Below are 55037 nucleotides of genomic sequence, written 5' to 3'. Positions count from 1 at the left end.
ACGACGATCGGAAGCCACAGTGGATCCCCTACGCGGAGGTGGCCGTCCTGGACGACGCGGTGAAACGGGCGACGGAGCTGGGTGCGACCATCGCCCGGCCACGGGTGGACCTTCCCGTGGGTTCCGTGCTCGTCATCCGGGATCCCGAAGGCGCCCTCATCGCCCTGTGGGAGCCCGCCTCGACCGCGAGCCCGTCGTGACGGCGCGGCCCGCGTACTCCTGCGCGCTTCCGCCGACCGCTGACGTCGTCGACCAGGCCCGGCTCGCCGAACGACTCGGGTATCGGCGCGTCTGGCTGTTCGACTCGCCCGCCCTGCACGGCGACGTTTGGGTGGCGCTGGCGCGCGTCGCCGCCGGGACCGAGCGGATCGGGCTCGCCACCGGGGTGGCCGTGCCGAGCCTGCGTCACCCCATGGTGACCGCATCGGCCATCGGCTCCGTACACGAGGTGGCGCCCGGCCGGCTCATCGTCGCCTTCGGCACCGGCTACACGGCCCGGCACGCTCTGGGGCGGAAGCCCATCGCATGGGCCGACCTCGCCCGTCAGTACGGGCAGGTACGAGCGTTGCTCAAGGGTGAGGTCGTCGAGGTCGACGGCCGCCCCTGTCAGATGATGCACCTGCCCGGCCACGGTCCCGCGCGCCCGATCGAGGTGCCCCTGTGGGTGGCGGCCTCAGGCCCGAAGGGATTCGCGACGGCACGGGAGCTCGACGCGCCGGGTGTCGTCATGACGGCGATCCCGCCGGAGGCTGATCGAGAGTGGGCGGAGTGCGCGCTGCTCAGGTTCGGCACCGTCCTGCGGCCGGGCGAGGACCACACCGCCGCCCGCGTCATCGAGGCCGCCGGTCCCGGCTACGCAAGCGTCGTGCACGCCGTATGGCAGAACGCGGGTGACGCGGTCGACGCGATGCCCGGCGGGAAGGAGTGGCGCGCCGCGGTCGAGGCCGTACGGCCCGAGGGTCAACGGCACCTCATCGCCCACCAGGGCCACCTGTCCCGGCTGACCGAACGCGACCGCTCCATCGTCGCCGCCGCCGGACCGGCGATCCTGGAGCCCGGCTGGACCGGCGACGCCGCCTCCATCGCCGCCCGGTTCGACGCGGCCGGCGCCGCCGGAGTGACCGAGGTCGTGTACACCCCGGCCGGCCCGGACATCTCCGGTGAGCTGACGGCGTTCGCCGTGTCGGCAGGCTCGTGAGCAACGCGAAATTGAGTTGTGCGGGCATGCTCGCCGCCCCGAGGATCTGCCCATGACCAGGATCACCGCCTCTCTGCCGTTGTCCCACACCGTCCGATCGGTGCGGGGCCGGCAGCAGACCGGCCGACCGTGGAGGCCTACGCTTCCACGAGCGTGATCGCCGCCCTGGTCGCGGGCCTGTTCGCCGGCTATGGCATCGCCATGCCGGTCGGGGCGGTCGCGACATATCTGGTGGCCCTCACCGCTCGCACGACCCTGCGAATCGGTGCCTTCGCCGCACTCGGCGTCGCGACCGCGGACGGCCTGTATGCGCTGATCGCCGCATTGGCGGGCTCCGCGGTCACCCCGGTGATCCGACCGATCATGACACCCCTGCGCTGGGCCTCGGCCCTGGTGCTGCTCGCGCTGGCGGTCCGATCCGCGGCCCGAGCGATCCGCCGGTACCGCAAGACCCAGGCGGCAGCCCAGGCCGGTGAGACACCGATCAGCCCCGGCCGGGCGTACGTGGCGCTGCTGGGACTGACCATGATGAACCCCATCACCGTGATCTACTTCGCCGCTCTCGTGCTCGGCGACCAGAGCACGGCCGCGCCGGATCACCTGCAACAGGCGGTGTTCGTCCTCGCCGCGTTCGCCGCGTCTGCCAGCTGGCAGCTGCTCTTGGCCGGCAGTGGAGCACTGCTCGGCCGGGCATTGATCGGCAGTCGAGGGCGGCTGATCACGGCGGTGACCTCCAGCGCCGTGATCTGTGCCCTCGCTCTGCGCCTGCTCATCACGGCCCACTGAGCGGGTCGCCGTGGGGACCTCAGTTTCCGTACTGCTTGGTCTCGGGACGCTCGACCATCAGGGCATGTGCGGCGTGCTCGGCCACGGGCCGATGTCTGATGCCCTTGGGCACGACGAACAACTCGCCTGCGGCGAGCGTGACCGGTTCCCGTCCGTCCAGTTCGATGCGGAAGCTCCCGTCCCAGCACAAGAAGAGCTCGTCTTCATCGTGCTCATGCCAGGGAAACTCGCCCTCGAACCGGGCGATTCGGACGACCGTGTCGTTCGCCGTGACCAGATCCTGCGGCTGATAAGGGCCGCGCAAGGACTGGATGACCTTCTCGATCGACACCCGACCCGTCTCGTGTGTTGTCGTCATGGGCACCATCCTCCGGTCGTCGTAAGACAGTGACCAGGGCCAATCCGAGGTGATTGGTTCGTGCGTCCCGGACGCTGGAACCCAACTCTCAGACGCGCTCAACGACGATGGCGGCCATGAGCTTGGGCCAGGCGTTGTGCATCTCGCGAATCCCGGCAGGCCGGGCGTGCCCGGCCGTCGTCGTCGGCGTGTGAGGTGACCGGATCCGAGAACTCAGTGGGGCTCTTCGGCATAAAGCCTGACGACACAACCTCGCCGAAGGGATTCTCTGTGAGAGCACTCAGCGCAAGACCGCGCTCCCAGTGCAGACCACCCCGGCTGCAACGAGAGCTGTCGTGATCCGACCGGGGGCACCCATGGCGACGACGCGAGACACCGACCTGACCGATGCCGAGTTGATCCGCCGGTCCTGGACCGACCCGGAGCGGTTCGCGACCCTCTTCGACCGGCATCACCGGCCGATCCATCGCTATGTCGCCCGCCGGCTCGGGACGCAGGTCGCCGACGACCTCGTCGGCGAGACGTTCCTCATCGCCTTCCAGCGCCGAGACACCTACGACCTGTCCTACAGCCACGCGTTGCCGTGGCTGTACAGCATCGCGACGTCGCTCGTCGCCCGGCACCGCCGGGATGAGGAGCGGTACCTGCGCGCGCTCCGCCGTACGGGGGTCGATCCGCTGCCCGAGCCGATCGCCGACCAGGTCACCGGCCGCGTCGTCGCGCAGGAGCAGGAGCGCCGGCTCGCCGGAGCGCTGGCCGGCCTGTCACAGGGCGATCGCGACGTGCTGCTGCTCGTGGCCTGGGGCGACCTCAGCTACGAGGAGACCGCCCAAGCGCTCTCCGTCCCTGTCGGCACGGTGCGATCCCGCCTGCACCGGGCGCGCCGGGAGGTACGCAAGACGCTCGGCGGCAATCACCCCCTCGCCACGTCTTTGGAGAACTGAGTCATGGACGAGATGCAGTTGATCAAGGACCTGCGCCGTTCAACTCCGGAGATCACGCCGGGTGCGGGACAGGCCGCCAGAGCGCGGCTTCTGACGGGCATCGCGGAACCGGCCCGATCCCAGCGTCGTCGGCACGCACCTCGACTCGCCTGGCGGTGGGCGATCGCCGGCGCGTTGGCCACGGCGGTCGCCGCCGGTGTCACGGTCACGCTCGACGTCGGAGGCAACGAGCCGGTCGCCAATGCCGCCGCGGTACTGGATCGGGCCAGCGCCGCGGCCGCGTCACGTCCGTTCACCCCGCCGAGTCCAGGTCAGTGGGTCTACGAGCACACTCGCTGGGTCGAGCCCGGCAGCGACCACTTCGGGTTCGACGTCTACCGCTGGACCGCTGCGGGGGGTCCCGTGGTGTTCGTGGCGGACGCGCCGCATGGCCGCCTGCGCCGCCTCGACCACCTTTCGGCGTTTCCGCCGCAGGACTACAAGACGGTCTCGTCGCTGCCGCGTGAGCCTGACGCGTTGTTGCGCTGGATCAGAACGCACCGGCCCCGTACCGACCGGACAACGGACTTCGAGGTCCTGAGCGAGATCCTCCGCGTCGTCGCCGTGGTGCCTCCCAAGCTCGAAGCGGCGACCTTCCAGGCGATGAAGAAGCTCCCCGGAGTGACGGTTCGAAGGAACGTCCGGGATGTACGGGGCAGGCCAGCGATCGCCGTCGTCGGACGCACCGACGCGGCCGTGGGAGACGTCCCGCTGGACGAGGAGGTCCTGCTCGACCCGGGCACCTACGCGTATCGGGGTGATCGGATGCTCATGACACGTGACCTTCGGACTCGCCAGAAGGAAGGCGGTACCGAGGTGGTCAAGGCGGGCACCGTCAATGTCGCCAGCGAGATCGTCCAGGTCGGAATCGTCGACAAGCCCGGTCGGCTCCCCTGAATCCTGGCCGCATGGACGACACGGCCACGGGTAATGATCAAGACCTCTTCCGGCTCCCACCCATTGCTCGGAGCCGGACCGGGGGTTGAAACACGCCTGGCTACTCGCCATTGCTAAATTGGGTCAAACTCCACTTCGCTCCCGGCCGCGCATCCACCGCACCGGGCCGGGGGCGGAGCAATCCCCCAGCAGCCTGACGCCGCGCGGGCTCCGTCGCGAGGCGACCTGGCTATGACGAGCCGATCGGTACCCGCAGTGGCCTTCACCGATCGAGTCGGCTCTGGAGGATCGACATGGAGCAGTGGACCAGACGAGAGGACCGGCGGCTGCTGACCGGCCATGGCCGGTTCGTCGCTGATATCGCCGTGCCGGGTTGCCTGGACGCGGTCTTCGTCAGAAGCAGGATCGCGCACGGTGTGGTGCGCGGTGTGGACTGCGCGGCCGCCCGAGAGGTGCCGGGGCGCCGCCGAGCAGGGGCGGAAGGGGCCCTTCAGTGAGGATCACACTTACCGTCAACGGCGACGACCACTCGCTGGATGTCGAGCCGCGACGCATCCTGGCCGATGTCCTGCGCGAGGACTGCCGGCTGACCGGGACACACCTCGGTTGCGAGCACGGCGTCCGCGGTGCCTGCACCGTGCTGGTGGACGGCGAGGCCGTCCGCTCATGCCTCATGCTGGCCGTACAGTGCGACGGCAGGTCGATACGCACCGTCGAAGGCTTGGCGGGGCCTGACGGCGAGCCGCATCCGCTCCAACGTGCCTTCTCCGCCGAGCACGCCCTGCAGTGCGGTTTCTGCACACCGGGCTTCTTGATGGTGGCGGCAGGCGCCCTGGAGGCCGACCCCACAATCGGCGACGATCCGGAACGGGTACAGGGCCTGGTCGAGTCCAACATCTGCCGGTGCACCGGCTATGAACCCATCCGGCGGGCGATCATGCGCGCCGCGGCCGAGTCGGCCTAATGATGCGCCGCAGGTCTCCTCGGCGACTGCGGCGCATTGTCACCTCTAGCGATAGGCGTCAGACCCGCTTGGCGCCGATGGCGGCCATGAGCTTGGGCCAGGCGTTGTGCATCTCACGAATCCAGGCCGGCCACGCGTGGCGGCCGTTGCCGTAGATGTGCGAAGTGATCGGAATCTTGAGCTGCTGGGCCTTCTGGAGGAATGTGACGTCCGTAGCGCCGACGACCCGCTCGCTGATGAGGCCGATGTCCCACGGCGGGGTCTTGGGGTTGTCGCCGGGGCCGGGTTTCCCGGTGGTGCCGGCCGAGATGTAGACGCCCGTGCCCTTGAGCCGCTGGATCAGGTACAGCGGGTCGTGCTGGCGCCAGTTGACGTCGTCGGCGCCCGGCACGCCCCAGATACGGAACGGGTCGGTGCCGTCGCCCGCGCCGACGATCGTGAACATCAGCAGCGCCGGCACGCCGACCGACCGGATCGACAGCAGGCCACTGAACGAGGCGGCGTAGCGGTACAGGCCCGGGTACCGCTCCGCGTAGGTGATCGCGCCCTGCCCGCCGGAGGAGTTGCCCATGACGGCCCGGGACGTGCCGGCGTGGTAGGCGCGCTCCACGATCTCCCGGACTTCGAAGTTGTGGAAGGTCTCCCACTGCGGGGAGCCGTACTTGCCGTAGTTGTACCAGTTCGTATATGACCCGTTCACGCCGCCTTCCGGCATGACGACCATGACGTTGTACCGGTACGCGTAGGTCTCGATGTCGGTGCTCCGAGTCCACGACACGTAGTGGTCCCGGCCGCCGTGCAGCGCGTACAGCACCGGGAACTTCTTGGTCGTCGAGGTCTTCCAGCCCTTCGGCACCAGGATCCGCACCTTGACCGTCTGGCCGAGCGCCACCGATTTGACCGTCAGGTCCACCTCGTGGCTCGTCAACCACTTCTGCGCGGTGACGCGCGAGCCGTCGCTCGCCGTGGCGGTCTTCGGAACCTTCGAACTCGGCTTGCTCGCCGCCGCGGCGGGAGCGGCCCCCGCCGCGGCGACGGCCAGGGCTGCGCCCATGGTCGACGCGATGGCGCGGCGCAGCGGACTACCTGGCATGTTTAATCCTCCGGTGTCTTCCAGTGCCACCCGGGTCCATCCGGGTTGGGAACGATCTCTCTCTGGGGGCGGGAAGCGCGGCGGCCGGGTGCCGTCTCGCGCGCCTCCGGGGATGCCGGGGCACGGCCGTTGACCTCCGCGACCCGGCGCAGGATCTCGTCGGCGAGCGTGGGCTCGTCCGCCGTGTCGGCGCGGGCGGCTCGTCCGGAAACGGTCCGGAGCGCCGGGTCGGCGGGGGCGGCTCGTCCGGAGACCGTCCGGAGCGCCGGGTCGGCGGGGGCCGCCCGCTCAGGGACGGTCCGGAGCGCCCGGCGCTCCGCCCGAAGCTCGGCCAGCCGCGCCGCCTGCCGCCGCACCCTCGGCGCGGGCGGTCTCTCGGCAGCGTGCCCCGGAACGGCGCGCTCCGTTGCCCGTCCGCCCCCCGGCGCAGGTTCACCCCCAGGCGCTCGTACGCTCCCCGGCGCGGGCTTACCCCCAGACGTCCGTGCGGTCCCAGGCGCGGGTTCACCCCCGGACACCCGAGCGCTCGCCGCCGCGGGCTCACCCCCAGACGCCCATACGCTCGCCGGCGCAGGCTCACCCCCAGGCGCTCGTACGCTCCCGGGCGCAAGTGCGCTCTCCGCCGGCCGTACGCGCTCGGGCGCGGTCTTCCCTGCCCGTGCGGTCGGGGCGGGGGGAGGGTCGTCGTGTTCGCCCAGGTCGAGGTGGGAGTGGAGGGCGCGCAGCGGGCGAGGGAGCCACCAGTTCGCCGCGCCGAGGAAGCGCATCGTCGCCGGGACCAGCAGCATGCGCACGAGGGAGGCGTCGACGACGATCGCGACGAACATGCCGACGCCGATCAGCTTGACCAGCATGATGTCCGCGGTGGAGAACACCGCGATCACCACGAGGAACAGCAGCGCCGCGCTGGAGATGATGCCGCCGGTGCGCTGCAGCCCGACGGCGACGGATCGCGCGTTGTCCCCGGTACGGTCCCACTCCTCGCGGACGCGGCTGAGCAGGAACACCTCGTAGTCCATGGACAGCCCGAAGACCGTCAGCAGGACGAGGATGATGGTCGTCGGCTCGGTCGTGCCGGTCGGGGTGAAGTGCAGCAGGCGCGCGAGGTGGCCGTCCTGGAAACCCCAGACGATGGCGCCGAAGGACGCGCCGAGGGACAGCAGGTTCATGGCGACGGCCTTGAGCGGCAGCACGATCGACCCGAACGCCATGAAGAGCAGCAGGAACGTGACGAGTCCGATGATCGCGCCGACCGTGGGCAGGCCGCGTTTCAGGCTGTCCATCAGGTCCATCTGGGCGGCCGTGCCACCGCCCACGTCGGCGTACAGCGCTTCGCGGTGCAGAGGGATCGCGCGGATGTGCCGCACCAGGTCCCGTGCCTGGTCGCTCATCCCCGCGTACTGGTGCCGTACGGAGATCCGCACGGCGGCGTACTTCTCGGCGTATCCGGTGATCTCGACGCTGGTGACGCCGGGCAGTTGCCGCAGCCGTGCCTCGTAGTCGGTGATGAACGACGGGACCGGGCGTTTCTTCGTGGGCACGAAGTTCTTCGGCACGAGGTCGCCGGACAGGACGACGTCGATCGGGTCCTTCGAGCCGGTCGGGAACTCCCGCTGGAACGCCTCGTACAGCTGCCGGTTCGGGCTGCTCGCGGGCAGCACCCGCACGTCGGTGGTGCCGAACCGGACGTGCAGGAACGGCGTGGTCAGGACGCCGAGGACCGTCATGACGGCGACGAAGTACAGGATCGGGTGGCGCATGACGCTGGTCGCCAGGCGGTACCACGGGCCGCTCGTACGCCGGTCCCCGCGCGATCGACGGCGCCAGGGCATGCGGCCGAACTCGACGCGGTGGCCGAGGAGGGCGAGCAGCGCGGGCAGCAGGAACAGCGCGCCGCCGATCGCGACGGCGACGACCGCCATGCCGCCGATGCCGACCGAGCGCAGGAACATCTGCGGGAACAGCAGCAGCCCGCTCAGCGCGGTCGTCACCGTGATGCCCGAGAAGGCGATGGTGCGGCCGGCCGTCGCCATCGTGTTGGCGAGGGCCGTCGGCCGGTCGGTGCCGCGCGCCAGTTCCTCCCGGAACCGGTTGACGATGAACAGCGAGTAGTCGATCGCCAGGCCGAGGCCCATCATCGTGATGACCTCGGCGCTGAACGAGGAGATGTCGGTGACCATCGTCAGCAGCCGCAGGACGGTGAACGCGCCGACGATGGAGAAGACTCCGACGACGAGCGGCAGCCAGAAGGCCCCGAGGCTGCCGAACACGAAGAGCATCAGGACGAGCAGCACCGGGAACGAGATCGCCTCCGCCCGGGCCAGGTCACGCTGCGTCTGGGTGTTGAACTCCTTGGCGAGCGGCACGCCGCCGCCGACCCGTACGTTCAGGTCCGGTGCGGTGAACAGGCCGGCGATGGCGTCGTACTCCCTGGCCTTCGCCGTGTCGTCCCCGGCCAGCTGCACGGCGGCGAACGTCGCGTGCCGGTCCTTGGACGCGAGTTCGGCCACCCGGGGCGTCTGGCTCCAGTACGTCAGGACGTTGCGGACCTTGTCCTTGGGCAGGCGGGCGAGCGCCGTGGTGACCGCGCCCCGGAAGCGGGGGTCATCGACGGTCAGCCGGTCGCTGCGGTAGATGACGAAGACGTCGGGCGTGGAGTTGCTGAAGTACTGCGCGGACAGCTTGGCGACGAGCGACGAGGAGGAGTGCGGGTCGTCGAAGCCGCCGCTCTTCAGCCGCGCGACCGCGCCCGCTCCCCACATGCCGGACACGACCATGAAGATCAGGCACAGCGCGAGGCAGCTCAGCCGCCGTCGATGGACGAGCCGTCCCAGACCGGCGAACATCAGGGGACGACGGGCAGTGTCCCGGCCAGGTACCGCTCCCGGCAGGCACTCCGCGCGATCTTGCCGCTGGACGTCCGCGGGACCCCGCCCGGCTCCACGAGCACGAAGTCGTCCACGCGCAGCTCGTGGACGGCGTTCACGGCGCGACGGACGGCACGCGCGATGTCCTCGACGGGGACGCCCTCACCGCGCCGGCCGCGCTCGGCGACGACCACGACCCGTTCGCCGTCCTCGCCGGAGACCGCGAAGGCCGCCGCGTGGTCGCGTCTGATCCCCTCGTGCGCCTGCTGCGCGCTGACCTCCACGTCCTGGGGATAGTGGTTGCGGCCGTCGATGATGATGAGGTCCTTGACCCGGCCGGTGACGTACAGCTCGCCGTCGTGGACGACACCGAGGTCACCGGTGCGCAGCCAGCCTTCGGCGGGCAGCCCGTCGGCCGGGGCCTCCAGTACGGCGCCGAACACCTCGGCGGTCTTCTCGGGGTTGCGCCAGTAGCCGGGCGAGACGTTCGGCCCGTTCACCCAGATCTCGCCGACCCGCCCGTCGGGCGCCTCGGCCCGGGTCTCGGGGTCGACGACGGCGACGGCCTGGCCGGTCGGTGTGCCGCAGGAGACGAGGACGGCGTCCGTGCCCGGCCGCGCCACGCCCTCGGTCAGCGCCGCCCGGTCGAAGGCGGTGAACCGCGGCTCGCCCCGTGTCTTGCTGGTGACGTAGACGGTCGCCTCGGCGAGGCCGTACCCCGGCGACTGCGCCTCGGAGCGCAGCCCCGCCTCGCCGAACGCGTCGGCGAAGCCCATCACGGTGCCGGGCCGGATCGGCTCCGCCCCGTTCAGCGCGACCCGTACGCCGCCGAGCCGGAGCCGGGCCTTCTCCTCCTCGGTGACGCGGGAGGCGCAGTACTCGTACGCGAAGTTCGGCCCCGCGGTGACCACGTCGTCCTGCTCGGACAGCAGCTCCAGCCAGCGCAGCGGCTGCATCACGAACGCGACCGGGTCGGTGAGCACCACGTGGTTGCCGTGCACCAGCGGCAGCGCCAGCGAGAGGATCAGGCCCATGTCGTGGAACAGCGGCAGCCAGCTCACACCGACGGTCTGTCCGGGCCGCGCCTCGTACGCGGTCCACACCTGCAGGGCGTTGGCGGTGATGTTCCGGTGGGTGATCTGGACCCCGGCCGGTGCTCGGGTCGATCCCGACGTGTACTGCAGGTACGCGACGTCGTCCAGGGCGAGCTCCTCGCCCTGCCACGACGCGGCGAGCGAGACGGCGACGGCGTCGGCGAGGACGACGTCCTTGGGACGCGGCGCGCTCTGCTCATCCAGGAACCGCTCCACCTGCGGGAGCGCCGCCGTCGTCGTGACGGCCACGGACGGGTCCGCGTCGCCGTACGCGCGGATCAGCCGGTCGGCATGGCCGGGCAGGTCCGGGGAGAAGAGCGGGACCGCGATGAGCCGGGCGTACAACGCGCCGATCATCGTGGTGAGGTACTCGAGGCCCTGCGGCATGAGCAGCGCGACGCGCTCCCCGGGCTCGGCGACCTCACGCAGCCGGGCGGCGACGGCCCGCGCTCGCCGGTGGACCTGACCCCACGTGAGCGTCTGCGTGCTAGCCCCGACCGACCGACCCCGACCGACCTCCCGGTCATTTTCCGTGTAGTCGACGAAGGTGAAGGCGGGCGCGGACGGCATCTCCGCCGCCCAGCGGGCCACCGATGCGATGAGCGGCTCGTTCAGGGCATCGGAGTCGACACGGCGCCCGATCAGTGCCATATCCGCACTCCCTGCCTCGCCCCGGCGCCAAGGCCGACACCACCCGTGATCATCGTGACCGCGTGACGCTATCGCGGGGCGCGGAGCGGCGACTTGCCTCGTAGGCCACATTCGCCGGAGCCCCGTTGTCACCCGCGTGACAACCCGGCGGGCTCGACTACCGTGCGAGAGGTGAAGAAGCCCCGGCTGCCCAGCGGGCAACGCGCCGACTTCCTGATCGCCGCGGTCGTCGCCGTGATCGTGATCGTCAGCACGATGTGGCACGCAGGCGGCATCACGGCGGTGGGGCCCAAGGCGTACCTCATGATGGGCATCGGCGTCGTCGCGCTGGCCTTCCGCCGCCGCGCGCCGGTCCTCGCGACGACGGTCGTCGCCGTCTCGACCGCGTACTACTACGTCGGCCCCTTCCCGGACGGTATGGAGATGGCGACATTCGCGGTCGCCTCCTACCTGGCCGCCGCCCAGGGCCGGCGGGTCGCCGCGTACGTCGGCACGGCGGCGGGACTGTCGGTCTTCGCGGTCGCCGAATTCGGCGTCGGGCATCGGCCGGACGTGTTCCGGTTCCTCGGCGTGCTGGCGTGGGTGCTGGTCGTCGTCATCGCCGGCGAGGTCACCCGCTACCACAACGCCTATCTCAACGAGGTCCGGCGACGGGCCGCCGAGGCGGAGCGCACCCGCGAGGAGGAGGCGCTGCGGCGGGCCACCGAGGAGCGGCTGCGCATCGCCCGGGAGCTGCACGACGTGCTCGCGCACAAGATCTCGCTCATCAACGTGCAGGCGGGCGCCGCGCTGCACCGGCGCGACCCCGAGCAGGCGTACGCCGCACTGAGCGCGATCAAGGATGCGAGCAAGGAGACACTGCGCGAACTGCGCACGACGCTCGGCGTGCTCCGCCAGGTCGACGAGGCTCAGCCGCTGACGCCGGCGCCCTCGCTCGACCACCTGGACGAGCTCATCGTCCGAACGCGGAACGCCGGGCTCCCCGTCGAGCTGACCGTCTCCGGCGACCGGACCTCGCTGCCGTCGGCGGTCGACCTTACCGCCTACCGCATCATCCAGGAGGCCCTGACCAACGCCATGCGCCACGCCGGCCCCGCCACCGCCACGGTCCTGGTCGGGTACGACGCCGACAAGGTGACCGTAGAGATCACCGACGACGGATGCGGCTCCGACGCCGGCGCGGGCAACGGCATCCGCGGAATGCGCGAGCGCGCCGCCACCATCGGCGGCACCCTGACCGCGAACACCCGCCCCGGCGGCGGCTTCCTCGTCCGCGCCTCCCTACCGCTCGCCTCCGCCGACGCCCCGTCATCCACAGGCGCGTGATCGCTGGTGTCGACGGCCATTGCGAGTGGGAGCCGACCGGATGCGGGCTGAAAAGGTCTCCAGCTCAAGCATCGCCCGCGATGGCGCGCAGTGCCTGGCAGTGGGCGGCGAAAGCCGCCCGGCCGTCGGGGGTCAGCGCCAGCCAGGTGCGGGGCCGCTTGCCGACGTAGCCCTTGGTGACCTTGACGTAGCCGGCCTTCTCCAGCACACCGACCTGCTTGGACAGCACCGAGTCGCTCACCTCCACGGTGTCGCGGACGTAGCCGAACTCGGCCTTCTCCGCGGCCGCCAGGGTCGCCACGATGGAGAAGCGCACCGGCGAGTGGATCACCTCGTCGAGGCCATGGCGTGGATGCGTCATCGCCGTGCCGCCACGTAGGCGCCGATGAACGCGGGCAGGGCCACGACCACGGCTCCGGGCAGCCACCAGGCCGGATCGCCCTCGAAGTGGGAAGTGCCGGTGAACAGCGTCACGATGTAGAGCATCGTCGACGCGCCGAGCGCCAGGCTGTGACGTTGTCCGAATCCCCGGCGGATCACCGGCTGCCGCAACGCGTAGACGATCAGCGCGGCGAGGGTCACGAGCCAGAAGACCGTGCCGACCACTGTGCCGACGGGGTGGCCGAGCAGGCCGACCACGGCCACGGTGATGGCGATCGCGACCCCATAGACCAGCTGATAGCGAACGGCCCACCGGGAACCGCCTCGTACCGCGGAGTCCAGGTCCTGGGCGCGGGCCAGCGCCTCCGCGGCATCCATCGCGTCGTGCATGTCACGCTCGGACATGAGAAGCCTCCCTTGATCGCACTCTCCACGATGGCAACTACTTTCCAACTCGTCAAGTAGTTTCACCAACGGCAAAGGCAGCTGCGGTGTTCACGTCGGCCCAGGCCGGCTCCGCGACGGGATGTGCTGATTCAGGCCGGGTCGCCGGTGACGTCCTCGCCCGCGAGAGACCGCGTGCGGCGCTGACGTACCGTTTCGGCCAGCGGCGTCTCCGCCAGGCAGGCGTCGAGCAACGCGATGGTCGGCGCGAGGTCGGTCTCGCGCAGGCGTTCCTCCAGCCACGTACGGAACAGCGCCTTCCGCTCCCGGGCCGCCTGGGCGAGCTCGCTGCCACGTGGCGTACAGGAGATCTCGATGCGCCGCCGGTCGTCACTGGCGTGCCGACGCTCCGCGAATCCGGCGGCCACGAGACGGTCGACGAGCCGGCTGGGATGACCTCCTTCCGCGATCACGAGGGTGCCCAGTTCGCCGAGGGAGAGCGGGCCGTATCGATCGAGAAGCTGCAGGGCCTCGGCCTGGCTCGTCGTGATCCCGAGCGGCCGGAGCAGATCGTTGATCCGCCGGTCCGTCTCGCGCGTGACGGCCTTGAGCAGCAGGCCGAACTCCTCGATCGCATCCATGTCTCCAGGTTAGGTGTTGCGCGAATATTTGCTGTGCCATATGTTCGCACAGCATCCATTGCACCGAGAAGAGGAACAGCGATGTCGAACTCCATGCGCACCATCGTCGTGACCAGTGCGAACAGCCGGACCGGACGCCATCTCCTGCCCCGCCTCGCCGACCGCGGGAGCCACGTGATCGCGCTGACGCGTACGCCCGAAGATCTTCCCGCCGACGAGGTCATCCCCGACTGGACGAGGTCGCCGGAGGCCACCAAGGCGATCGCGAACGCCTCGGCCGTCATCCACCTGAGCGGCGTCTTCGCTGCCCGCGACGAGGAGAGCTACGAGGTCGGCAACGTCGCCACCGCGCGCCTGGTCGCCGAGGCCGCCGGCCCCTCGTGCCGGCCCGTCTACGTGTCCTACGTGGCGGCCGACTCCGCACACCCGAACTGGTACGTCCGGTCAAAGGGCCGGGCGGAGGACGTCCTGCGGAGGTCCGGCACCGACAGCGTGATCTTCCGGATCCATCCGATCGCCGGAGGGCGGCAGGCTCCGAGTCCGTTCGAGCTGATGTTCCGCCAGGCACGCCCCGATGCCCCGGTACGGGTGATCGGCGACGGCACCCAGCGCTTCCGACCCGTGCACGCCGACGACGTGGTCGACGCGCTCATCAAGGCCGCCGAGGGCGCGGGACGGACGGGCACGTACGACCTCGTCGGCCCGAGCGAGTTCACGGTCACGGAGATGGTGGAGCGGATCAACGGCCGCTCCGTGCCCATCGAGCGAGTGTCCGTCGAGCAGGCGGCGAGCATGCCCTGGCCGCCCCCGACCGTCGCCGACCTGCTGGCGCATCCGGATGCTCCGGCGGATCCGGACGCCGTGGCAGAGATCTTCGGCCTGTCACCGACGAGGGTCGAGGCCACCTGGCCGCTCGCCTCGGCCTGACGTGCGCAGCGGGCCCGCCCGAAAGCGGGCCTCGGCGATGGCGTGCCCCGCGATGGGGCGTGATGTGATGATTGGGAGGTGCATCCCCCGATCAGGGTCGTCCTGGCCGACGACCAGACGCTCGTACGGGCCGGGTTCCGCTCGATCCTCGACAACGAGGACGACATCAGCGTGATCGCCGAGGCCGGTGACGGGGCCGAGGCCGTGCGCCTCGCGGCGGCCGAGCGGCCCGACGTCGTCCTCATGGACATCCGGATGCCCGTGCTCGACGGGCTGGAGGCGACCCGGCGGATCGTCGCCGACGAGCGGCTCCGCGACGTCAAGGTCGTGATCTTGACGACGTTCGACATGGACGACTACGTGTACGGCGCGCTCAAGGCCGGGGCCAGCGGGTTCATGGTGAAGGACACCGAGCCGATCGAGCTGATCCACGCGGTCCGCGTCGCCGCCCGGGGCGACGCGCTGCTCGCGCCCTCGGTCACCCGCCGGCTGATCAGTGAGTTCGCGGCGCGGATCAAGGAGCCCCCGCCGTCCGTCGAACTCAACGCCCTCACCGACCGCGAACGCGAGGTCCTCGAACTCGTCGCGGCCGGACTGTCCAACGACGAGATCGCCGAACGGCTCGTCGTCAGCCCGGCGACGGCGAAGACGCACGTCAGCCGGGTCCTCACCAAGCTGCACGCCCGCGACCGCGCGCAACTCGTCGTCATGGCGTACGAGTCCGGGCTGGTACGCCCGGGCTGGCTCGGCTGATCACCCGGCCGTCCGCTCGAGACCGGGCCGCCCGATCCCCCCGGCCTCGCTCCTCCTTCCGGAGGAGGTTCTACACTCCGCGCGGTACGGCGCGGGTGCCGGGTGCATCGCGAGGTGTATCGCGAATGTAGAGCCCAGCCGGACGCCATACGCCCGCCATGTCCGATTTGCTTCCAGGGTGCCGGCCCCGGGGACCTCGCCAGGGGCCCTGTGACGCGCGTCCACCGGACCGCGACCGGACCTGGAGGGATCGTTGAGCACACTGTCGCTTGCCCGATCGCTGTTCGCCCTGACGGCGGGCACCCATTTCCTGTTCGTCGCGCTGACACTCGGGCTCGCGACGCTCGTCGCGATCATGCAGACCAGGGCGGTCTTCGGCGACAGCGCCGTGCATCTCCGCATGGTGCGGTTCTGGGGGCAGCTGTACGTCATCAACTACGCGGTGGGGATCGTCACCGGCCTGCTGATGGAGTTCCAGTTCGGGCTGAACTGGCCCGGCCTGACCGATCACGCCCGTGACGTCTTCGGGGCCCCGCTCGCGATGGAGACCCTCGTGGCGTTCTTCATCGAGTCGACGTTCCTCGGCCTGTGGATCTTCGGCTGGGACCGGCTGAACCGGTACGCCCACCTCGCGCTGATCTGGGTCGTCACGCTGACCGCGTACGTCTCGGCGTACTTCATCCTCGTCGCCAACGGCTTCCTGAAGAACCCCGTCGGGTACCTGCGGGTCGGCGGCGAGCTGCGCATCGACTCCGCGGGAGCGCTGTTCACCAACCCGGCGGCGCTGCTGCCGCTCGGGCACATCACGGCCGGCGCGTTCCTCACCGCGGGCTTCTTCATGGCCGGAGTGAGCGCGTGGCACCTGCGGCGGTCCGAGGATCCGGAGTTCTACCGCCGGTCGCTGCGGATCGGTCTGATCTCGGCCGTCGTCGCCATCGTGCCGTCGGCCGCGTTCGGCGGCGTCCAGTTCCCGTACGTGCATGACTCGGCGGACGTGCCGTTCATGACCGAGTTCGGTGCCGACACGATGATGTTCGCCTGGCTGTGGATGTTCGTCGTGGCCGTCATGGCGCTGGTGAAGCTGCCGTTCACCGGCTGGCTCCTGCGGGGGCGGATCTTCCTGCGCGTCGTGATGATGACCCTCCCCGTGCCGTACGTGGCGATGCTCGCCGGCTGGATCTACCGCGAGGCCGGCCGCCAGCCCTGGCTGATCTACGGCGTGCTGCGCACCGACGACGCCGTGCGCCCGATCGGGCACGGAGCGATGATCGCGGTGTTCACGGGCGTGACGGCCCTGTTCGCGGTCCTCGTCGTGGTGAACATCGCGCTGCTGCGACGGTACGCGCGACAGGGCCCGGACGGCTCCGCGCTCGGCCGGCCCGAACCCGCCGTCCGGGCCGAGCCCGTCCCCTCCTTCTGACCGGAGCACTCCATGGACACCTTCGCGTTCTGCCTGCTCGGCTTCTTCCTCGTCGGCTACTTCGTGCTCGGCGGCGCCGACATCGGCGTGGGCATGCTGCTGCCGTTCCTCGGCCGCGAACGCCGGCTGACCATCGCGGCGATCGCGCCGTTCTTCCTCGGCAACGAGGTGTGGCTGGTCGGTTCGGCCGGCCTGCTGACCGCGCTGTTCCCCGTCCTCGAGGCCGACCTTTTCGGCCGGACCTGGGGCGCGCTGAGCGTCCTCGTCCCCGCCTGGATCCTCCGCGACATGGGCCTCTGGCTGCGCGGACGCCGTACGGAAGACACGTGGCGGACGGCCTGGGACGCGGCGATCGTCGCGGGCAGTTGGGGAGTCGCGGCGTCGTGGGGCGTGGCGGTCGGCGCGCTCATTGGCGGCGGCGGTCCGCTGTTCGCCGTGACGACATGCGGCCTGTTCGCGCTGCACGGCGCGGTCTTCGCCACCGTACGGCTGGGGACCGAGACCGCGCGTACGGTGGCCCGATGGGTCGTACGGGCGGCGCTCCTGGCGGGCGTGCCCTGTGCCATCGGCGCCGGAGCCGACGACCTGGCGACGACGGTTCCCGTCGCGGTCCTGCTCGCGGCGGTGCTCGCCGGAGTGTGGGTGGCACTCTCCCGCCCGGCGGCCAGCGAGGCCCGCGGCGGCCAGGCCGGGAACGGCTCTGCTCGGGACGGCTGGGCGCTGGCGGCGTCCGCGCTCGCGATCACGGCCGCGCCCGTCCTCGCCGCCCTGAACCTGCCAGACGCCGACCTCGCGCACGAAGCCGCCCTCACGCTAGCGGTCGCCGGCCCGATGCTTCCGCTCCTGATCGCCGCCCAGGCGTGGGTGTGGTGGACCTTCCGCGGACGAGTCGAGAAGCCGTCCTACCTGTGATGACGTACCTGCTGTTCGCGCTCGCCCAGGGCGCGCTCGTCGTGGCCCAGGCCGACCTGCTGTCCCGGGTACTGGCCGGAAGCGCCCTGCTGCTGCCGCTGGCTGCGGTCGTCGCCGGCCGCGCCGTCCTCCTCGCGGGACAGGGCACCGCGTTCCGGTGGACGGCGGCCCGCCGCAAGCACGAGCTGCGCGCCCGCCTGCTCCGGCACGAAGCCGACGGCTCACGCCGCTCTGACGGCGCGGGTGGCCCCGGCGATGCAGGTGACCTCGGCGACGCACGTGATGGCACCGGCCGCTCCGGCCCCGGTAGCTCAAGCGACGGCTCCGGCCGCGTCCGCTGCTCCGGTGCCCCCGGTGGCTCCGGTGGCTCGCGTGGCGGCGTGACGCTGCTCGGGCGCGGGCTCGACGCCCTCGATCCCTACTTCGGCGGCTACCTGCCTCAGCGGTACGCCGCCGCGACCGTCCCGCTGATCGTGCTCGTACGGCTGGCCGTCGCCGACTGGCCGTCGGCTCTGGTCATCCTGGTGACGCTGCCGCTCCTCCCGCTCTTCGGCGCGCTCGTCGGGTGGAAGACCAAGCAGGCGACCGAGCGGCAGTGGGGCCTGCTGCACCGGCTCGGCGGCCACTTCCTCGACGTGGTGGCCGGGCTGCCGACGCTCCGGGCGTACGGCCGGGACGAGGCGCAGACCGAGGTGGTCCGGGCGATGGCGGACGGCCATCGGCGGGCGACCGTGCGCACGCTGCGGATCGCGTTCCTGTCCTCGTTCGTGCTGGAGATCGTCGGCACGCTGTCGGTGGCGCTGGTGGCCGTGCCGGCCGGACTGCGGGTGCTGGACGGTTCGCTCGATCTCCGGACGGCGCTGCTGGTCCTGCTGCTGGCACCCGAGGCGTACCTGCCGCTGCGGCTCCTCGGCACCCGCTTCCACGCCGCGGCTGAGGGACGCGCCGTCCTCGACCAGGTCACGGCGGCCCTCGCCGAACCCGCCACTCCCCAGCGTCCCGGCACGGGACCGATCGCTGAATCCGACGTTCCCGAGCGGCCCGGCACGGTCAGGGCACCCGTTACCGAGCCCGGCTCCACCCAAAGGGCTCGCTCGGAGCGGCGGGCGGCGCGGATCGAGGTCGCGGGTCTCGTCGTCCGGTACCCCGATGCGGACGTGCCCGCCCTTGACGGCTTCGACCTGACCGTCGCGCCCGGTGAACGGGTGGCGCTCGCCGGGCCGAGCGGCGCCGGCAAGACCACGTTCCTGCGGGCGGTGCTCGGCTTCGTCGTCCCCGAGAGCGGCCGGATCACGATCGACGGCGTCGACCTCGCCGATCTCGACCTGGCCGGATGGCGCCGCCGCGTCGCGTACGTGCCGCAGCGCCCGCACCTGTTCGCCGGTACGGTCGCCGACAACATCCGGCTCTGCCGTCCGGACGCGGGGGACGGCGCCGTACGCGCCGCCGCGGAGGCCGCCGCCGCGCACGACTTCATCACCGCACTGCCCAGCGGATACGAGACGCCCCTCGGCGAGCGAGGGGTCGGCCTGTCCACCGGCCAGCGGCAGCGCATCGCGATCGCCCGCGCGTACCTGCTGGACGCGCCGATCGTGGTGCTGGACGAGCCCACCGCGCGGCTCGATCTGGCGGCCGAATCGGCGGTCACCGAGGCCGCCCGCCGCCTGCTCGACGGACGCACCGCGCTGCTCGTCGCCCACCGCCCGGCGCTGCTGTCCCTCGCCGACCGCGTGATCCACCTGTCCGGACGGGAGGTGTACGCGTGATCGGTGAAGGTGACGCCCACCTGACGCCAGGACGGTCGGTGCTTCGGTTGTTCGGTCCGCGTGAAGCGCCTCGCCTGGTCGCCGCGCTGGCCGCCGGGGCGGGTGCGGAGCTGTGCGCGGTCGCGCTCACCGCGACCGCCGCCTGGTTGATCGCACGGGCGGGACAACACCCGCCGCTGTCGGCGCTCGCCCTGGCCATCGTTGGCGTACGGGCGTTCGCGCTGTTCCGGGGCGTGCTCCGCTATGCCGAGCGACTCGCCGGCCACGACGCCGCCCTCCGCGTCCTCGCCGGTCTGCGCGTTCGCGTCTACGAGGCGCTGCGCCGCTCCACGGACCCGGCCGAACAGGGCTCTCCGGCCCCGTTTCGGGACGCGGACGCCGTCCAGCGGATGGTCTCCGACGTCGAGGCGGTCCAGGACCTGCTGCTGCGCTGCCTCCTTCCTGCCGCGACCTCCTGGATCACCGGTGCGGCCGCGATCGTGGTGACCTCGCTCCTGCTGCCCGCGGCGGGGGCGGTCCTGGCCGGCGGGGCGGTCCTCGCCGGAACGGTCCTGCCCGCTCTCGCGGCCCTCGCCGCCCGGGCGTACGCCGGCCGCGCCGCCGACGCCCGCTCCGACCTCGCCGTTCACGGCCTCGACCTGGAGCGCGGCGCGGTGGACCTCGCCGCGTTCGGCGCGACGGAGCGCTTCGTCGCCCGCGCGGACGCCGCGGCGGCCCGGCTGGCTCGGCTCGAGCGGCGGGCCGGGGCGGTGGAGGCGGCGATCGCGGCACTCGGCGCGGCCGTTCAAGGTGCGACCGTGCTCGCCGTGATCTGGACGGCACGGCGGCATGGCGCGGACGGCGTGCTGGTCACGGTCCTCGCTCTGATGGCGCTCGCCGCGGTCGACGCCGTACTGCCCGTCGCGGACGCCGCGCGGCGGCTGTCGGAGATCCGCCCGGCCGCACGCCGGGTCGCCGACCTACTGCGAGCCGACGGGCGGCACGTCCACCGTACGGTCGCCGCCCCACCGCGCCCTGGAGGGCGCCGGGCGATTCGGTCCGGCCCACGCCGGGCGGCGAGAGCGGGTAGGACCGTTCCGGCGAGCAGGACCGCCCCCGCCGTGGGCAGCCGGCCGCGGCGGCCGGCGGTCCGCCCGCTCCTGCGCCCGGCGATCGAGCTGCGCGGCGTCCGGGTGTCGTACGGCTCCGTGACCGCGCTGAACGGGATCGACCTGCGCATCCCCGGCGGACGGAAGATCGCCGTGGTCGGCGCGAGCGGCGCGGGCAAGAGCACCCTGCTCGGCGTCCTGTCCGGCGAGGTGCGGCCCGAGGGCATCGTGCTGCTGGGAGACGCGCTCCAGAGCGCCTACGACCCCCGGGACGTACGCGCGACCATCCGCGGCCTCACCCAGGACGCGCACGTGTTCGGCACCTCGATCCGGGCGAATGTGGCGCTGGCACGGCCGGACGCCTCCGACGCCGAAACGGCCGACGCCGCACGCCGCGCCGGCCTGCTCGACTGGATCGACGGGCTGCCCGACGGCTGGGACACCCCCGTCGGCGACACCCGGTTGTCCGGCGGGCAACGGCAACGGCTGCTGCTTGCCCGCGCGCTACTCGCCGATCCGCCGGTGCTCGTCCTCGACGAGCCCACCGAAGGACTCGACCTCGCGACCGCGGACCGCCTCGTCACCGCCCTGCTGGGCGAGCGGCGTACGGTCGTGCTGGTCACCCACCGGCTCGCTCCCCTGGCGGCCGCCGACGAGGTGATCGTGCTCGACCGGGGCCGGATCGTCCAGCGCGGCACCCACCGCAGCCTCGTCGAACGACGCGGCCCCTATCGCGACCTCTGGGAGGCGGAACGCCTCCAGAGCACCGACCCCGCTATTCGGCGGCCGTGAAGATCTGGTGCATGATCCCCCGTCGATGGCGGCCGTGGTACGACGCGTTGGCGTCGTCCGTGCTCGGATCGAGCTTGGCGAGGTACTCGCTCTCCGCATCGATCAAACGCTCCAACTCCCCGCGGTCGAGGAATACGCCCTGGCAGCCGACGCATTCCTCGATCATCACCCCGTTGCGCTCCCGCGTGTCCCAATCCCCGGAACACTTCGGACACGTCATCCCCGTCGCAGCCATTGTGGCTCCCCTGTGAACGAATTCGACGATCAGGCAAGACTAATAACCATCGCCCTTTGAGGGAACGTTTTTCCACGTGGCGCGGTAATGATCACAACGGGCTGGCACGTTCCGCGCAATGAGCCGAACGCCGCAGGCCCGGCGTGTGAACGCCGACCGGCCGCGACGTCTCGGTCATCGCGCGGAACGGCCCGGCCGAAACCGGGTGAGAGGCCACCGTGCTCAACGCGTCGGCTCGAGGCTGTCCGCCCCGGACAAAACCGGGGTGTCAGGCCACCGCGCTCAACGCGTCGGCTCGGGGCTCTTCGCCCGCACCGCGCGGATCCACTTCCGGAACGGCAGCGTCACGTGTTCGCGCCGCACGATGATCAAACCGGCGAGCCACAGCAGGAGCGCCTCGACGACCACGGCGATACCGAGCGCCGCAGTCCAGGATCGCCGTCCCGTCCGTGCCCCGGCCGGGGCGATGTCCGTCAACACGGAAGTGCCCTCCGGTCGGGACACCGTCGGCGTCACGGCCGGAGCGACGTTCGGGAGCAGCGGCACGGCCGACTGGGTGGCCTGCGACGCCGCTCCGCCCGTCGGTGCGTTCGGCGGACCGACCGGGGCGACCGGGACACCGGCCCCAGCCGGAGGGACCGGCGCACCCGCCCCAGCCGGAGGGACCGGGACACCCGCCCCGGCCGGGGCGACCGGAGCACCCGCCCCAGCGGGGGCGACCAGTGAGCCCGGTCCGACAGGGACGCCCGCCCCGGCGGCACCGACCGGCTTGGGAACTACGGCGGGCACCGCGCCGTGCGTGTGCTTGGCGTGCTTAGCGGATTTGGAGTGCTTGGAATGCTTGGCGTGTTTGGAGTGCTTGGCGTGCTTGGCCGACTTGGCCAACCTGATGGGCGTACCGGTCTTCACCCCGCCACCCGGTGCCTGTGCCGCGTCGGCTGTGGACGGCGCGCCCACGGCCGACGGCGCACCCACCGCCGGGGTCGAGACGGACGCGGAGATCGGGGCCGGCACCGGCTCGGCGGGGCGTGCCCCGGCCGGTGCGGCGAGTCGCGCGGGCCGGCCGCTCGGGACACCGCCCGCGGGGAGACGCGGCGGCACCGCGCCGGCCTGGCGTCGCGCCGTCTTCGCGCGCCCGCCTCCCGCCGCGACGCCAGAGGCGGATCCGGCACTCGCCGGCGCCGCGTTACTGGACGCCCGCCCACCGAGGGCACCCCCTCCCGGCACCGTCGACGGCGAGGCCGCCCCGGACACCTGTCCAGGCGAGGCACCCCGCGGCACTGCCGCCGGTGAGGCCGCCCCGGACACCCGTCCAGGCGAGGCACCCCCTCGCGGCACCGTCGGCGATGAGGCCGGCGCGCCAAGAGAGTCGGCCGCTCGCGGAGCCGACAAGGCCGCCGGTACGGCCCCGCCGGTCGTGGCCGGCGACGACCGTCCTGGGAACGCGGCGAACGACCCCAGGGACCAGGCATTTGCGGGCGCGGCGGCCGGGAAGCCCTTCGACGTCGAGGAGCGGGCGGGAGGCACGGCATGGCCCGTGAGACCGGACGACGCCGGTACCGAGGAGCCGCCTGGGCCCGCATGGCTCGCGCCCTGGGCCGAGCCGGCAGGGCCCTCATGGCTGCCGCCCGCAACCGGACCGGCTGGACCTCCATGGCTGCCGCCCACAGCCGGACCGACCGGACGTGCAGGACTGCCGCCCGCAGCCGGGCCGACCGGGCGCGCGGGTCTGTTGGGCGCCGAGGGGGCTGCCGGGGAGACGGCGTGCCCGGTGAGACCGGGGGATGCGGGCGTCGGCGAGCCGGTGGGGGCGGTGGACTCGTCCGCCGGGGAGCCGCCGGTGTCGGTGAAGGTGAACGGTGATTCCGCGCCCGGCTCGGAAGCGCCGTCGGAGGTGACCGTCGTGGAGGCGGGCCCGGTGAGCGAACCGTCGGCCGGAAGCCGGACGGTCCGGAGTGCCATCATCGAACGGCGAGGGACGTTGACCGCGCTCGCCTCCACCGTGACGGGTGGCTGCATCGGCACGGACGCGCCCGTCCGTACCGAAACGTAAAGTGTTCGTGCCGCCGTCAGGTCGCCGAGATCGCAGCCGAGCACGGTCTCCGACCGGATGGTCGCGCAGTCGGCGTCGGAGTCGTCCCAGGCGGCGGGCCGTACGGTCGTCAGCACCAGCCGCGCGCCGATCGCCGGGCCGCCGACCGGGCGTACCGTGACCGCGTAATCGACCGCCCCGGGCATCACCGCGACGACGTGCACGGCGGTCTCCAGACGCACCTCGCGGCCCGGCTCAAGACGCACGTCACGATCCGGTGCCGCCGCCACGGACGGAGCGGGCGACGCGGCCACCGGAACGATGGCCGCCGAGGCGGACGAGACCTGCCCCGGCAGCGGGACCGACCACGTGACCGCCGGAACGGTCATCGCGGTGGTACCGATCGCGGTCAGAACCGTCCTGGAAACCGCCTTCATCGAGCTACCCCCAGACGCATGCCGGTCTGCCTCCGGGGGGACGGGCCGGCAGCCCGTGAGGTGATCGCTCCCACTCCTACCGCAAGATCGCCGACCGTAACCACGGCTCGGCGATCGTTTCGGGGAAGCGACACGTTGTCTTTCCCGACCAACCAACCCCGACCGACCTCCCGGGTCTTTCCCGACCAACCAACCCCGACCGACCTCCCGGGTCTTTCCCGACCGGCCAACCCCGACCGACCTCCCGGTTTTCTACACTTCCGACAGGTGTCGAGAGGAGTTCGAGTGGCGACCCTGGAAGAGGAACCGGCTCCCGCAGTGGCCGCCGACGGGGAGGCGCAGGCGGCCGCGCCCCAGGCGGAGCGCTCGGCGTCGAGTGTGCGCTCGCTGGAGCGGGCGTTCGAACTGCTGGAGCACCTGGCCGACGCGGGCGGCCAGCTGGCCCTCACCGAGCTGACCGAGGTCTCCGGGCTGCCCATGCCGACCATCTACCGGCTGATGCGGACCCTGGTGAACCGCGGATACGTCCGCCAGGAGCCGTCCAAACGGTACGCGCTCGGGCCGCGGCTGATCCGGCTCGGGGAGACGTCGGAGCGCCTGCTCGGCTCGTGGGCGCGGCCCGCGCTCGCCCAGCTCGTCGACGAGGTCGGGGAGACGGCCAACATGGCGCTGCTGGAGGGCGACGAGGCGGTCTACGTCGCGCAGGTCCCGTCCCGGCACTCGATGCGCATGTTCACCGAGGTCGGGCGGCGTGTGCTCCCGCACTGCACCGGTGTGGGCAAGGCCCTGCTGTCGCAGCTGCCCGAGCCGCTGGTCCGGGAGATCATCGCCCGTACCGGAATGCCCGCGTACACCCCGCACACCATCACCGACCCGGCCGCGCTGATGGAGGAGCTCGCACGCATCCGGCGGCGCGGCTACGCCCTCGACGAGCAGGAACAGGAGATCGGCGTGCGGTGCGTCGCCGTCCCGGTGACCGGTACGCCCACTCCGGCGGCGATCTCGGTGTCTGGGCCGCACGGCCGCCTCACCGACGAGGTGATCGAGGACGTCGTGCCCATCATGCGCCGCACCGCCGGACAGCTCGCCCGGCGCCTGTCGGCCTGAGTCCCGCCGAGGCCGATGTCACGCAGGGGAAATGCCGGTATCGCGTGGGGGAAATATCGGGCGAACCCGGATCGTCGCACCGCACTCTGGGTAAAGCCCACGCATGAACGAGCTCACCGTCGCCGTACTCGGAACCGGGATCATGGGCGAGCCGATCGCCCGCAACCTGCTGGGCGCCGGGCACCTGGTACGCGTGTGGAACCGCACACGGGCCAAGGCCGAGCCTCTCGCCGCGGACGGCGCACGGGTGTGCGACGAGCCCGCCGAGGCCGCCGACGGCGCGGACGTCGTCGTCACGATGCTCCACGACGGCGAGACCGTCGAGCACGTCATGGCCGGAGTGCTCCCCGCGATGGAGGAAGAGGCGGTGTGGGCGCAGATGAGCACCGTCGGAGCCGAAGCCGCCGACCGCCTCGCAGACCTCGCGGGCAAGCGCGACGTGCCCTTCATCGACTGCCCCGTGCTCGGCAGCCGCAAGCCCGCCGAGGAGGGGGCGCTCGTCGTCCTCGCCTCCGGGCCCCGCGACGAGCGCGCGGAGGAGGTGTTCGGCGCGATCGGCTCTCGTACGGTGTGGCTGGGCCAGGGCACGGAGGCGTCGCGCATGAAGCTGGTGCTGAACAGCTGGATTCTCACGCTGACCGCGGCCACGGGCGAGGCGATCGCGCTGGCGGAGGCGTTCGGCCTGGATCCGCGGCTGTTCTTCGAGACGATCGCGGGCGGATCTCTCGACTCGCAGTACGCCCAGATGAAGGGCAAGGCGGTCCTGGCCGGTGAGCTCACGCCGAGCTTCAAGGCGACCAGCGCCGCCAAGGACGCCGCCCTGGTCGCCTCCGACGGGCGGTCCTCCGGCGCGAATCTCCGGGTCGCCGAGGCCGTACGCGACCAGCTGCGCCGCACCGTCGAGCTGGGCCACGGCGACGAGGACATGGCCGCCGTGTATTTCGCCGCGCGCGAGACCTGAACCGCCCGAAAGTTCCAGTAACCGTGCCGTGAGCGATCACGGAACCCCATCATGGATGCAGACGTCCCAGATCCGACGAGAACACGGAACGGGGAAACGGTGCTCGGAACTCATCCAACCATGACCGAACTGCACATCGGGGGATTCGACGCCGCACGCGTCCGCGTGGCGCTCGATCCGTACATCTCGGTGCTGGCTCTCACAACCGACGCCTTCGGGCGACGCCGAGGGGCTCCGGAACGCTGGCGCCATCGGATCCGCGCCTCGATCTCGCCTCCCAACGCGGCGGCGATCCGGCCCATCGTGGTGCCGGGTCGCTCCGTGGTGCCGGAGTCCGTGACGCCGATCAACCCGGTGGCGGAGGCTCCGGTCACGGACCTCATCGAGCGACTGCATGACATCTCCGCCGACGAGCTCCGGACGGATATGGAAAGCGTCTTCGGGGGACGCCCGCCCGCGGACTGGGGATCGGTGGTGAAGCACCCGCGGCACTGGCTGCACCGCCACGCGGACGCCACGAGGGAGGCATGGTCGGCGGTCCGGCCGCTGTGGCGGCAGGCTCGCCCGCTGCTCCACCGCGAGGTCGAGCGGGTGGGCATCGCGGCGGTACGCGGCCGGCTCGACGTGGTCCTAGGCGGATTGCATCCGCGCAGCCTGTACGAGGACGGCGTCCTCAGGGTCAGCGACCCGGAGCCGACCCGGTTCGAGCTCGGCGACCGGCCGCTCGTGCTGGTCCCGATGCTGTCCGGCGGCGGCGCGCTGATCTGCAACTTCGACCGGACCGACGCCGTGTGGATCGGCTATCCGATGCCGGGCGTGGAACGGCTGCTCCACGGCGAGCCCGAATCGGTCCGCGAGGACGCCCTCGAGCTTCTGCTCGGTCCCGTGCGCGCTCACATACTGGGCGCTCTGGCGCAGTCGCCGACGATGGGAGAGCTGGCGGCCCTCACGGAGCTGGCGCCGAGCGCGGTCACGTACCACTGCGAGCGGCTGGCGGCCATCGGTCTGGTCCAGCGCGAGCGGAACGGACGTCAGGTGCGGGTGTCACGTACTCCGCGCGGCGAGAGCCTCATGGACATGTTCCGGTAACGACCTCGACGTGATCTGCTTTACGTGCTACCAACAAATGTAAAGCCGATCCCCTCGGGAGGTCCCCCGATGACGATGCGCGACCGCTACACCACTCCTGTCACCGAGATGACGTGGGAGGTGCCCGCCGCCGGCGCCGCGCGGTTCTCGTGGGAGTACGACGACGGCCGCGACCGCCTGCTGTCCCTCTACCAGAAGGGCAAGGACAAGCAGTGGGACGCCCAGAAGCGAATCGACTGGGACCTGCCGGTCGACGTCAACAACGTCGCCGGGCTGCCGGACGAGTTCAACCCGCTCGTCGGGTCCGACATCTGGGAACGCATGCCCCAGGACGGGCGCGATGAGTTCGGCCGTCACCAGGGCGCCTGGCTGTTCAGCCAGTTCCTGCACGGTGAGCAGGGCGCGCTGACCGTCTCCGCGCGGATCGTCGAGTCGGTGCCGGACCTCGATTCCAAGTTCTACGCCGCCACCCAGGTGATGGACGAGGCGCGGCACGTCGAGCTGTACAAGAAGTTCGTCGACGAGAAGCTCGGCATGTACTACCCGATCAACCAGGACCTCGCGAAGCTGCTGGAGGAGTCGCTGACCGACGGCCGCTGGGACCTGCCCTACCTCGGCATGCAGGTCCTCATCGAGGGCCTGGCCCTGGCGTCCTTCGGCCTCTACCGCGACATGTCGAGCAACGCGCTGGTCAAGCAGCTCCTCGCGTACGTCATGCAGGACGAGGCGCGGCACGTCGCGTTCGGGCGGCTGGCGCTGAAGGACTACTACGCCGAGCTGACGTCGAAGGAGCGGGCGGAGCGCGAGGAGTTCGTCGTCGAGGGCTGCTACCTCATGCGCGACCGGTTCAAGGGCAGGGAGATCTTCGAGAATCTCGGGATGCCGGTCAAGGAGTGCATGGAGTACGTCGACAACGGGCCGATCTACTCGCTGTACCAGTCGCTGCTGTTCAGCCGGATCGTCCCATGCGTCCGCGACATCGGCCTCTGGGGCGACAAGGTGCAGAAGGCCTACGCCGACATGGGCGTACTCGACGCCGCCAAGGGCGACCTCGTCGCGCTGATGAAGCAGGACGAGGAGATCGCCGAGGAGGTCGACCGGGCCAAGCACGAGCGTGAGCTGGCCGAACGCCGGGCGGAGGTCCACGCGGCGATCGCCGACGGCGCCGCGGAGTAGCCCACGTCGATACGCGGCGACGGGACACCTGCCGAAAACGGTGAGTTACCCGCGATCACCGGACGCTACCCCTATCGTCGGGGACTTGTGCGCGGCGCCTCCGGGCGCGGCGCCGCTCGGGCCTTACCGGCCTCCGGCCGGGGCCCGAGGTCCTGTCCCCTACCGAAGGACGCTCTGTGGGTGGTTCGGGCCGACATCGCCGGGTCCATCGATTCACGCATCTCCGTACGCGCCTGCTCGCGGTCGCGGGACTGGCCGCCGCCCTGCTCGCGGCCGCCGTCGCGACGCTGATCGGGTCCGGCCGGTCCGCGCCCCGGGCGGACGTCGGGGCGGCGGTGGCCCCCGCGGCCCCGCCGATCGCCCCCGAACAGGCGAACCGGGCAAGCCGGGCGCAGCGCCGCGGCCCGCTCCGGGCCCGGTCGGCGCGGCGCCGTACGGCGAAGAAGAGGGCTCGCCGACCGGCGCTGGAGGCCGGTCGGGGTCAAGCCGGGACCGAGGTCGTGGCCCAGGGGACCTGCGAGGCGTCGTTCTACGGGACCGGCCCGGCGACCGCGAGCGGCGCGCCGTTCGATCCGCAGGCGCTGACCGCGGCGCACCGTACGCTGCCGATGGGCTCGCTGGTCCGCGTCATCAACCTGGGCAACGCCCGGTCCGTCGTCGTACGGATCAACGACCGGGGGCCGTTCGTGCCGGGCCGCTGCCTGGACCTGTCCACGGCGGCGATGCGGGCGGTCGGAGGGGTGCTCTCGGGCGTCATCCCGGTACGGTACGAGGTACTAGGGGGAATCTGAGGCAATGATCCACGTCCACAAATGAGTGAACGCCCGCGGGTAGGCCCCTTCCCCCAAAGAAGCTCAACCCGCGGACGTTCACCTTCCTGCGGCCTGGACGGGTACAGATCCAAGCCTGCGGATCCGGCCATCGCATCGCGTCCCCCGTTGAATCCCCCAATTCATCGCGACGCGTCGGCCGTATAGGGTGGTCCGTGTTCTTGCAGTAGCTACGGTACGTGAGACGGAGACGGCATTCCGTCCACCTCTGGTTGACACTTCCCCGTACACCCCCGGTTGACCTGCGGCTTTGCCCTTTTTTGGGGTTGGCAAGGCAAGTATCGACCGATGATCGGAATGTGACTGTGAGGGGGTCGCCGGCGAGGGCCGGAGGACGCGTGAGTCTGGCCGACGTCATTCTGTCGGCCGGAGTGTTCGCAGCCTTCATTCCCTACATTCACAGCAGTGGCAATCTGCACCTCACGCTTCCGCTCGGCGCAGCGAACGCCTCCCTGTTGCTCGCGAAGAAACGATTCCCACTGATAACGCTCGCCGGGTGTCTGCTGTTGACGTGGATACTGTCGGTGCTGCTGCGGCGGTCCTACCCCGTCACCCCGGCGACCTTCATCGCCCTCTACGCGGTCGGCCGCTACTGCTCCCGCAGCGTGGCGTTGGCGGCGGCGGTGCTGACGATCCTGATCGGGTTCGCCGTCGCCCAGGTGGCCGAGAGCATCCCGTCGTACACCCTGCACAACGTCGTGAACCTCGGCTGGGTGGTGTTCGCGGTTCTCACCGGCGCATGGGTGCGGACACAGAAGACGTACGTCCGTGACGTCGAGGAGCGGGCCGAGCGCGCCGAGCGCGGCCGCGAGGAAGAGGCACGGCGCAGGGTCGCGGAGGAGCGCGTGCGCATCGCCCGCGAACTGCACGACATCGTCGGCCACGCGCTCATGTCGATCAATGTCCTGTCCTCCGTGAGCTCCCGGATCATCGAACGCGACCCGAGGTCGGGGCGCGACGCGCTGCGGACGATCAGCGAGGTCAGCAACTCGGCGCTGCGGGAGATCCGCAGCACGCTGAGCCTGCTGCGGGAGGGCACCGAACCGCTCAAAAGCCCCGAGCGAGGACTCGACGACCTCGATGCGCTCATCGAGCAGTCCCGCGTGAGCGGCCTGCCGGTGACGCTGAAGGAGTCCATGACCGACCCGGGCGTCCCAGCGATCATCGGCTTCACGGTGTACCGCATCGTCCAGGAGAGCCTGACCAACATCACCCGGCATGCCGAAGGCGTCACCAGGGTCATCGTCGCCGTCATCGGTGCAAACGATCACTTGGATGTCACCGTCGTGAACGACGGCGCTCAGGCCTCCATCGTCGAGGGCGGCGGCATCGGCATCCAGGGCATGCGCGAACGCGTCACCGCCATCGGGGGCCGCCTGGACACCACGGCGCTCCCCGGCGGCGGGTTCCGCGTACACGCACGTCTGCCGCTGAAGGAGGCATCGCGATGACGATTCGTGTCCTGCTGGCCGACGACCAGACCACCGTACGGGCGGGGTTCCGGATGCTCATCGACTCGACCGAGGACATGCACGTCGTGGCCGAGGCGGCCGACGGCGCCCGCGCCGTCGAGATGGCCCGCGCCACGGTGCCCGACGTGGTCCTCATGGACGTCCGGATGCCCGGAATGGACGGCATCGAGGCCACGCGCCGGATCACGTCCGACCCGGCGCTGTCCACCGTGCACGTCCTGATCCTCACGACGTTCGAGCACGACGAGTACATCTTCGGCGCTCTGCGGGCCGGCGCCGGCGGATTCCTGCTGAAGGACACCGATCCGGACGACCTCCTGGACGCGATCCGGGTCGTCGCCTCCGGAGAGGCACTCCTCGGCCGGGGACTGACCCGCCGAGTGATCAAGGAGTTCGCGGCGCAGCCGCAGCAGCCGGAGCCGGGGTCCAAGGACCTGGACGTGCTGAGCGAGCGGGAACGGGAGGTCCTGCTGCAGATCGCCATCGGCCTGACGAACGAGGAGATCGCGACGAAGCTGCACCTCAGTCCCGCCACCGCCAAGACGTACGTACACCGGATCATGACGAAGCTGCACGCCCGCGACCGGGTCCAGCTGGTGATCTTCGCCTACGACAAGGGCCTCGTACGACCTCGGTCATCGGAACGGCGATGACAAATGTCATCGCGAACCGAGGATCGAGCGCACTAGGGCACTGACCGGCGGGAATCTAGCGTTCTCAACATGAACGCGATCGCCTTCACCGGGGTGTCCAAAAGCTACGGAACGGTCCGCGCCGTCGAGACGCTGGACCTCACGATCGACGCCGGCAGCACCGTCGCACTGCTCGGCCCGAACGGGGCCGGCAAGTCCACCTCGATCGGAATGCTGCTCGGCCTCGTACGGCCGACGGCGGGCGAGGTCCGCCTCTTCGGCGAGACCCCCGACACCGCCGTCAAGCGCGGCCAGGTCGGCGCGATGCTGCAGGATGGCGCGCTCGTCCCCGGCCTGACCGTCCGGGAGGTCGTCTCCTTCGTCCGGAGCATGTACCCGGACCCGATCCCGCTGGAGCGGATCCTGGAGCTGGCGAGCCTGACCGACATCGCCGGGCGCCGGATCGACCGGCTGTCCGGCGGGCAGACGCAGCGGGTGCGGTTCGCGATCGCCATCGCGGGCGCGCCCCGGCTGCTGGTCCTGGACGAGCCCACGGCGGCGATGGACGTGGAGTCCCGCCGGTCGTTCTGGGCGAGCATGCGGGACTACGCCGGCACCGGCCGGACGATCCTCTTCGCCACCCACTACCTGGAGGAGGCGGACGAGAACGCCGACCGGGTCATCGTCATCGCCCGGGGCCAGGTCGTCGCGGACGGCACTCCGCAGGAGATCAAGGCGATGGTCGGCACCGCCACCGTGCGGTTCACGATCGGCGACCAGCCCACGGCCGGGCTCGACGCGCTGCCGGGCGTGCACACGGTCGACATCCGCGGGCCGATCGCGCAGTTGCGGACCACCGACCCGGACGCGACCGTCCAGGCGCTGTACGCCACGGGTCTGCGCGTCACCGGCCTGGAAGTGAAGGGCGCCGACCTCGAGGACGCCTTCGTCTCCCTCACCCGCGACCGCTAACGGCTTTTCGGAAAGGACCAACGCGATGCTTCGCTACCTGAGTGTGGAGATCCGGCGCACGATCCGCGACCGGCGCTTCATCTTCTTCACCATGGCCATCCCGGTCGCCTTCTACCTCCTGTGGGCGAACATCTACGGCAAGAGCTCCGGCTCCGTCTCCGGGACGAATCTGGGCGCTCGCGCCTACCTGCTCGTGTCGATGGCCTCGTACGGCGCGGTGGGGGCCGCGCTGACGACGACGGGAGCCCGGCTCGCGTTCGAACGGCAGAGCGGCTGGCTGCGGCAACTCCAGGTGACTCCGCTGCGCCCCTGGGCCGTGATCACCGCGAAGATCATCGCGTCGATGTTCCTCGCGCTTCCGGCGATCATCCTGGTCGGGCTCGCCGGCGTGCTGACGCAACACGTCCACCTGTCGGCGGCCGAGTGGGGCGGGATGATCGGCGTGATGTGGCTCGGCACCCTGCCGTTCGCCGCGCTCGGCACGCTGATCGGCTCGCTCGTCGGCGCCGACGCCGCCCAGCCGGTGACGCTGGTCTGCTACTTCACGCTGTCCATCCTCGGCGGGCTGTGGATGCCGGTCGACACGCTGCCCAAGACGCTGCGGCAGATCTCGCACTGGCTGCCCTCCAACCGGTTCGCCGGGCTGGGGTGGAGCATCGTCGGCGGCCACGCGCCGGCCGCCTCGGACGGGCTCGTGCTGGCCGGGTGGGGCCTCGTCCTCGGCGTCCTCGCCCTCGCGGCGTACCGCCGCGCTACGGTTCGCTCCTGATGAACATCTTCTTCCCGGAAGGCGCCGACGAGACGGCCACCCCGCCTCGTTGGCGCCGGCTCGTGTGGATGTCCTTCGGGCTGGTCTACCTCTTCGTCTGGCCATTGGGCGCACTCCTGCGGCAGGGACCGTCGACCGCGCGCATCGTGGTGTCGGTGGCCGCCCTGGCGGTGTTCATCACGGTCTTCCTCGCCCTGGCCGTCGGCAACAACCTGGGGAGCCGGGAGACCACCCGTCGCACCTGGGTCCTGCTCGGGATCGTCACGGCCATGGCGGTCGGCTTCCCCCTGCTGCTCGGGGGCCAGTGGGACGGCCTGCCGATCTACCTGGGCGTCGCCTACGCGATGACGTTGCCGCCCGCGTGGGCCTTGCGTGGCGTCCTGGCCGCCACCGCGCTGACGGCGGCACTCGGCTGGGCGACGCATGTGTCCGGGACGACGCTCCCCTTCCTGACCTTCCAGACGCTGAGCATCAGCCTGATCCTCCTGGGCTTCCGGGGTAGCCGGATGCTGATCGTCCAGCTGCAGGAGGCACGGAGCGAGGTCGCCCGGCTGGCAGCGAACGAGGAGCGGCTGCGCATCGCCCGCGACCTGCACGACCTGCTCGGCCACACGCTCTCACTGATCGTCCTGAAGAGCGAGGTCGCGGTGCGGATCGCCGACCGCGATCCGGCCAAGAGCCTGGCGGAGATCAAGGACATCGAGACGGTCGCCCGGCAGAGTCTGACGGACGTCCGCGCGGCCGTCACCGGGTACCGGCGGCGCAGCCTCGCCGAGGAGCTCGACAACGCCCGCGGAGTCCTGGCCGCCGCCGACATCGAGCCGTCCATCAGCACCTCCGGCACGCCGCTGCCGGACGGACTCGACGACCTGTTCGCCTGGGCGGTCCGCGAGGGCGTGACCAACATCGTCCGGCACTCCCGCGCCCGTACCGCCGGCATCTCGATCACCCGCCGAGACGAAGGCGCCGTCCTGCAGATCGTCGACGACGGGTCCGGGCCGGCCGCGGCGGACGATCCGACGGACGTCGGCGGGAACGGCCTGACGGGGCTCGGCGAGCGCGTGGCCGAGGTCGGCGGATCGATCGAGTCCGGTCCAGGCCCGGCCGGAGGCTTCCGGTTGGTCGTACACGCTCCACTCGACACGCGGGCCTCGTGAGAGGGTCATCGGGTGTCCGAGGGAATGACGGGATGATTCGCGTACTTTTGGCTGAGGATCAGGGCATGGTCCGGGGCGCGCTCGCCACCCTGCTGAACCTCGAGGACGACATGGAAGTGGTCGGCGAGGCCGCCGACGGCGACGAGGCGCTCACCGTCGCCGTCCGGACAAGCCCCGACGTGGCGCTGCTCGACATCGAGATGCCGGGCCGGAACGGCATCGACACCGCGGCCGCCCTCCGCGACGCACTGCCCGACTGCCGCGTGATCATCCTCACGACGTTCGGCCGTCCCGGCTACCTGCGCAGCGCAATGGAGGCGGGCGCGTCGGCGTTCCTGGTCAAGGACAGCCCCGCCCGGGAGCTGGCGGCGGCGATCCGGCGCGTCCTGGCCGGCGAGCGCGTGATCGACCCGGCACTGGCGGCCGCCGCGCTCAGCGCCGGCCCCAACCCGCTGTCCCCCCGCGAGCGCGAGGCACTGGCCGCCGCGGCCGACGGCTCCACGATCGGCGACGTGGCGCGGAAACTGCACCTGTCGGAGGGGACGGTGCGCAACTACCTGTCCGCGGCGATCCGCAAGACCGGCGCCCGCAACCGCATCGAAGCCGTACGCGCCGCCCAACGCCAGGGCTGGCTGTAGCTGCGACAATTCGCGCATGTTCCTCGTCACGGTGACCTACACCGCACCACTAGAGGTCGTGGACCCGTTTCGCCCGGCGCACGGCGACTGGCTCAAGGACCTCATCGCACGACGCCTGCTCCTCGTCGCCGGACGCCAGGTCCCCTTGGTCGGCGGGATCTACCTCGTCCCCGACATGCCCGCCGAAGAACTCGACCGCATCCTCGCCACCGACCCGTACCTCATCAACGGCGTCGCCGAGCACCACATCACCGAGTTCACGCCACTTCTGATGGCAACCGGCCTGGAAGACCTCAAGAGCTGAAAGGGAGGCTCCGAGTCCCCTCAAACCCGGAGCCCCCCTCGTGGCCTTGAAGGCCACGCCTCGCCCGTGATCCCTGGAGGAGCAACGCTCAGAGCGACTGCCGTTCGGGGGAAGTCGTGTCGATCCGTTCACTCCAGGGATCACGGGAGCGTGCGCACACGGCCTCAGAGGCCGTCGTGATCCTTTCTCGGAGCGGAGAAAACCACCTTTCCCACGAAGTTTGAGCTCTCTATGCGGCAATAACCGCATATGGCAGACAACCTAGATACCGCCCTGAGGCCCCGGCCAGTCTCTCCAAAGGTGTCGATGGCATGGAAATCAGGAAAGATGGCAGACTCGTCCACCACCTCTATCCAGGGGCGGCAGTCCCACTCGCTGTAGTAGAGGGTCGCCGGCCGTTGCGTGTGCCGATACGCGTTGGTGACCAGTTCCGAGACGATCAGCGTGGTGTTATCCAGCCATTCCTCACGCCCATGGGCTTGCAGTGTCTGCTTGATCCATCTGCGCGCCTCACCGGCCGAGGCCGGCACGGGGTACAGCCGTAGGGACTCTCGCGCTTTGGTCCTCACCTTGGCCACCCCCTGGCATCCGATTTCGTTCCGCGTAATGCCAAGAAGTCTGGACCGGCCGCCGGATAGGTGGCTACGATTCCCGGGGTGGTTGGAAAGGCCGGTGACGCGGATGACAAGCGAGATCAAGCTCGATCCGGACTCGTCGATGTGGGACTGGATAATAATCGACCTGCGTTTCCACACTAAGAAGTCCGGAATGTCCTACGCGGCCGTAGCGCGACTGCTGAATCGCAGCTACTCCAACGTTTCCAACATCATGGCAGGCCGCAGGAAGATCAAAGAAGAGGACGCCAAAAAGCTCGATGCGCACTGGGACCTCGGAGAGCACTTCACGCGGCTGGTGAGGTACGCCAAGCGGGACGGTTCGAAAGAGTGGTTTCGCGAATATCTCGAGTACGAGGCCGCCGCGTCGGTGATCAAGGCGTACGAGGCTCTGGCCGTCCCTGGCCTCTTACAACTTCCGGAGTACGCGGCAGCCCTCATCAAGGAGCTCGGCACCGCGGATGCCGAGGATCAGGTGGAGCGGAGGATCGCCAGGCAGGTCATTCTCAGCAAGACGCCGCCACCAAACCTCTACGTCCTACTATCACAGAACGCGCTCAACTGGCCGGTAGGCGAGGCCAAGGTCATGCGCGACCAGCTTGCGCATCTCCTGGAGATGGCCGAGCGCCCCAACGTGGGCATCAGAGTCGTTCCCCGGTCTTCCGGGGCTCACGCCGGCTTTGACGGCAGCTTCAGCCTGATCTATGGAGAGGCCGGCGACGTCGCCTATACCGAAGCACCCGGCCGTGGACGTCTTGTAGATTCCCCCTCCGAGGTCAGAGAATACTGGGACAGATACGACCGGATCGGACAAGTAGCCCTACCTGTCGCCCCGTCCCTGCAACTGATCAGAGAGGCCATGGAAGCCCTGTGATGGACGAACTCCTCACCGCCGACGAGTGGCGGAAGTCCACCCGTAGCGGGAACTCTGGTAACTGCGTCGAGGTCATCAAGGTCGTAAAGGCCTGAGCGATCATAAGTTCCGGCACCCGACCGAGAAATACGGCCACGCCGCTATCGCATTTTCGGACTCTCGCTCTCCGATGAAGGAGAATCAGCTTTATCTGAACAGGGGGGCGCATGCCGGAGCGGTATCGGTCGATCATCGACGTGCACGTCATCCTCGAGCGCGGCGACGAGATCCTGCTTCTGGAACGCCAGGGCACCGGGTACGGCGACGGCATGTTCCACCTGCCCAGCGGTCACCTTGAGCAGGGGGAATCCGTCGCCGACGGCGCCGTCCGGGAAGTGCGCGAGGAGGTCGGCGTCCGGGTCGATCCCGCCGACCTGCGGCTTGCCGCCGTCGTCCACCACTGTCATCGGCCCGACCTCGCCCGGGTCGGCATGTTCTTCGCGACCGCCCGATGGGAAGGCGAGCCGTACAACGCCGAACCCCACAAGTGCGGCAAGCTCCTGTGGTGCGACCCGGCCGTCCTGCCGTCCAACACCATCGGCTACCCGGCGGCCGGCATCAACGCCTACCTGACCGGCACGCCCCTCGCCCTCCACGGCTGGGGATGACGAAGGCGATCTTCCGTTGGCGGGAGGGAGCGTCTTGATCGCTTGTAGCGTGGCGTGGATTCCGTCCACGTGATCAGATTGGCGCTCTCTCCGTGCACAGCGATACCGCCGGCCGTCTCCCGTCCGCTCCAGATCAGGTTCTCCGCCTGATCGTCACGGGTGGTGGGACGGGCGGCCACACGTACCCCGCTCTCACCGCAGTACGCACGCTGCAGGCCAGGCTCGCGGCCTCCGGCCGGAGGCTCGAGGTCCTGTGGGTGGGGACCGCCGACAGTCTGGAGTCCCGCGTCGCGGCCGGTGAGGGCATCCGGTTCGCCTCGGTCGCCACCGGCAAGATCCGCCGGTCGAGCAATCCGTTGAAGATGCTCCGGCCGGCCAATGTGAGGGACATGCTGCGGGTGCCGCTGGGCGTGCTCCAGGCTCGCCGGATCGTCAAGAGATTCCGGCCCGATGTCGTGTTGGCCACGGGCGGCTATGTCGCCGTTCCGGTCGGTCTGGCGGCCAGTATGCGCCGCCGCCCCTTGGTGGTCCACGAGCAGACCGTCCGGCTCGGTCTGGCCAACCGGTCCCTCGCGGGCCGGGCGACACGCGTCGCCGTGTCCTCGGAGTCCACGCTGCCGCTGCTCTCCGAGGCGGTGCGCTCGACGGCGGTGGTCACCGGCAACCCGGTGCGGCCCGAGGTGCTGTCCGGGCAGCCGGACAAGGCGGTCCAAGGGCTCGGCCTGCACCGTTTCGATCCGCGCCGTCCGACGGTGTACGTCACCGGCGGCGCTCAGGGGGCACAGCAGATCAACACACTCGTCGCCGCCATCCTCCCGTGGCTGCTGTCCCACGCCAACGTCATCCACCAGTGCGGCGCGGACAAGGTCGCCGACGTGCGGCAGCACACCGCGGGCCTGCCGGACGAGGCCGCGGCGCGCTACCTGCTGACCGGCTACGTGGGTCCGGAACTGCCCGACGTCCTGGCGTTGGCCGACGTGGTGATCTCCCGGAGCGGTGCGGGCACGATCGCGGAGCTGACCGCCCTGGGCAAGGCGTCCGTCCTCATCCCCCTGGCCTCCTCCGCAGGTGACGAGCAGGCGCACAACGCGCGCCACCTGCAGGAGGTCGGCGCCGCCGTCGCGCTGGTCGGTGAGGCCACGCCGGAGGCCCTGGGTGCCGCCATGGAGCCCCTGCTCACCGAACCCGCCCGGCGTACGACGATGGCGCAGCAGGCCCGCGCCATGGGCCGTCCCGACGCGGCCGACCGGCTGGTCGACGTCCTGCTGTCCGTCGTCGACTCACGGCGGTGACGGCGCGCGGTCTCCAGGACGCCGCGAGGGGGATTACAAAGCCGGGGTGGCATCTTTTGGCGGGACTGCCGCCCGCCGAGAGCGGTCCCTAGAAGCGACAATGAGCGCGATAGCCCTCGAAAGGGAGGTACTTCGTGTCCAACACGCAGGCTGTGGCGACCCGTCCGGCCGTCCTCGGCGATCTGGTGCCGGGTCGGCTGGTTCGTGACGTCGCGCTCGTCGTCGGCGCGGCCGTCTTCGTCGGGATCGCCGCGCAGGTGAGCGTGCCCATCCCCGGAACGCCGGTGCCGGTGAGCGGCCAGACGTTCGCCGTGCTGCTGTCCGGGGCGGCGCTCGGGCTCGGCCGGGGTGCCGCCGCCATGGTGCTGTACGCGCTCGCCGGAATGGTCGGCGTGCCCTGGTTCGCCGAGGGCGCCTCGGGCTGGCACATGGCGTCGTTCGGTTACATCATCGGCTTCGTGCTCGCCGGGGCCGTCGTGGGCGCCTTGGCCGCGCGTGGTGGTGACCGGTCGCCGCTGCGGACCGTGGGCACGATGACGCTGGGTCTTGTGGTGATCTACGCCGTTGGAGTGCCGTGGCTGATGGCCTGGACCCACAGCGACCTGGGCCAGGCGCTGAGCATGGGCGTCCGGCCGTTCCTCATCGGCGACGCGATCAAGATCGCCCTCGCCGCCGGGTTGCTGCCCGGCGCCTGGCGGCTCCTCCGCCGCTGACATGACCGCTGGGCCGGGCGCCGCCTCCGGCGCACCGGCCCGCTGACCCGACGGTCCGGCCGGGCGCCATCGCCGACGCACCGGCACCGGACCGCATAGGCACGACGCGGGCCCGGTTCCCGTTCACGCGGCCGGGTTTCATCCCCGACAGACGCCACCTGCGGGCCCCGTCCCGTACCGGGGGACGGGCCCGCGTCGTCATCGGCCGTCGAGGTGATCCGCCAGGTACCCGTGGATCAGGCGTTTCACCTCGGCGAGCAGCGCCGGGTCGCCCTCGGGGTCGTGGCGGAACGCGAGTTTGAGCACGGCGTCCGCCGCCTCGACGGCGACGGCTAGCGCGGTGGCGAACTCCCCGTTGTCCGGCAGTTCGAACGCCGAGACGAGCAGCGCCTTCAGCCGGTCGGCGACGACGGCGTTGTTCTCGGCCGCGACGTCGAGCAGGTGGACGTCGGCGATGTCCCCGAAGCGCAGGACGCGGAAGCCCGGGACCGTCCGGTGCATGCCCACGAAGATCTCGATCACGACGCCGACGGCGTCGTACCAGTGCGCGAACTCTTCGTCCGCGAGCGCCTCCGCCACCCGATCGCCGAACATGTCGAGGTTGCGCAGCGCGAGTTGCTGGGCGATGGCCTTCTTGTCGGGGAAGAACTGGTAGACCGAGCCGATCGCGACGTCCGCCCGCTGGGCGATCTTGGTGGTGGACAGACCGTCGTACCCGGACTCGTCGAGGATCTCCGCACAGGCGTCCAGCATGCGCTGGACGCGTTCGGCACTCCGTCGTTGTGCAGGTCGGCGACGCAGCGCCGAGCTATCCGTCGTCACACGTTCAATCATGCCTTTTCCGACGGTGCTACCGGCGCGTAGGATCCGAGAGCCATTCACGTTCAGCGGAGGCCGCCCGTGTTCGCGTGTTCCCCTCTGACTTCCAGTGACTCCTCCGCTCCTTGAAGGGAGCGGCTTCTCGCTAAGCCGCTTGCACAGCGTCGCGAAGGGCAAGCCCTGCCCTCAAGATGTTGACCGCCGCGTTCACGTCGGCGTGCGCGGCGTGCCCGCACGCCCTACAGGCGAACTTGGCTTGAGTGCGGCGATTGTCCGCCGCGCAGTACCCACACCGCGAGCAGGTGCGGGAGGTGTTGCGAGGCTCGACTGCGATCAACTCGCGACCGGCGCTTTCAGCCTTGTGCGCGAGGACCGTCAAGAACACCCTCCAACCCGCGTCCAGGATCGACCTGTTCAAGCCGGACTTTTGTGCGACGTTCCGGCCGGGCTCTTTGAGGGTGCCGGACGCCGATCGGGTCATGTTCGCGATCCGCAGATCCTCATGCACGATCACGTCATACACACGGACGAGCGCAAGCGCGGTCTTGTGGGCACCGTCGATGCGTTGACGGCGAACCTTGGTGTGCAGGGCCGCCACCCGCGCGACCGCTTTGCGGCGGCGCTTGGACCCGCGCTTCTTACGGGCCAGGTCCTGCTGTGCCTTCGCCAGGCGTCCGGTGGACGCCTCCAGATGGCGAGGGTTCGTTACGTGCTCGCCGTCACTCGTGGTAATCAGCGATGCCACGCCCATATCGATCCCGGCCACAGCGCCAGTCGAAGGGAGCGGCTGGGTGGGAACGTCCTCGCACGACAGCACCACGTACCAGCGGCTGCCTTCCCGCTTGACCGCGATCGTCTTCACCCGGCCACGCAGTGGGCGGTGCTGGTGCACGCGGACATGCCCGATGCCCTGCAAGCGCACGTACGTCGCTCTCGGATGCTCCGGTTGGGAGTCCCACCGGCAACCGTCGCCGTCTTTGGGCCACTCGACGGTGTCAAACCATCCCTGCCCTTTGAACCGAGGGAAACCCGGTTTGTGCCCGGCCTTGAGGCGGCGGAAGAACGCAGCGAACGCCTTGTCCAACCGTCGCAGCGTGGCCTGCTGGGAGGAGAACGACCACCGGCCCTGCCCACCAGGGTCATCGGCACGGATGTACTTCAACTCGCCGGACTGGTCGCCGTACCGAACGGTCACACCCGCCTTGCGGTAGGCGGTGCAGCGGTGCTCAAGGGCGGCGTTGTAAAGCTGCCGATGGTCCCTAAGACAAGCAGCGAACGCAATCTGCTGATGCCGGGTCGGACGCAGCAGGAACTTATAGGACCTACGCACGGCCACCCCCCTCGGGGGCGCGCTCATGCCGCATCCGAATGTAACGCCGCACTGTTTCAGCCCAGACAGCGCGGACCGCCCCGCGCTCGTCGACTTTGGTGCCGATCAGCTTCTCAAGAGGGATCTTCACCCGCCCACCGAGAACCGGACGGCAGTACCTCGGGCACCACACCACGTGGTGCCCAAGGTCGTACTCCGTGCCAGGAAAGGTGTGCATCTGACGAGTCACACGACCATTTGTAACAGCATCGCCAACCTAATATGCCGGAGAAAGGAAAACCGGTGATGAGACCAGAGAACGAATCGGCCAGGAACGACATTTCCCCAGCGCCTAATCGCGGCGGCGATCCCCTGGCGACATTCCAATGGGGCGTCGCGACATCGGCGTACCAGATCGAGGGCGCGACGACGGAGGACGGCCGGGGTCCGTCCACGTGGGACACCTTCTGCCGGGAGCCCGGCCGGGTACGCGACGGGCACACCGCCGACGTCGCCTGCGACCACTACCATCGCTGGGCCGAGGACCTCGACCTGATCGCCGGGCTCGGCGCCCAGGCGTACCGCTTCTCCATCGCCTGGCCTCGGGTCCAGCCGACCGGCAGCGGCCCCGCCAACCCCAAGGGCCTGGACTTCTACGATCGGCTCGTCGACGGCCTCGCCGAACGCGGGGTGGCGGCCGTGCCCACGCTGTACCACTGGGACCTGCCGCAGCCGCTGGAGGACGAGGGCGGCTGGATGAACCGTGACACCGCCCACCGGTTCGCCGAGTACGCCGCGCTGGTCGCCGAACGGCTCGCCGACCGGGTCGACCTGTGGATCACGCTGAACGAGCCGATGGTCGTGATGTCCTACGGTTACGCCTTCGGCCTGTACGCGCCGGGGCGGACGCTCATGCTCGACGCCCTGCCCACCGCCCACCACCAGCTGCTCGGTCACGGCCTCGCCGCGACCGCCCTGCGCGCCGAAGGGGCGGCCCGGATCGGGATCGCCAACCACTACACGCCCGCCTGGCCGGCCGGCGACGGGCCCGAGGACGTCACGGCGGCCGTGGCCTTCGACGCCCTGCTGAACTGGCAGTTCACCGACCCGATCCTGCTGGGCCGCTACCCCGGCCTCGGCCTGGAGCTGGCCCACGTCCAGGACGGCGACCTGGAGGTCATCGCCGCGCCCATCGACGCGCTGGGCGTCAACTACTACAACCCGACCGGAGTCGCGGCCCCCGACGACGACGGCCTGCCGTTCGCGATCCGGGACCTGAGCGGCTTCCCGACGACGGGCATGGGCTGGCCGGTCGTCCCGGACGGCCTGCACCGGCTGCTGGTCGACCTGCGGGAGCGGTACGGCGCCGCGCTGCCGCCCGTGTACATCACCGAGAGCGGCTGCTCCTACGACGAGTCGCTCAACGACACCGACCGGATCGGCTTCCTGAACGCGCACGTCGGCGCCGTACGGGCGGCGATGAACGACGGCGTCGACGTACGCGGCTACTACGTGTGGTCACTGCTGGACAACTTCGAGTGGGCCGAGGGTTACCATCCGCGCTTCGGTCTCGTCCACGTCGACTACGCGACACAGAAGCGGACGCCGCGCGCGTCGTACGCCTGGTACCGCGACCTCATCGCGGCCTGTTCCTGATCAGGGACGGCGGTATGGCCGGTGTTGCGGCGAGCCTCCGGGTTCCGTCCCGATCAGGGGGTGGCGATGAGGCCGGTGCAGCGGCGCAGCTTCTCCCACTTCGCATGATCGCGGGTCGCCGCCGCGCCGGTGAGCAGCCGCGGAACACCCTTGGTGATGTACGCCGGCTTCCACTCGGCCTTCTGGATCTTGCGCTTGCGGAGGGTCAGCTCGAGGATGCCGGAGTGGGGGTCGTTGCGGTCCGGAGCGGTGAAGAAGAAGTTGCCGAACCCATAGTCGACGTACCGGCCCTTCATGAAGCCGCCGCCGAGCGGGATGTGCGCGTGCCCGCCGACGACCACGTCGGCACCCGCCCGTACGAGGGCTTGGGCCAGCGTCTTCTGCCGGGGCAGTGGGCAGGGCTTCAGCTCCTGGCCCCAGTGCAGGTAGACGATGACGGTGTCGGCCTTCTTCCGTGCCGCGCGGACCTCCTGGACGAGGCGCGGGACGTTCTTCGCCGACGCCAGGCCGCCCTTCTTCGGGGTCGCCGTCCACGCCGTGACGAGGTTGTCGTCCAGGACCTGGGTGGCGCCGAGTACCGCGATCCGGTTTCCCTTCACGGTCACGTAGTAGGGCCGGTACGCCTGGGCGGCGTTCGCGCCGATGCCGACGACGGGGAACCGCGACTTCCTGATGGCGGCGAGGGAGTCGTGCAGGCCGACCGTTCCGTAGTCCATGGCGTGGTTGTTGGCCATGGTCACCACGTCGATGCCGGCGGACCGCAGCGCGTCGAACGCGCTCGCCGGGGCACGGAACGTGAACTGCTTCGGCGCCTTCTTCCCCCGCGTGGTGATGGCCGTCTCCAGGTTGACCATCATGAGGTCGGGACGCTTCAACTCGGAGATGATCGGCCCGAGGGCGGTGGCCGGGTCGGCCAGCCGCTTGGCGAGCGGCCCGTTGAAGTGGACGTCCCCGGCGAACCCCACCATGATCGATCCGTCGTCCGCGCCGCCCGCCGTCTGGCCGGATGGGGCGGAGGCGCGCGGCGGACGCTTCGCGTCACCGCCACCACCACAGGCCGCCGACACACCGGCCAGACCGGCCAGGGCAGCCGCCAGAACCGCACGCCGCATCACGCCCCCCTCCCCAGGGAAGTCACAAGAATGACACGTTTCGTCCCTAACGGATAATGGAGTGATCTTGCTCGACATCGCGGGCATTCGCGCGGAGACCCCAGGCTGCGCGGAGGTCGTGCACCTCAACAACGCCGGAGCGGCGCTGCCCCCACGGACCGTGATCGACGCAGTACACGACCACCTGAACTTCGAGGCTCGCATCGGCGGGTACGAGGCGGCCGACGCCGTCGCTCCCCGGATCACCGGCACGTACGACTCCCTGGCCCGCCTCATCGGCGCGCAGCCCGACGAGATCGCCTACGCGGAGAACGCCACGCGTGCCTGGGACATGGCGTTCTACGGCATCCCCTTCCGTACGGGCGACCGCATCCTCACGACCGCGAGCGAGTACTCCAGCAACACGATCGCGTACCTCCACGCGGCGCGCCGGCACGGCGTGAAGGTCGAGGTCGTGCCGGACGACGAGTACGGCCAGATCTCGCTCGACGCCCTGGCGAACGCACTCGACGACGACGTACGGCTCGTGGCGATCAACCACGTCCCCACCCACGACGGACTGATCAACCCGGCCGCCGAGGTCGGCCGCCTGACCCGCGCCGCCGGGGCCCTCTACCTCCTCGACGCCTGCCAGTCCGTCGGCCAGCTCGTCGTGGACGTCGAGGAGATCGGCTGCGACCTGCTGTCCGCCACGGGCCGCAAGTTCCTGCGCGGCCCGCGCGGCACCGGCTTCCTGTACGTGCGGCGGTCGGCGCTGAACCGCCTCGAACCGCCGTTCCTCGACCTGCGCGCCGCGGACTGGACGGGACCGGACTCGTACGAGCTGCGCGGCGACGCGCGCCGGTTCGAGTCGTGGGAACGCTCGGTCGCCGGGCAGCTCGGCCTCGGCGCCGCCGCGGAGTACGCCCTGGAGGTCGGCCTCGAGGCGATCGAGCAGCGCGTGCTCGAGCTCGGTGCGCTGCTGCGGGCGGCCCTGGCAGAGAACCCGGCCGTCACCGTACGGGACCGGGGCCTGCACCGGTCGGGGATCGTGACGTTCACGCACCGCGACCGGGAGCCCGCCGAGATCGTGGCGTCGCTCGCCGAGCGGCGGATCAACGTGCGGGTATCCCAGCAGACGTACCGGTACGACGAGGGCGCGCAGCCGGCGCCCCGCGTGCGCGCGTCGGTGCACTACTACACCACCGAGGACGAGATCCGGCAGCTCATCACCGCACTCTGAGCCGCCTCGTCACGGAAGCCGCCCGATCTGGTCGACGTACGCCGTGCGGACCGCCGTGGCCCCGCTCACGGTGCCGGCCGGTCGTCCCCCGAACGACCGGACCAGCACGCTGCGGCTGCCGAGATAGGCGTACGTCGTCCGGTCGAACACCAGCTCTTCCCTGATGTGCCGGTCCACCACCCGCGCGACGGCCACGCCGTGCCGACCCGTGGCATCCGTCGTGTCGGGGACGTAGGTCACGTCCGGGATCCTGCGGAGCGCCCGGAACAGCGCCGCGCGTGACGGCGGTGGGATCGCTCCGCCCAGCAGGTCACGGGCGTTTTCCCACGCCCGGTCCTCCTTGGAACCGTCTCCGTCCTTGTGGAGGTGGCGCAGCATCCCAGACGCATCGGTGGGAAGATCCCGACGGTACGCCGCCTCCATCGAGCAGTTCGCGGGCGGCCGGGTCAGATCCCACACCTTGGACTCCTCTTGTCCCATCGCGCGATCGCAGACCCACTCCTGAGTCCAGCCATCCTGGCCGGGCACCGGAGCCCCGTCATTCGGCGGGAACGGCCCGGTGCCGCTCTGCCGCAACCGGAACAGGCCCGGCTTGCCCCCATCGACCGGCAACCAGTCGGCACTGTCCTCAGCCCGGAGCCCCTTCCATCCCTTGCCATCGACGTAGGTGAGGGTCCAACTCCTGCCATCGATGTAGAGGTACTGTCCAGGACTCGGACGCGGAAGGCCGTCGGCCACGGCCGCGGCCCGGTCGAGCACCACTGCCGCCTCCGCGACCGCCCCGGGCCGCCGGTCACCGATGCCGAACGACTGCGTCACGATGGCGCCGGCCACGCTGGCCAGGACGACGCCACCGGCGAGGACCGGCCGCCATCGCCGATGGCCTCGTACGGCCCGGGTCGTGGTGATCCGATTGCGCTGGCGGGCCAGCGTGCCCGGAGGCTCGCGGTCGAGCTTGCGTCCGAGCTCACGGAGCATCGTCATCTCATCCATCGCTGTGCTCCTTCGTGGGGTCGGTTCCGCCGAAGGTGGCACGCACCTTGCGCCGGGCTCGGTTGAGGCGCGAGCGCACCGTGCCGATCGGGACGCCGAGCGCGGTCGCGGTCTCCTCGTACGACAGGTCGGCCCAGGCGATCAGCAACAGGACGTCACGATCGCCACGAGACAACCCGGCCAGGGCACTGGTCAGCTCGGACCGGACGCTCTGCGCCGCGACCTCAGCCAGCGCCCGATCGACCGGATTGTCGGCGGCCTCCTCGGGCAGAGAGCGCTCCAACGCCCGATAGCGGGCGCGTTCCCGGCGGTGATGCCGGGCGATCAGCTTCGTGATGATGCCGAACAGCCACGGCCGGGCGTCGGTACAGCCGGGGTCATACCGGTGTCGCTTCTGGAACGCGATGAGGAACGTCTCCCCGACCAGGTCCTCGGCGACCTCCGGTCCGAGACGTTTGACGGCATAGCGATAGAGCATCGCGGAGTACCGGTCGAAGAGCGCCGCGAAGGCGTCCGGATCGTCACGGGAAACCGAGATGATCTTGGAGTCAGGCGGTGCCATGGATTCCGCGATCATCTCAGGGATGCCTGTCCGGGCATGGGCGACCCTTTCACTCGGGGATCGGTCCCCCATATCTCTCCTCGAGGCCCGCCCCGAGTTCACGCCTTCGTCGGCGTGCTCACCTCCTTGATGACCGCGTCCACGGCCGTGCACAGGAGGCGGATGCTGCGCTGGAACTTCTCGTCCTGGCTCAGACGAGGCGCCTCCTCGAAGACGTGCGGGAAGCGTTCGACGAGGTCGGCGTAGGTCTCCGCGGTGACGGCCGGGATCTCGAACGTGGCCTGCTCCTGGAGAACGAACCCGGTGACGTGGCTGAGAAGCGTGTCGGCGGCGATGAGGCGGTGCTCCGTGGGAACGCCGGCCGCCAAGAGGGTCCGCAGGAGGCGTTCCATGATCGACAGGGCGCCGCGGCTAAGCGTTTTGGGGCTCTCGGCCAGCAGGATGGCCCCGCCGGGGTGCTGCTCGATGACGCGGCGCAGCGCGATGGCCTGGGCTTCGATCTCGTCCTGCCAGGTGGACTCGGGTGGGAGCGCGGCCATGGCGGCGGTGCCGGCGTCGTAGGCCTGACGGCAGACGCGGTCGGCCATCATCGCGAGCAGGTCGTTCTTGTTGCGCACGTGGTAGTACAGGCTGCCCGCGTGCGCGCCGAGGCGTTCCGCCACTTGGCGCATGGACAGTCCGTGGTATCCGACCTCGGCGAACGTGGCCATACCGGCGTCGACGATCCGCTCCTTGGTGAGCTTCATCGCTCCACCGTACCGGTTTTTAGAACGGTGTTTGAATTGTGTGCTAGCGTTGCCGCATCGATTTCGAACACTGTTGGAAAAGGTGCGCGCCTTGGGCAACCTGCTGTTCTTCGCGACCACGGCCGCGTTGATGGTGATTATGATCAACAGCGGTCTCGCCGCGGTCGGGCGTGACACGGTGCGCGGGCGTCCCATCCCCTGGGCCGCCGTCGGGCTGACCGCGCTGGCGCTGGCCGGGGTCGTCCTGCAGCTGTGCTGGTCGGGAGCCATGGCCGCACTCGACCACGACCCGGCCAAGACCGGCTGGTGGCGGGTGTTCACCTCCGTCTTCATGCAGAACGGCGGTGTCGGCGGCGCCGCCTGGAACATCGCCACTCTCACCATCGTCGCCGCGCTCGCCCAGTGGCTCTGGGGCGGCTGGCTGACCGGCGTCTTCTTCCTCGCCGGCATTCTCCTTCCGGAGCACATCGACACTCTGCTCGGCTTCGGAAGTGGCCCCAGCACCGACCCCCGCAACTTCGCCGGAAGCTCCGGCGCCACCTACTTCCTCGGGGCGAGCCTGGCCCTGGCCCTGCTGACCAGCACCAGGACCCGGAAGCACCAGGCCCTGGCGATCGCCGTCCCGGCGCTCGGGCTGGCGATGTGGTTCGCCCAGGACAACGGCCACGGCCTGGTCTCCGCCTACGGCTTCGTCCTGGCGCTCCTCGCCTGGGCGGCACGCCGCTGGATGCCGCGCTCCGAACCCACCGCCGCCTAGACCGACCTCCCATCGGCCCTGACTTACCACGGCCCCTGGTGACCCCGCGTGGACCGCTGAAGCGCCTCTCGCTCGACCGGCGTCAACTCGACCCCTGGTGCGGCGAGCACGGCATGGATCGTCTTGCCCTCCCGGTCGTATGCCACCCAGCACAGCGCCGACAAGACGTCGACAATGTGAAGCCCCCGCCCGCTCTCGGCCAGTGCGTCGTTCGGATCGACCGGCCGGAGCGGTCGTGGGTCGGGGTCGACGACGGACACCTGCGTCCACCGTGGCGTGGTCTGAACGCCCAAGGCGGACAGGCCGGTCGTGATGCCTCCACTCGTCGGCCAGCCCACAGTGCATGATCACAACGCCCTCCGGCACCTGCGATTGAGCACTATCGGTCAGTAATTGATCACTGAATGTCAGATGACGAAACTGAGGACATGCCTCAGCCCCACAGTCCGACCGCCCGAGGGCGCAAACTCGCGAGCGATCTGCGGCGGCTACGCGAACGCCCCGATCTGACCACGGAGGAAGCCGCCGCCCAACTGGGAGACGACTGGAGCCGCTACAAGGTCTCCCGTATCGAACAGGCCAAAACCAAGCCGACGATCAACGGCGTCACCGCGATGCTTGACCTGTATGGAGTCGATAGCGCGACACGTGCCGCACTTATCGAACTGGCGAAAAACGCCTGGCGAAGAGGCTGGTGGGAAGACTACAACGACCTCTTCAAGAAGCCTTCGTACGTCGCTCTCGAAGACGATGCGGCGCGGATCCATGAGTGGAGCCCTCAGCTGATCCCCGGGCTGCTTCAGACGGACGAATACGCACGGGAGGTCATTCGCACCTGGGAGCGTGGTGACGAGAGCAGCGTTCAACGCCGCGTCATGGCGCGGATTACTCGCAAAGCTCTTCTCGGCAGAGCCGAGCCACCTGCGCCGGACCTCACAGCGATCGTGGACGAAGCCGTGCTCCGGCGCCCGATCGGCGGCGTCAAGGTGATGCGATCCCAACTGCACGCACTGATCGACGTCGCGGAGCGACCGAACGTGACCGTTCGGGTCGTCCCCTTCCACATCGGCACCCACGCCGGCCTGGACGGTCCGTTCATCGTTCTCGGCTTTCCCGAACGGATCGCTCCTGACGTCGCGTACGTCGAGACGAAAGCTGGAGCGACATATGTGGAAAGCGTGGAGAGCGTACAACGCTTTAAGCTGGACTTCGAGAAATTGAAGGTCGCGGCGTTGTCCGCAGAGGAGTCGGTGGATCTGATCGCCGCCATTGCCAAGGAGTGACCAAGTCTCATGCTCATCCCCCAGAAGGACTTGTCGCATCTCTCGTGGCGCAAGAGCACCCGCAGCGGCGGAGGGCAGGCGACCTGCGTGGAAGTGGCGCCCCTCTTCATCGCCTCAAGTAGCCAGATCGGCGAGTGCGCGGAAGTCACCGTCGCCGAGAGGTGATGGGGCGCGCTGCATCGGCGCCGCGGTCCGTGCCGTCTACTGACGCGAGAAGATTCGCGCGTCAGTAGACGGCTCTGGCCAAGCCCAGTGCCGTGCAGGGGCTTGGACTGTCGGAAACCCGGCGTCGGGGCGGTGCTGACCCACGGGCTCAGTGGCCGCGCCGACGGGCTCGTTTCTTCGCACGGGCGGCCTCGTACCGTTGCTCGGCGCGGGCGGCCTTCCGCTCCTTGGCGTCGGCTGCGGCCTGCGCCTTCCGCTCTTCGTACTCCAGGCGTAGGGCCTCCTGCGAGGCGGTGCCGCGCCGACCCTGGGCGGCGTGGGCGGCCTCGCGGGCGGCCAGCTTGGCGGCTCGTTTGGGATTGACCCGGCGCTGCGACGGCCGGGCGTCCGCCGGCACGGGCGGGTTGGCGGCGGCCTTGTCCAGCAGCGCGAATCCGTGCCGCAGCAGGAACTCGTGCAGCTCCGCGTCGGTCGGCTCGCCGCCGAACACGACGCGGGTGGCGCGCACCTCACCGTCCTCGGCGATCTCCAGAATGCCGACCCAGAACGGGTCCTCGAAACACACGGTCAGCGTCACGGCGCCCATCGTCCCCTCCAGCGTGCATGCCGAGCACCGGCCTGACGAGGCCGGATTCCGGCACACCGGACATCCCTGGAAGGGCGGATACAGACCGTCGAGTCGACGGTGCCCGGGCTACCTACCGGGCCGCGTTTTCGTGTGCGCCTCGAACTCTACGCGCAGGTGTCAGGGGGTGTCCTGCCCGCGAACCGGTCGGCGAGGTAGGACAGGGCGTCGCCTCCCCGGACGAGGGCCTCCAGGGCGTGCTCGCCGATGACGTCCCGGACGACCTGCACGGTGGCGCCCTTGGCGCACCACGCCCTGGTCAGCGCGTCGGCCTGGGCGACGGGGACGATCTCGTCGGTGTTCGCGTGGTAGTCGAAGACCGGCACCGCCGGGGCGGCCGAGCCCATGGTGTTCTTCTCGAGCATCGCGGCGACGGACGGCACGGACAGCGGGTCGGGCACGGTCGTGTAGTCCGCGAGCCTCTTGAAGGCGAACCCGGTGATCAGGTCGGTCAGGCACTTGCCGCGCGCCTTCTGCAGGGCCTCCTTGCCCTGGGCGTTGGTCAGGTCCTCGATGCCCGCCTCGGGGTACTCCGCGGCCAGGCTCACGGTGGCGGCGGCCTCGAAGCCGGAGAACGCCCCGCCGTCCAGCGACCGCGCCACCGCGGCCGGGTCGGCCGGGGTGCCGCCCATGGCCACACCGGCGAGCCGTACGTCCGGAGCGTAGGCGGGCTGGAGTTCGGCGGCCCAGCCGGTCGCCTGGGCACCGCCGGAGTAGCCGTTCAGCGCCCACGGGTTGCTCGCGCCGACCCCGCCCGCGCCGAGGTTCTTCACCGCCCGGATGCCGTCGAGCACGGCGTGCCCGGCCTGCGGGCCGCCCATGAACACCGACTTCGGTCCCTCGAAGTCGGGCATCGCCACCGCCCAGCCCTTGTCGAGGACGGAGCCGGCGAACAAGGCAGACGACGCGGCGTACCCCTGACCCGAGGAGATCCCGTACGACGGCGCGCACTGGGTCCCGGTGGAGTCCTCGGCCGCCTGCACCGAGACGACGGGGCGGGGGCCGCCGCCCGTCCAGGCCTTCTTCGGGACGAGCAGGGTCGTGACCGCCAGCTCGGGCTGCTCGTGCGAGTCGTCGGTACGGAAGGAGATCTGCCAGGCGTCGACCGTGTCGGCCAGGTCACCGGCCTTCGGGGTGATCTTCCGGTCGTCGACGACCTGGCCCGGCCGGTAGGACCCGATGTCCGCCGGGGCGCTGTAGAAGGGGTCCTGGTCCGGGGGGACCGAGCCGGCGGGCGGCGGGTCGACGGCCGACGCGGTGCCCGCCAGGAGGGTGAGGGCCGCAGCGGCGATCGGCAGCGTGAGGGCGGTTCTGGCAACCGGTCTCATCGGTCACTCCAGTGTGGGGGCACCGGACCTTCCGGGTGCGGGGACCTGGACTATCCCCCTTCCGCCTCCCGATAGATAGGCGACCGTCCGCAAATCAACGACGCGCGATCAGCCCGAAAATGACAAACAGCCAGGTACGAGCGGGCGTTCATCTAGGTGAGTCGGGCGGTGGCACGTCCGGCAGTCCGAACGCCGGCCGTACGGGTGCGCCGACGGCCAGGGCGGCCTGCCGGATCTGCTCCGCCACCTGGTCGGCACGGCCCGGCCGGCGCAGCCACATGGCGAGATTCGACTTCTGGACCGCCCAGCCGACGTACGCGGGCCGGCCGCCGACGAAGACGACCAGCCCCTCGGAGCTCGGCATGACCGCCTCGATCGTCCGCAGGTCGACGCGCTCGGTCCGGCGCTTGTTGCGGAGCACGAGTTCGGTGGAGGTGAGACCGATGGAGGGCCGAAAGAAACTCCACCAGAACCACCCGGCGAAGCCCGGGAGCATCACCAGCAGGACGACCACCCCGAAGTTGCGTTCGTCGACCAGCACCGCGACGAACCCGATCTCCATCAGGGCCAGGACGACGATGACCAAGCCCGCGAAAGACTCGGACGCCGATCCCCATCCGCCACGTCACTAAGGGCGTCTCCATGGATTGATCATGACACCGCACCGACCGCCCGACCAGGTCGAAACGGCGTGTCAGGCGCCGTAGCGCCGTTGCCGGGCGGCGAAGCTGCGCAGCGCCCGCAGAAAGTCGATCTCACGGAACGCGGGCCAGTTGGCCTCGCAGAAGTACAGCTCCGAGTAGGCGCTCTGCCAGAGCAGGAAGTTCGACACGAGATACCCCCTGTAGCCAGGCTGGCATGACCGGCGCCATCAGGTGGCTCAGCCGAACCGTCATGACACTTCTTCGCGCTGGTCAATGCTGGGAAATGGGCGGGTCGTGGTAGCTGGGTGCGGGGGTGGGCGGGTGAGGATCGGCCTGGCTGTATTCGATCAGGGCGCCAGGAGGGGACAGATGAGCGCTGAGTCAGGCGAGGGGGCCGGCGGCACCGCGGGGGCGGGCGCTGGAACGGCTCGTCTTCGCGGAGGCATCCCGGCAGGGAGCGGGGGGTTTGCTGGCCGGAGGGGTGTGGTGGTGTGGCTAACCGGTGTGGTGACGTTACTGGCCGGGGCGAGTGGTCTGGTGTGGGCGAGCGTGGTGCCTGCGCTGGGCAGTAGCCGGCCGGGTACGGTGGCGGGTCGGGATGTCGTGGCGGTGAAGGATCGGGCCGCTGCGGCGTTCGGGCGGTTGCCGTTGGCGTTCGAGCCGAACCGCGGCCAGACCGCGGCACAGGTGCGATATCTGGCGCATGGCCCCGGCTATGGGGTGTTCATCACTGCGGTCCGTACCGTCTTGACGCTGGCCCCGCGCTCGGCTCGGGGGGCGGTCGGTCGTGCGCCACAGGCCGCACCCGGGTCGGCGGCGGCACAGGCCGGGCGCGGGTCTGCGCCAGGTACGGGGGTGGCGTTGTCGTTTCGGGCGGTCGGGGGTAATGCGCATCCGCAGATGGTGGCCGGTGATCGGTTCGCCGGGGGCGTGAACTATCTGAGGGGGCGGGATCGTGCCGGGTGGCGGACGAACCTGCCGACCTACGGTCAGGTCACCGAGCGGGGGGTGTATCCGGGGGTCGATCTGCGCTGGTCCGGCACGCAGCGGGGGCTGGACTATGACGTGACCATGGCTCCGAACGCCGATCCGGGTGTGGTGCATCTGGCGGTCGATGGGATGCGGGGTCAGCCGCGGTTGAACTCGGGTGGTGATCTGGTCCTGCCGACGACGGTGGGAGATGTGGTGCAGCGTGCGCCGCGCGCCTACCAGGTCATCGACGGCAGGTCGCATCCGGTCGCGGCGCGTTACGCTCTGTCCGACCGCAACGATGTGGGGTTCGCTGTGGGGGCCTATGACCATCAGCGGCCGTTGATCATTCAGCCCCGACTGGTGTATTCCACCTATCTGGGCCGTACCGGCGGCAATGAGGGCCTGGGGATCGCGGTGGACAGCGCCGGCAACGCCTACCTCACCGGCTTCACCAATTCGGTGAACCTCCCGGTCACGGCGGGGGCGTTCCAGACCACACTGGCGGGCGGCGCGGACGTGTTCGTGACCAAGCTCAATCCCACCGGGACCGCCCTGGTGTACTCCACCTACCTCGGCGGCACCCGCACCGACAATGGCTTTGCGATCGCGGTGGACAGCGCAGGCAACGCCTACCTCACCGGCGCCACCAATTCGGTGAACTTCCCGGTCACGGCGGGAGCGTTCCAGACCACATACGGCGGCGGTACCTTCGACGCGTTCGTGACCAAGCTCAATCCCACCGGGACCGGCCTGGCGTACTCCACCTACCTCGGCGGCACCCGCACCGACAAAGGCTTTGCGATCGCGGTGGACAGCGCAGGCAACGCCTACCTCACCGGCGCCACCAATTCGGTGAACTTCCCGGTCACGGCGGGAGCGTTCCAGACCACATACGGCGGCGATACCTTCGACGCGTTCGTGACCAAGCTCAATCCCACCGGGACCGGCCTGGCGTACTCCACCTACCTCGGCGGCACCCTCGGCGGCACCCACACCGACAATGGCTTTGGGATCGCGGTGGACGGCACCGGCAACGCCTACGTCACCGGCGTCACCAATTCGGTGGACTTCCCGGTAACGTCGGGGGCGTTTCAGATCATGCTGGCGGGCGGCGCGGACGTGTTCGTGACCAAGCTCAATCCCACCGGGACCGCCCTGGTGTACTCCACCTACCTCGGTGGCACCCGCACCGACAATGGCTTTGCGATCGCGGTGGACAGCGCAGGCAACGCCTACCTCACCGGCGCCACCGATTCAGTGAACTTCCCGGTCACGGCGGGAGCGTTCCAGACCACATACGGCGGCGGTACCTTCGACGCGTTCGTGACCAAGCTCAATCCCACCGGGACCGGCCTGGCGTACTCCACCTACCTCGGCGGCACCCGCACCGACCAGGGCCCGGGAATCGCGGTGGACGGCACCGGTAACGCCTACGTCACCGGCGCCACCAATTCGGTGAACTTCCCGGTCACGGCGGGGGCGTTCCAGACCACATACGGCGGCGGTACCTTCGACGCGTTCGTGACCAAGCTCAATCCCACCGGGACCGCCCTGGTGTACTCCACCTACCTCGGCGGCACCCGCACCGACAATGGCTTTGCGATCGCGGTGG

57 protein-coding genes and 2 pseudogenes (1 of these 59 running past the window's edge) are annotated in these 55037 nt (G+C 70.3%); 37 read left to right on the top strand and 22 right to left on the bottom strand.

The genetic code is table 11. From position 1 onward, the window contains the following. From AB0I04_RS17570 to AB0I04_RS17560, 3 genes are all read left to right on the top strand, one after another. Nucleotides 1-200, top strand: the 3' portion of a protein-coding gene (locus AB0I04_RS17570) for a VOC family protein (protein ID WP_360885505.1). 154 nt of this gene lie to the left of the window's left edge; the window shows 200 of its 354 coding nt (coding positions 155-354); its start codon lies off the left edge, out of view; it ends in the stop codon at nt 198-200. Beyond that, complete coding sequence (locus tag AB0I04_RS17565; protein WP_360885504.1) at nt 167-1198, top strand: LLM class flavin-dependent oxidoreductase; 1032 nt, start codon at nt 167-169, stop codon at nt 1196-1198. The genes AB0I04_RS17570 and AB0I04_RS17565 overlap by 34 nt, the downstream gene beginning before the upstream one ends. Nucleotides 1199-1351: 153 nt before the next feature. Next, nucleotides 1352-1984: a LysE family transporter gene (locus AB0I04_RS17560; RefSeq protein WP_360885502.1), complete on the top strand. Its 633-nt coding sequence runs from the start codon at nt 1352-1354 to the stop codon at nt 1982-1984. 19 nt (nt 1985-2003) lie between these two features. Here AB0I04_RS17560 and AB0I04_RS17555 read toward each other — a convergent pair whose 3' ends face one another. Next, nucleotides 2004-2342, bottom strand: a complete 339-nt coding sequence (locus AB0I04_RS17555) for a cupin domain-containing protein (RefSeq protein ID WP_360885500.1) — start codon at nt 2340-2342, stop codon at nt 2004-2006. A 356-nt stretch (nt 2343-2698) separates the two neighbouring features. Between AB0I04_RS17555 and AB0I04_RS17550 the strand changes: the two genes are divergently transcribed. The 4 genes from AB0I04_RS17550 (at nt 2699) to AB0I04_RS17535 (ending at nt 5186) form a co-directional block, all read left to right on the top strand. After that, nucleotides 2699-3286, top strand: coding sequence for an RNA polymerase sigma factor (locus AB0I04_RS17550; RefSeq protein ID WP_360885498.1), 588 nt, complete (start codon nt 2699-2701; stop codon nt 3284-3286). Nucleotides 3287-3289: 3 nt separating this feature from the next. Then, entirely contained in the window at nt 3290-4222 is a 933-nt protein-coding gene (locus AB0I04_RS17545; protein WP_360885496.1) for a CU044_5270 family protein, read from the top strand. Between the two features lie 293 nt (nt 4223-4515). After that, nucleotides 4516-4719 carry a hypothetical protein gene (locus tag AB0I04_RS17540; RefSeq protein WP_360885495.1) on the top strand — a complete coding sequence of 68 codons (204 nt, stop codon included), beginning with the start codon at nt 4516-4518 and terminating at the stop codon, nt 4717-4719. Then, nucleotides 4716-5186 carry a (2Fe-2S)-binding protein gene (locus AB0I04_RS17535; RefSeq protein WP_360885493.1) on the top strand — a complete coding sequence of 157 codons (471 nt, stop codon included), beginning with the start codon at nt 4716-4718 and terminating at the stop codon, nt 5184-5186. The genes AB0I04_RS17540 and AB0I04_RS17535 overlap by 4 nt, the downstream gene beginning before the upstream one ends. 58 nt (nt 5187-5244) lie before the next feature. Here AB0I04_RS17535 and AB0I04_RS17530 read toward each other — a convergent pair whose 3' ends face one another. From AB0I04_RS17530 to AB0I04_RS17520, 3 genes are read right to left on the bottom strand one after another with little or no spacing between them, the layout of a single operon-like run. Continuing rightward, nucleotides 5245-6279 carry an alpha/beta hydrolase family protein gene (locus tag AB0I04_RS17530; protein ID WP_360885491.1) on the bottom strand — a complete coding sequence of 345 codons (1035 nt, stop codon included), beginning with the start codon at nt 6277-6279 and terminating at the stop codon, nt 5245-5247. A gap of 2 nt (nt 6280-6281) precedes the next feature. Continuing rightward, nucleotides 6282-9125, bottom strand: a complete 2844-nt coding sequence (locus tag AB0I04_RS17525) for an MMPL family transporter (protein WP_360885489.1) — start codon at nt 9123-9125, stop codon at nt 6282-6284. Further along, a complete protein-coding gene (locus tag AB0I04_RS17520; protein WP_360885487.1) occupies nt 9125-10891 on the bottom strand; it encodes a fatty acyl-AMP ligase in 1767 nt (588 codons plus the stop codon). Before AB0I04_RS17520 ends, AB0I04_RS17525 begins: the two co-directional genes overlap by 1 nt. Before the next feature lie 171 nt (nt 10892-11062). Between AB0I04_RS17520 and AB0I04_RS17515 the strand changes: the two genes are divergently transcribed. Further along, nucleotides 11063-12217 carry a sensor histidine kinase gene (locus AB0I04_RS17515; RefSeq protein ID WP_360885484.1) on the top strand — a complete coding sequence of 385 codons (1155 nt, stop codon included), beginning with the start codon at nt 11063-11065 and terminating at the stop codon, nt 12215-12217. A gap of 64 nt (nt 12218-12281) precedes the next feature. On the opposite strand, the gene AB0I04_RS17510 is transcribed toward AB0I04_RS17515, so the two are convergent. The 3 genes from AB0I04_RS17510 to AB0I04_RS17500 form a co-directional block, all read right to left on the bottom strand. Continuing rightward, on the bottom strand, nt 12282-12578 hold the full coding sequence (locus AB0I04_RS17510; protein WP_360885482.1) for a transcriptional regulator: 297 nt from the start codon (nt 12576-12578) through the stop codon (nt 12282-12284). Then, the gene (locus tag AB0I04_RS17505) at nt 12575-13003 is read right to left on the bottom strand and encodes a hypothetical protein (RefSeq protein WP_360885479.1); all 429 of its coding nucleotides are present in this window, start codon (nt 13001-13003) and stop codon (nt 12575-12577) included. Before AB0I04_RS17505 ends, AB0I04_RS17510 begins: the two co-directional genes overlap by 4 nt. Nucleotides 13004-13134: 131 nt before the next feature. Further along, complete coding sequence (locus AB0I04_RS17500; protein WP_360885476.1) at nt 13135-13623, bottom strand: MarR family transcriptional regulator; 489 nt, start codon at nt 13621-13623, stop codon at nt 13135-13137. Nucleotides 13624-13704: 81 nt separating this feature from the next. On the opposite strand from AB0I04_RS17500, the gene AB0I04_RS17495 reads away from it, so the two are divergent. The 6 genes from AB0I04_RS17495 to cydC all read left to right on the top strand — a co-directional run bounded on the left by AB0I04_RS17495 (nt 13705) and on the right by cydC (nt 21281). Further along, nucleotides 13705-14550 (top strand): sugar nucleotide-binding protein, encoded by an 846-nt coding sequence (locus AB0I04_RS17495; RefSeq protein WP_360885473.1) that lies wholly within the window; start codon nt 13705-13707, stop codon nt 14548-14550. Between the two features lie 78 nt (nt 14551-14628). Beyond that, nucleotides 14629-15303, top strand: coding sequence for a response regulator transcription factor (locus AB0I04_RS17490; RefSeq protein WP_360885471.1), 675 nt, complete (start codon nt 14629-14631; stop codon nt 15301-15303). A 253-nt stretch (nt 15304-15556) separates the two neighbouring features. Continuing rightward, on the top strand, nt 15557-16723 hold the full coding sequence (locus AB0I04_RS17485) for a cytochrome ubiquinol oxidase subunit I (RefSeq protein WP_360885468.1): 1167 nt from the start codon (nt 15557-15559) through the stop codon (nt 16721-16723). A 12-nt stretch (nt 16724-16735) separates the two neighbouring features. Further along, on the top strand, nt 16736-17635 hold the full coding sequence (locus tag AB0I04_RS17480) for a cytochrome d ubiquinol oxidase subunit II (RefSeq protein ID WP_360885465.1): 900 nt from the start codon (nt 16736-16738) through the stop codon (nt 17633-17635). Next, nucleotides 17635-19401 carry a thiol reductant ABC exporter subunit CydD gene (gene cydD, locus AB0I04_RS17475; RefSeq protein ID WP_360885462.1) on the top strand — a complete coding sequence of 589 codons (1767 nt, stop codon included), beginning with the start codon at nt 17635-17637 and terminating at the stop codon, nt 19399-19401. Before AB0I04_RS17480 ends, cydD begins: the two co-directional genes overlap by 1 nt. Next, nucleotides 19398-21281, top strand: coding sequence for a thiol reductant ABC exporter subunit CydC (gene cydC / locus AB0I04_RS17470; protein ID WP_360885460.1), 1884 nt, complete (start codon nt 19398-19400; stop codon nt 21279-21281). Before cydD ends, cydC begins: the two co-directional genes overlap by 4 nt. Here cydC and AB0I04_RS17465 read toward each other — a convergent pair. Together AB0I04_RS17465 and AB0I04_RS17460 are read right to left on the bottom strand one after the other, a co-directional pair. Further along, entirely contained in the window at nt 21265-21516 is a 252-nt protein-coding gene (locus tag AB0I04_RS17465; protein ID WP_360885457.1) for a zf-TFIIB domain-containing protein, read from the bottom strand. The two genes, cydC and AB0I04_RS17465, sit on opposite strands and share 17 nt — an antisense overlap. A 282-nt stretch (nt 21517-21798) precedes the next feature. After that, nucleotides 21799-23985: a hypothetical protein gene (locus AB0I04_RS17460; RefSeq protein WP_360885454.1), complete on the bottom strand. Its 2187-nt coding sequence runs from the start codon at nt 23983-23985 to the stop codon at nt 21799-21801. 378 nt (nt 23986-24363) lie between these two features. On the opposite strand from AB0I04_RS17460, the gene AB0I04_RS17455 reads away from it, so the two are divergent. The 12 genes from AB0I04_RS17455 to AB0I04_RS17400 all read left to right on the top strand — a co-directional run bounded on the left by AB0I04_RS17455 (nt 24364) and on the right by AB0I04_RS17400 (nt 35092). Then, the gene (locus AB0I04_RS17455) at nt 24364-25092 is read left to right on the top strand and encodes an IclR family transcriptional regulator (protein WP_360885769.1); all 729 of its coding nucleotides are present in this window, start codon (nt 24364-24366) and stop codon (nt 25090-25092) included. A 103-nt stretch (nt 25093-25195) separates the two neighbouring features. Next, nucleotides 25196-26053, top strand: a complete 858-nt coding sequence (locus AB0I04_RS17450; protein WP_360885451.1) for an NAD(P)-dependent oxidoreductase — start codon at nt 25196-25198, stop codon at nt 26051-26053. Between the two features lie 120 nt (nt 26054-26173). Next, nucleotides 26174-27142, top strand: coding sequence for a winged helix-turn-helix domain-containing protein (locus AB0I04_RS17445; RefSeq protein ID WP_360885448.1), 969 nt, complete (start codon nt 26174-26176; stop codon nt 27140-27142). Nucleotides 27143-27211: 69 nt separating this feature from the next. Further along, nucleotides 27212-28318 (top strand): ferritin-like domain-containing protein, encoded by a 1107-nt coding sequence (locus AB0I04_RS17440; RefSeq protein WP_360885445.1) that lies wholly within the window; start codon nt 27212-27214, stop codon nt 28316-28318. Nucleotides 28319-28494: 176 nt separating this feature from the next. Then, nucleotides 28495-29109, top strand: coding sequence for a septal ring lytic transglycosylase RlpA family protein (locus tag AB0I04_RS17435; protein WP_360885442.1), 615 nt, complete (start codon nt 28495-28497; stop codon nt 29107-29109). 377 nt (nt 29110-29486) lie between these two features. Continuing rightward, complete coding sequence (locus AB0I04_RS17430; RefSeq protein WP_360885439.1) at nt 29487-30599, top strand: histidine kinase; 1113 nt, start codon at nt 29487-29489, stop codon at nt 30597-30599. Further along, nucleotides 30596-31273, top strand: a complete 678-nt coding sequence (locus AB0I04_RS17425; RefSeq protein WP_360885436.1) for a response regulator transcription factor — start codon at nt 30596-30598, stop codon at nt 31271-31273. Before AB0I04_RS17430 ends, AB0I04_RS17425 begins: the two co-directional genes overlap by 4 nt. A 69-nt stretch (nt 31274-31342) precedes the next feature. After that, nucleotides 31343-32224, top strand: a complete 882-nt coding sequence (locus tag AB0I04_RS17420; RefSeq protein WP_360885433.1) for an ABC transporter ATP-binding protein — start codon at nt 31343-31345, stop codon at nt 32222-32224. A 25-nt stretch (nt 32225-32249) separates the two neighbouring features. Continuing rightward, nucleotides 32250-32993 carry an ABC transporter permease gene (locus AB0I04_RS17415; protein ID WP_360885430.1) on the top strand — a complete coding sequence of 248 codons (744 nt, stop codon included), beginning with the start codon at nt 32250-32252 and terminating at the stop codon, nt 32991-32993. Continuing rightward, nucleotides 32993-34150, top strand: coding sequence for a sensor histidine kinase (locus AB0I04_RS17410; RefSeq protein WP_360885427.1), 1158 nt, complete (start codon nt 32993-32995; stop codon nt 34148-34150). The genes AB0I04_RS17415 and AB0I04_RS17410 overlap by 1 nt, the downstream gene beginning before the upstream one ends. A 32-nt stretch (nt 34151-34182) precedes the next feature. Next, complete coding sequence (locus AB0I04_RS17405; RefSeq protein ID WP_360885424.1) at nt 34183-34788, top strand: response regulator transcription factor; 606 nt, start codon at nt 34183-34185, stop codon at nt 34786-34788. A gap of 16 nt (nt 34789-34804) precedes the next feature. Continuing rightward, a complete protein-coding gene (locus AB0I04_RS17400; RefSeq protein WP_360885421.1) occupies nt 34805-35092 on the top strand; it encodes a YciI family protein in 288 nt (95 codons plus the stop codon). A 164-nt stretch (nt 35093-35256) separates the two neighbouring features. Here AB0I04_RS17400 and AB0I04_RS17395 read toward each other — a convergent pair whose 3' ends face one another. Beyond that, nucleotides 35257-35622, bottom strand: coding sequence for an ATP-binding protein (locus tag AB0I04_RS17395; RefSeq protein WP_360885418.1), 366 nt, complete (start codon nt 35620-35622; stop codon nt 35257-35259). 151 nt (nt 35623-35773) lie between these two features. Between AB0I04_RS17395 and AB0I04_RS17390 the strand changes: the two genes are divergently transcribed. The 5 genes from AB0I04_RS17390 to AB0I04_RS17370 all read left to right on the top strand — a co-directional run bounded on the left by AB0I04_RS17390 (nt 35774) and on the right by AB0I04_RS17370 (nt 39232). Continuing rightward, nucleotides 35774-36580, top strand: coding sequence for a helix-turn-helix transcriptional regulator (locus AB0I04_RS17390; RefSeq protein ID WP_360885415.1), 807 nt, complete (start codon nt 35774-35776; stop codon nt 36578-36580). After that, nucleotides 36580-36675: a DUF397 domain-containing protein gene (locus AB0I04_RS17385; RefSeq protein WP_360885412.1), complete on the top strand. Its 96-nt coding sequence runs from the start codon at nt 36580-36582 to the stop codon at nt 36673-36675. Before AB0I04_RS17390 ends, AB0I04_RS17385 begins: the two co-directional genes overlap by 1 nt. A 111-nt stretch (nt 36676-36786) precedes the next feature. Further along, on the top strand, nt 36787-37227 hold the full coding sequence (locus AB0I04_RS17380; protein ID WP_360885410.1) for an NUDIX domain-containing protein: 441 nt from the start codon (nt 36787-36789) through the stop codon (nt 37225-37227). 92 nt (nt 37228-37319) lie between these two features. Then, nucleotides 37320-38519 (top strand): UDP-N-acetylglucosamine--N-acetylmuramyl-(pentapeptide) pyrophosphoryl-undecaprenol N-acetylglucosamine transferase, encoded by a 1200-nt coding sequence (locus tag AB0I04_RS17375; RefSeq protein ID WP_360885407.1) that lies wholly within the window; start codon nt 37320-37322, stop codon nt 38517-38519. A 134-nt stretch (nt 38520-38653) separates the two neighbouring features. Then, entirely contained in the window at nt 38654-39232 is a 579-nt protein-coding gene (locus tag AB0I04_RS17370) for a biotin transporter BioY (RefSeq protein ID WP_360885404.1), read from the top strand. A gap of 198 nt (nt 39233-39430) precedes the next feature. Here the strand turns inward: AB0I04_RS17370 and AB0I04_RS17365 are convergent, their stop codons facing one another. From AB0I04_RS17365 to AB0I04_RS17355, 3 genes and pseudogenes are all read right to left on the bottom strand, one after another. Beyond that, the gene (locus AB0I04_RS17365) at nt 39431-39985 is read right to left on the bottom strand and encodes a TetR/AcrR family transcriptional regulator (protein ID WP_360885767.1); all 555 of its coding nucleotides are present in this window, start codon (nt 39983-39985) and stop codon (nt 39431-39433) included. A gap of 211 nt (nt 39986-40196) precedes the next feature. Then, on the bottom strand, nt 40197-41381 hold the full coding sequence (locus tag AB0I04_RS17360) for a transposase (RefSeq protein ID WP_360885401.1): 1185 nt from the start codon (nt 41379-41381) through the stop codon (nt 40197-40199). A gap of 76 nt (nt 41382-41457) precedes the next feature. Beyond that, nucleotides 41458-41598 (bottom strand): annotated as a pseudogene (locus tag AB0I04_RS17355) (IS200/IS605 family transposase); the annotation flags it as partial. Between the two features lie 68 nt (nt 41599-41666). On the opposite strand from AB0I04_RS17355, the gene AB0I04_RS17350 reads away from it, so the two are divergent. Next, nucleotides 41667-43016, top strand: coding sequence for a GH1 family beta-glucosidase (locus tag AB0I04_RS17350; protein ID WP_360885398.1), 1350 nt, complete (start codon nt 41667-41669; stop codon nt 43014-43016). A gap of 53 nt (nt 43017-43069) precedes the next feature. Here AB0I04_RS17350 and AB0I04_RS17345 read toward each other — a convergent pair whose 3' ends face one another. Next, nucleotides 43070-44128, bottom strand: a complete 1059-nt coding sequence (locus tag AB0I04_RS17345; RefSeq protein ID WP_360885395.1) for a CapA family protein — start codon at nt 44126-44128, stop codon at nt 43070-43072. Between the two features lie 61 nt (nt 44129-44189). On the opposite strand from AB0I04_RS17345, the gene AB0I04_RS17340 reads away from it, so the two are divergent. Continuing rightward, a complete protein-coding gene (locus tag AB0I04_RS17340) occupies nt 44190-45350 on the top strand; it encodes an aminotransferase class V-fold PLP-dependent enzyme (protein ID WP_360885392.1) in 1161 nt (386 codons plus the stop codon). A gap of 9 nt (nt 45351-45359) precedes the next feature. Here the strand turns inward: AB0I04_RS17340 and AB0I04_RS17335 are convergent, their stop codons facing one another. The 3 genes from AB0I04_RS17335 to AB0I04_RS17325 all read right to left on the bottom strand — a co-directional run bounded on the left by AB0I04_RS17335 (nt 45360) and on the right by AB0I04_RS17325 (nt 47651). Next, complete coding sequence (locus tag AB0I04_RS17335; RefSeq protein ID WP_360885389.1) at nt 45360-46343, bottom strand: CU044_5270 family protein; 984 nt, start codon at nt 46341-46343, stop codon at nt 45360-45362. After that, the gene (locus AB0I04_RS17330; protein WP_360885386.1) at nt 46336-46905 is read right to left on the bottom strand and encodes an RNA polymerase sigma factor; all 570 of its coding nucleotides are present in this window, start codon (nt 46903-46905) and stop codon (nt 46336-46338) included. Before AB0I04_RS17330 ends, AB0I04_RS17335 begins: the two co-directional genes overlap by 8 nt. A gap of 98 nt (nt 46906-47003) precedes the next feature. After that, nucleotides 47004-47651 (bottom strand): TetR family transcriptional regulator, encoded by a 648-nt coding sequence (locus AB0I04_RS17325; RefSeq protein WP_360885383.1) that lies wholly within the window; start codon nt 47649-47651, stop codon nt 47004-47006. A 91-nt stretch (nt 47652-47742) separates the two neighbouring features. Here AB0I04_RS17325 and AB0I04_RS17320 point away from each other — a divergent pair, with 91 nt between their 5' ends. Continuing rightward, on the top strand, nt 47743-48408 hold the full coding sequence (locus AB0I04_RS17320; protein ID WP_360885380.1) for a hypothetical protein: 666 nt from the start codon (nt 47743-47745) through the stop codon (nt 48406-48408). Between the two features lie 23 nt (nt 48409-48431). On the opposite strand, the gene AB0I04_RS17315 is transcribed toward AB0I04_RS17320, so the two are convergent. Beyond that, nucleotides 48432-48668: an ATP-binding protein gene (locus AB0I04_RS17315; RefSeq protein ID WP_360885377.1), complete on the bottom strand. Its 237-nt coding sequence runs from the start codon at nt 48666-48668 to the stop codon at nt 48432-48434. 144 nt (nt 48669-48812) lie between these two features. Between AB0I04_RS17315 and AB0I04_RS17310 the strand changes: the two genes are divergently transcribed. Then, nucleotides 48813-49691 carry a helix-turn-helix transcriptional regulator gene (locus AB0I04_RS17310; RefSeq protein WP_360885375.1) on the top strand — a complete coding sequence of 293 codons (879 nt, stop codon included), beginning with the start codon at nt 48813-48815 and terminating at the stop codon, nt 49689-49691. A gap of 9 nt (nt 49692-49700) precedes the next feature. Then, complete coding sequence (locus AB0I04_RS17305; RefSeq protein WP_360885372.1) at nt 49701-49856, top strand: DUF397 domain-containing protein; 156 nt, start codon at nt 49701-49703, stop codon at nt 49854-49856. A gap of 148 nt (nt 49857-50004) precedes the next feature. Here the strand turns inward: AB0I04_RS17305 and AB0I04_RS17300 are convergent, their stop codons facing one another. From AB0I04_RS17300 to AB0I04_RS17285, 4 genes and pseudogenes are all read right to left on the bottom strand, one after another. Continuing rightward, entirely contained in the window at nt 50005-50433 is a 429-nt protein-coding gene (locus AB0I04_RS17300) for a YjdF family protein (protein WP_360885369.1), read from the bottom strand. A 155-nt stretch (nt 50434-50588) separates the two neighbouring features. Next, nucleotides 50589-51809: a lipase family protein gene (locus AB0I04_RS17295; protein WP_360885367.1), complete on the bottom strand. Its 1221-nt coding sequence runs from the start codon at nt 51807-51809 to the stop codon at nt 50589-50591. Between the two features lie 148 nt (nt 51810-51957). Continuing rightward, nucleotides 51958-52395, bottom strand: coding sequence for a hypothetical protein (locus AB0I04_RS17290; protein ID WP_360885364.1), 438 nt, complete (start codon nt 52393-52395; stop codon nt 51958-51960). A gap of 108 nt (nt 52396-52503) precedes the next feature. After that, nucleotides 52504-52641: pseudogene (locus tag AB0I04_RS17285) on the bottom strand (undecaprenyl diphosphate synthase family protein); the annotation flags it as partial. A 415-nt stretch (nt 52642-53056) separates the two neighbouring features. Between AB0I04_RS17285 and AB0I04_RS17280 the strand changes: the two are divergent. Beyond that, the coding region (locus AB0I04_RS17280; protein ID WP_360885361.1) for an SBBP repeat-containing protein at nt 53057-55037 on the top strand (1981 nt) is incomplete at its 3' end.

The organism is Actinoallomurus sp. NPDC050550 (genome assembly GCF_040655075.1).
Taxonomy (GTDB): Bacteria; Actinomycetota; Actinomycetes; order Streptosporangiales; family Streptosporangiaceae; genus Actinoallomurus.
Note: the sequence above shows the minus strand (reverse complement) of the source record. Positions and strands in the feature narration are given on the sequence as shown.

What these genes read in the sequence shown, in the direction of transcription:
- AB0I04_RS17555 (WP_360885500.1), bottom strand. Translation starts at nt 2,342, where the DNA reads ATGACGACAACACACGAGACGGGTCGGGTGTCGATCGAGAAGGTCATC.
- AB0I04_RS17550 (WP_360885498.1), top strand. Translation starts at nt 2,699, where the DNA reads ATGGCGACGACGCGAGACACCGACCTGACCGATGCCGAGTTGATCCGC.
- AB0I04_RS17545 (WP_360885496.1), top strand. Translation starts at nt 3,290, where the DNA reads ATGGACGAGATGCAGTTGATCAAGGACCTGCGCCGTTCAACTCCGGAG.
- AB0I04_RS17540 (WP_360885495.1), top strand. Translation starts at nt 4,516, where the DNA reads ATGGAGCAGTGGACCAGACGAGAGGACCGGCGGCTGCTGACCGGCCAT.
- AB0I04_RS17530 (WP_360885491.1), bottom strand. Translation starts at nt 6,279, where the DNA reads ATGCCAGGTAGTCCGCTGCGCCGCGCCATCGCGTCGACCATGGGCGCA.
- AB0I04_RS17525 (WP_360885489.1), bottom strand. Translation starts at nt 9,125, where the DNA reads ATGTTCGCCGGTCTGGGACGGCTCGTCCATCGACGGCGGCTGAGCTGC.
- AB0I04_RS17520 (WP_360885487.1), bottom strand. Translation starts at nt 10,891, where the DNA reads ATGGCACTGATCGGGCGCCGTGTCGACTCCGATGCCCTGAACGAGCCG.
- AB0I04_RS17510 (WP_360885482.1), bottom strand. Translation starts at nt 12,578, where the DNA reads ATGACGCATCCACGCCATGGCCTCGACGAGGTGATCCACTCGCCGGTG.
- AB0I04_RS17505 (WP_360885479.1), bottom strand. Translation starts at nt 13,003, where the DNA reads ATGTCCGAGCGTGACATGCACGACGCGATGGATGCCGCGGAGGCGCTG.
- AB0I04_RS17500 (WP_360885476.1), bottom strand. Translation starts at nt 13,623, where the DNA reads ATGGATGCGATCGAGGAGTTCGGCCTGCTGCTCAAGGCCGTCACGCGC.
- AB0I04_RS17495 (WP_360885473.1), top strand. Translation starts at nt 13,705, where the DNA reads ATGTCGAACTCCATGCGCACCATCGTCGTGACCAGTGCGAACAGCCGG.
- AB0I04_RS17480 (WP_360885465.1), top strand. Translation starts at nt 16,736, where the DNA reads ATGGACACCTTCGCGTTCTGCCTGCTCGGCTTCTTCCTCGTCGGCTAC.
- cydD (WP_360885462.1), top strand. Translation starts at nt 17,635, where the DNA reads ATGACGTACCTGCTGTTCGCGCTCGCCCAGGGCGCGCTCGTCGTGGCC.
- AB0I04_RS17465 (WP_360885457.1), bottom strand. Translation starts at nt 21,516, where the DNA reads ATGGCTGCGACGGGGATGACGTGTCCGAAGTGTTCCGGGGATTGGGAC.
- AB0I04_RS17460 (WP_360885454.1), bottom strand. Translation starts at nt 23,985, where the DNA reads ATGAAGGCGGTTTCCAGGACGGTTCTGACCGCGATCGGTACCACCGCG.
- AB0I04_RS17450 (WP_360885451.1), top strand. Translation starts at nt 25,196, where the DNA reads ATGAACGAGCTCACCGTCGCCGTACTCGGAACCGGGATCATGGGCGAG.
- AB0I04_RS17445 (WP_360885448.1), top strand. Translation starts at nt 26,174, where the DNA reads ATGACCGAACTGCACATCGGGGGATTCGACGCCGCACGCGTCCGCGTG.
- AB0I04_RS17440 (WP_360885445.1), top strand. Translation starts at nt 27,212, where the DNA reads ATGACGATGCGCGACCGCTACACCACTCCTGTCACCGAGATGACGTGG.
- AB0I04_RS17425 (WP_360885436.1), top strand. Translation starts at nt 30,596, where the DNA reads ATGACGATTCGTGTCCTGCTGGCCGACGACCAGACCACCGTACGGGCG.
- AB0I04_RS17420 (WP_360885433.1), top strand. Translation starts at nt 31,343, where the DNA reads ATGAACGCGATCGCCTTCACCGGGGTGTCCAAAAGCTACGGAACGGTC.
- AB0I04_RS17415 (WP_360885430.1), top strand. Translation starts at nt 32,250, where the DNA reads ATGCTTCGCTACCTGAGTGTGGAGATCCGGCGCACGATCCGCGACCGG.
- AB0I04_RS17410 (WP_360885427.1), top strand. Translation starts at nt 32,993, where the DNA reads ATGAACATCTTCTTCCCGGAAGGCGCCGACGAGACGGCCACCCCGCCT.
- AB0I04_RS17405 (WP_360885424.1), top strand. Translation starts at nt 34,183, where the DNA reads ATGATTCGCGTACTTTTGGCTGAGGATCAGGGCATGGTCCGGGGCGCG.
- AB0I04_RS17400 (WP_360885421.1), top strand. Translation starts at nt 34,805, where the DNA reads ATGTTCCTCGTCACGGTGACCTACACCGCACCACTAGAGGTCGTGGAC.
- AB0I04_RS17390 (WP_360885415.1), top strand. Translation starts at nt 35,774, where the DNA reads ATGACAAGCGAGATCAAGCTCGATCCGGACTCGTCGATGTGGGACTGG.
- AB0I04_RS17385 (WP_360885412.1), top strand. Translation starts at nt 36,580, where the DNA reads ATGGACGAACTCCTCACCGCCGACGAGTGGCGGAAGTCCACCCGTAGC.
- AB0I04_RS17380 (WP_360885410.1), top strand. Translation starts at nt 36,787, where the DNA reads ATGCCGGAGCGGTATCGGTCGATCATCGACGTGCACGTCATCCTCGAG.
- AB0I04_RS17365 (WP_360885767.1), bottom strand. Translation starts at nt 39,985, where the DNA reads ATGCTGGACGCCTGTGCGGAGATCCTCGACGAGTCCGGGTACGACGGT.
- AB0I04_RS17350 (WP_360885398.1), top strand. Translation starts at nt 41,667, where the DNA reads ATGAGACCAGAGAACGAATCGGCCAGGAACGACATTTCCCCAGCGCCT.
- AB0I04_RS17345 (WP_360885395.1), bottom strand. Translation starts at nt 44,128, where the DNA reads ATGCGGCGTGCGGTTCTGGCGGCTGCCCTGGCCGGTCTGGCCGGTGTG.
- AB0I04_RS17335 (WP_360885389.1), bottom strand. Translation starts at nt 46,343, where the DNA reads ATGGATGAGATGACGATGCTCCGTGAGCTCGGACGCAAGCTCGACCGC.
- AB0I04_RS17330 (WP_360885386.1), bottom strand. Translation starts at nt 46,905, where the DNA reads ATGGCACCGCCTGACTCCAAGATCATCTCGGTTTCCCGTGACGATCCG.
- AB0I04_RS17325 (WP_360885383.1), bottom strand. Translation starts at nt 47,651, where the DNA reads ATGAAGCTCACCAAGGAGCGGATCGTCGACGCCGGTATGGCCACGTTC.
- AB0I04_RS17310 (WP_360885375.1), top strand. Translation starts at nt 48,813, where the DNA reads ATGTCAGATGACGAAACTGAGGACATGCCTCAGCCCCACAGTCCGACC.
- AB0I04_RS17305 (WP_360885372.1), top strand. Translation starts at nt 49,701, where the DNA reads ATGCTCATCCCCCAGAAGGACTTGTCGCATCTCTCGTGGCGCAAGAGC.
- AB0I04_RS17295 (WP_360885367.1), bottom strand. Translation starts at nt 51,809, where the DNA reads ATGAGACCGGTTGCCAGAACCGCCCTCACGCTGCCGATCGCCGCTGCG.